54 protein-coding genes and 6 pseudogenes (1 of these 60 only partly in view) are annotated in these 57,671 nt (G+C 45.7%); 7 read left to right on the forward strand and 53 right to left on the reverse strand.

Features of this window, described 5'->3' with window-relative positions; all coding sequences use genetic code 11:
- The 21 genes and pseudogenes from atpD to DEHRE_RS13595 form a co-directional block, all read right to left on the reverse strand.
- Positions 1–1,363, reverse strand: partial view of a F0F1 ATP synthase subunit beta gene (atpD, locus tag DEHRE_RS13500; protein ID WP_019224986.1) — the 5' portion only. 41 nt of this gene lie to the left of the window's left edge; 1,363 of the gene's 1,404 nt are visible here — the first part of the coding sequence; its start codon is at positions 1,361–1,363; its stop codon lies beyond the left edge, outside the window.
- A gap of 37 nt (positions 1,364–1,400) precedes the next feature.
- A complete protein-coding gene (gene atpG, locus DEHRE_RS13505) occupies positions 1,401–2,249 on the reverse strand; it encodes an ATP synthase F1 subunit gamma (RefSeq protein WP_019224987.1) in 849 nt (282 codons plus the stop codon).
- An 18-nt stretch (positions 2,250–2,267) separates the two neighbouring features.
- Positions 2,268–3,770 (reverse strand): F0F1 ATP synthase subunit alpha, encoded by a 1,503-nt coding sequence (gene atpA / locus DEHRE_RS13510; RefSeq protein WP_019224988.1) that lies wholly within the window; start codon positions 3,768–3,770, stop codon positions 2,268–2,270.
- 4 nt (positions 3,771–3,774) lie between these two features.
- Entirely contained in the window at positions 3,775–4,347 is a 573-nt protein-coding gene (locus tag DEHRE_RS13515; protein ID WP_019224989.1) for a F0F1 ATP synthase subunit delta, read from the reverse strand.
- Complete coding sequence (gene atpF, locus DEHRE_RS13520) at positions 4,341–4,865, reverse strand: F0F1 ATP synthase subunit B (RefSeq protein WP_026071825.1); 525 nt, start codon at positions 4,863–4,865, stop codon at positions 4,341–4,343. Before atpF ends, DEHRE_RS13515 begins: the two co-directional genes overlap by 7 nt.
- Positions 4,866–4,981: 116 nt before the next feature.
- Positions 4,982–5,215, reverse strand: coding sequence for a F0F1 ATP synthase subunit C (gene atpE / locus DEHRE_RS13525; RefSeq protein WP_015044915.1), 234 nt, complete (start codon positions 5,213–5,215; stop codon positions 4,982–4,984).
- Between the two features lie 82 nt (positions 5,216–5,297).
- Positions 5,298–6,059: a F0F1 ATP synthase subunit A gene (gene atpB / locus DEHRE_RS13530; protein ID WP_019224991.1), complete on the reverse strand. Its 762-nt coding sequence runs from the start codon at positions 6,057–6,059 to the stop codon at positions 5,298–5,300.
- Positions 6,060–6,401, reverse strand: a complete 342-nt coding sequence (locus DEHRE_RS13535; RefSeq protein ID WP_242836980.1) for an ATP synthase subunit I — start codon at positions 6,399–6,401, stop codon at positions 6,060–6,062.
- Between the two features lie 16 nt (positions 6,402–6,417).
- Positions 6,418–6,648 carry an AtpZ/AtpI family protein gene (locus DEHRE_RS13540; RefSeq protein ID WP_019224993.1) on the reverse strand — a complete coding sequence of 77 codons (231 nt, stop codon included), beginning with the start codon at positions 6,646–6,648 and terminating at the stop codon, positions 6,418–6,420.
- A 169-nt stretch (positions 6,649–6,817) separates the two neighbouring features.
- Positions 6,818–8,005: a non-hydrolyzing UDP-N-acetylglucosamine 2-epimerase gene (wecB, locus tag DEHRE_RS14540; protein WP_019224994.1), complete on the reverse strand. Its 1,188-nt coding sequence runs from the start codon at positions 8,003–8,005 to the stop codon at positions 6,818–6,820.
- 177 nt (positions 8,006–8,182) lie between these two features.
- Positions 8,183–8,701, reverse strand: a pseudogene (locus DEHRE_RS15425) (deoxycytidylate deaminase); the annotation flags it as partial.
- A gap of 50 nt (positions 8,702–8,751) precedes the next feature.
- Positions 8,752–8,847, reverse strand: a pseudogene (locus tag DEHRE_RS14870) (uracil phosphoribosyltransferase); the annotation flags it as partial.
- Between the two features lie 7 nt (positions 8,848–8,854).
- Positions 8,855–10,102 carry a serine hydroxymethyltransferase gene (locus DEHRE_RS13555; RefSeq protein WP_019224996.1) on the reverse strand — a complete coding sequence of 416 codons (1,248 nt, stop codon included), beginning with the start codon at positions 10,100–10,102 and terminating at the stop codon, positions 8,855–8,857.
- A 118-nt stretch (positions 10,103–10,220) separates the two neighbouring features.
- Positions 10,221–10,784 (reverse strand): TIGR01440 family protein, encoded by a 564-nt coding sequence (locus DEHRE_RS13560; protein ID WP_019224997.1) that lies wholly within the window; start codon positions 10,782–10,784, stop codon positions 10,221–10,223.
- A gap of 65 nt (positions 10,785–10,849) precedes the next feature.
- On the reverse strand, positions 10,850–11,293 hold the full coding sequence (gene rpiB / locus DEHRE_RS13565) for a ribose 5-phosphate isomerase B (RefSeq protein WP_015044923.1): 444 nt from the start codon (positions 11,291–11,293) through the stop codon (positions 10,850–10,852).
- A gap of 59 nt (positions 11,294–11,352) precedes the next feature.
- The gene (locus DEHRE_RS13570) at positions 11,353–11,793 is read right to left on the reverse strand and encodes a low molecular weight protein arginine phosphatase (protein WP_025206219.1); all 441 of its coding nucleotides are present in this window, start codon (positions 11,791–11,793) and stop codon (positions 11,353–11,355) included.
- A gap of 51 nt (positions 11,794–11,844) precedes the next feature.
- Positions 11,845–12,393: a manganese efflux pump MntP gene (locus DEHRE_RS13575; protein ID WP_019224999.1), complete on the reverse strand. Its 549-nt coding sequence runs from the start codon at positions 12,391–12,393 to the stop codon at positions 11,845–11,847.
- Positions 12,384–13,502 (reverse strand): L-threonylcarbamoyladenylate synthase, encoded by a 1,119-nt coding sequence (locus DEHRE_RS13580; protein ID WP_019225000.1) that lies wholly within the window; start codon positions 13,500–13,502, stop codon positions 12,384–12,386. Before DEHRE_RS13580 ends, DEHRE_RS13575 begins: the two co-directional genes overlap by 10 nt.
- Before the next feature lie 58 nt (positions 13,503–13,560).
- The gene (gene prmC / locus DEHRE_RS13585; protein ID WP_019225001.1) at positions 13,561–14,439 is read right to left on the reverse strand and encodes a peptide chain release factor N(5)-glutamine methyltransferase; all 879 of its coding nucleotides are present in this window, start codon (positions 14,437–14,439) and stop codon (positions 13,561–13,563) included.
- Between the two features lie 32 nt (positions 14,440–14,471).
- On the reverse strand, positions 14,472–15,539 hold the full coding sequence (gene prfA, locus DEHRE_RS13590) for a peptide chain release factor 1 (RefSeq protein ID WP_019225002.1): 1,068 nt from the start codon (positions 15,537–15,539) through the stop codon (positions 14,472–14,474).
- A 27-nt stretch (positions 15,540–15,566) separates the two neighbouring features.
- Positions 15,567–15,995, reverse strand: a pseudogene (locus DEHRE_RS13595) (DUF1385 domain-containing protein); the annotation flags it as partial.
- A gap of 74 nt (positions 15,996–16,069) precedes the next feature.
- Between DEHRE_RS13595 and DEHRE_RS13600 the strand changes: the two are divergent.
- The gene (locus DEHRE_RS13600) at positions 16,070–17,059 is read left to right on the forward strand and encodes an IS5 family transposase (RefSeq protein WP_019226936.1); all 990 of its coding nucleotides are present in this window, start codon (positions 16,070–16,072) and stop codon (positions 17,057–17,059) included.
- A gap of 95 nt (positions 17,060–17,154) precedes the next feature.
- Here DEHRE_RS13600 and DEHRE_RS13605 read toward each other — a convergent pair whose 3' ends face one another.
- From DEHRE_RS13605 to sleB, 12 genes are all read right to left on the reverse strand, one after another.
- The gene (locus DEHRE_RS13605) at positions 17,155–17,649 is read right to left on the reverse strand and encodes a DUF1385 domain-containing protein (protein WP_025206221.1); all 495 of its coding nucleotides are present in this window, start codon (positions 17,647–17,649) and stop codon (positions 17,155–17,157) included.
- 87 nt (positions 17,650–17,736) lie between these two features.
- Positions 17,737–17,937 (reverse strand): 50S ribosomal protein L31, encoded by a 201-nt coding sequence (rpmE, locus tag DEHRE_RS13610; RefSeq protein WP_019225004.1) that lies wholly within the window; start codon positions 17,935–17,937, stop codon positions 17,737–17,739.
- Positions 17,938–18,063: 126 nt separating this feature from the next.
- Positions 18,064–19,038 (reverse strand): class II fructose-bisphosphatase, encoded by a 975-nt coding sequence (glpX, locus tag DEHRE_RS13615; protein WP_019225005.1) that lies wholly within the window; start codon positions 19,036–19,038, stop codon positions 18,064–18,066.
- Positions 19,039–19,054: 16 nt separating this feature from the next.
- Entirely contained in the window at positions 19,055–19,696 is a 642-nt protein-coding gene (gene fsa, locus DEHRE_RS13620) for a fructose-6-phosphate aldolase (RefSeq protein WP_019225006.1), read from the reverse strand.
- Positions 19,697–19,739: 43 nt separating this feature from the next.
- Positions 19,740–20,432, reverse strand: a complete 693-nt coding sequence (locus DEHRE_RS13625; RefSeq protein WP_019225007.1) for a hypothetical protein — start codon at positions 20,430–20,432, stop codon at positions 19,740–19,742.
- A gap of 304 nt (positions 20,433–20,736) precedes the next feature.
- Positions 20,737–21,114: a response regulator gene (locus DEHRE_RS13630; protein ID WP_019225008.1), complete on the reverse strand. Its 378-nt coding sequence runs from the start codon at positions 21,112–21,114 to the stop codon at positions 20,737–20,739.
- A gap of 98 nt (positions 21,115–21,212) precedes the next feature.
- Positions 21,213–22,409, reverse strand: coding sequence for an alanine racemase (gene alr / locus DEHRE_RS13635; RefSeq protein WP_019225009.1), 1,197 nt, complete (start codon positions 22,407–22,409; stop codon positions 21,213–21,215).
- 71 nt (positions 22,410–22,480) lie between these two features.
- A complete protein-coding gene (locus DEHRE_RS13640) occupies positions 22,481–23,563 on the reverse strand; it encodes a lipid II:glycine glycyltransferase FemX (protein ID WP_019225010.1) in 1,083 nt (360 codons plus the stop codon).
- Between the two features lie 179 nt (positions 23,564–23,742).
- The gene (gene pyrG, locus DEHRE_RS13645; protein ID WP_025206222.1) at positions 23,743–25,347 is read right to left on the reverse strand and encodes a CTP synthase; all 1,605 of its coding nucleotides are present in this window, start codon (positions 25,345–25,347) and stop codon (positions 23,743–23,745) included.
- 92 nt (positions 25,348–25,439) lie between these two features.
- On the reverse strand, positions 25,440–27,125 hold the full coding sequence (argS, locus tag DEHRE_RS13650) for an arginine--tRNA ligase (RefSeq protein ID WP_019225012.1): 1,686 nt from the start codon (positions 27,123–27,125) through the stop codon (positions 25,440–25,442).
- Positions 27,126–27,326: 201 nt separating this feature from the next.
- Complete coding sequence (locus DEHRE_RS13655; protein ID WP_019225013.1) at positions 27,327–28,748, reverse strand: PepSY1/2 domain-containing protein; 1,422 nt, start codon at positions 28,746–28,748, stop codon at positions 27,327–27,329.
- A gap of 12 nt (positions 28,749–28,760) precedes the next feature.
- The gene (sleB, locus tag DEHRE_RS13660; RefSeq protein ID WP_026071827.1) at positions 28,761–29,432 is read right to left on the reverse strand and encodes a spore cortex-lytic enzyme; all 672 of its coding nucleotides are present in this window, start codon (positions 29,430–29,432) and stop codon (positions 28,761–28,763) included.
- Positions 29,433–29,777: 345 nt separating this feature from the next.
- On the opposite strand from sleB, the pseudogene DEHRE_RS15430 reads away from it, so the two are divergent.
- Positions 29,778–29,861: pseudogene (locus DEHRE_RS15430) on the forward strand (hypothetical protein); the annotation flags it as partial.
- 66 nt (positions 29,862–29,927) lie between these two features.
- Positions 29,928–32,435 (forward strand): heterodisulfide reductase-related iron-sulfur binding cluster, encoded by a 2,508-nt coding sequence (locus DEHRE_RS13665; protein ID WP_019225015.1) that lies wholly within the window; start codon positions 29,928–29,930, stop codon positions 32,433–32,435.
- Between the two features lie 431 nt (positions 32,436–32,866).
- On the opposite strand, the gene DEHRE_RS13670 is transcribed toward DEHRE_RS13665, so the two are convergent.
- The 4 genes and pseudogenes from DEHRE_RS13670 to DEHRE_RS13685 form a co-directional block, all read right to left on the reverse strand.
- Positions 32,867–34,036: a pyridoxal-phosphate-dependent aminotransferase family protein gene (locus DEHRE_RS13670; protein ID WP_019225016.1), complete on the reverse strand. Its 1,170-nt coding sequence runs from the start codon at positions 34,034–34,036 to the stop codon at positions 32,867–32,869.
- 184 nt (positions 34,037–34,220) lie between these two features.
- Positions 34,221–35,611 (reverse strand): annotated as a pseudogene (gene asnS, locus DEHRE_RS13675) (asparagine--tRNA ligase).
- A 34-nt stretch (positions 35,612–35,645) separates the two neighbouring features.
- Complete coding sequence (locus tag DEHRE_RS13680; protein ID WP_019225018.1) at positions 35,646–36,398, reverse strand: DUF2225 domain-containing protein; 753 nt, start codon at positions 36,396–36,398, stop codon at positions 35,646–35,648.
- A gap of 68 nt (positions 36,399–36,466) precedes the next feature.
- Entirely contained in the window at positions 36,467–37,618 is a 1,152-nt protein-coding gene (locus tag DEHRE_RS13685) for a THUMP domain-containing class I SAM-dependent RNA methyltransferase (RefSeq protein ID WP_019225019.1), read from the reverse strand.
- 271 nt (positions 37,619–37,889) lie between these two features.
- Between DEHRE_RS13685 and DEHRE_RS14550 the strand changes: the two genes are divergently transcribed.
- Positions 37,890–38,285 carry a response regulator gene (locus DEHRE_RS14550; RefSeq protein WP_019225020.1) on the forward strand — a complete coding sequence of 132 codons (396 nt, stop codon included), beginning with the start codon at positions 37,890–37,892 and terminating at the stop codon, positions 38,283–38,285.
- A gap of 131 nt (positions 38,286–38,416) precedes the next feature.
- Here DEHRE_RS14550 and DEHRE_RS13695 read toward each other — a convergent pair whose 3' ends face one another.
- The 3 genes from DEHRE_RS13695 to DEHRE_RS13705 are packed head-to-tail and all read right to left on the reverse strand — an operon-like array spanning position 38,417 to position 40,407.
- Complete coding sequence (locus DEHRE_RS13695) at positions 38,417–39,094, reverse strand: ABC-2 transporter permease (protein WP_019225021.1); 678 nt, start codon at positions 39,092–39,094, stop codon at positions 38,417–38,419.
- A 2-nt stretch (positions 39,095–39,096) separates the two neighbouring features.
- Positions 39,097–40,002: an ABC transporter ATP-binding protein gene (locus tag DEHRE_RS13700; protein WP_019225022.1), complete on the reverse strand. Its 906-nt coding sequence runs from the start codon at positions 40,000–40,002 to the stop codon at positions 39,097–39,099.
- Positions 40,003–40,020: 18 nt separating this feature from the next.
- Entirely contained in the window at positions 40,021–40,407 is a 387-nt protein-coding gene (locus DEHRE_RS13705; RefSeq protein WP_019225023.1) for a GntR family transcriptional regulator, read from the reverse strand.
- Between the two features lie 185 nt (positions 40,408–40,592).
- Here DEHRE_RS13705 and DEHRE_RS13710 point away from each other — a divergent pair, with 185 nt between their 5' ends.
- Positions 40,593–41,144 carry a hypothetical protein gene (locus DEHRE_RS13710; RefSeq protein WP_019225024.1) on the forward strand — a complete coding sequence of 184 codons (552 nt, stop codon included), beginning with the start codon at positions 40,593–40,595 and terminating at the stop codon, positions 41,142–41,144.
- Positions 41,145–41,183: 39 nt separating this feature from the next.
- Here DEHRE_RS13710 and DEHRE_RS13715 read toward each other — a convergent pair.
- Positions 41,184–41,916: pseudogene (locus tag DEHRE_RS13715) on the reverse strand (metallophosphoesterase).
- Positions 41,917–42,027: 111 nt separating this feature from the next.
- Between DEHRE_RS13715 and hflX the strand changes: the two are divergent.
- Positions 42,028–43,833 carry a GTPase HflX gene (hflX, locus tag DEHRE_RS13720; RefSeq protein ID WP_019225025.1) on the forward strand — a complete coding sequence of 602 codons (1,806 nt, stop codon included), beginning with the start codon at positions 42,028–42,030 and terminating at the stop codon, positions 43,831–43,833.
- A 52-nt stretch (positions 43,834–43,885) separates the two neighbouring features.
- Here hflX and DEHRE_RS13725 read toward each other — a convergent pair whose 3' ends face one another.
- From DEHRE_RS13725 to DEHRE_RS13745, 5 genes are all read right to left on the reverse strand, one after another.
- Positions 43,886–44,827, reverse strand: coding sequence for a 1,4-dihydroxy-2-naphthoate polyprenyltransferase (locus DEHRE_RS13725; RefSeq protein ID WP_019225026.1), 942 nt, complete (start codon positions 44,825–44,827; stop codon positions 43,886–43,888).
- Between the two features lie 66 nt (positions 44,828–44,893).
- Positions 44,894–45,523, reverse strand: coding sequence for a LysE family translocator (locus tag DEHRE_RS13730; RefSeq protein WP_019225027.1), 630 nt, complete (start codon positions 45,521–45,523; stop codon positions 44,894–44,896).
- A gap of 2 nt (positions 45,524–45,525) precedes the next feature.
- The gene (gene larC / locus DEHRE_RS13735) at positions 45,526–46,761 is read right to left on the reverse strand and encodes a nickel pincer cofactor biosynthesis protein LarC (protein ID WP_019225028.1); all 1,236 of its coding nucleotides are present in this window, start codon (positions 46,759–46,761) and stop codon (positions 45,526–45,528) included.
- Positions 46,762–47,147: 386 nt separating this feature from the next.
- On the reverse strand, positions 47,148–48,299 hold the full coding sequence (locus DEHRE_RS13740) for a methyl-accepting chemotaxis protein (RefSeq protein WP_019225030.1): 1,152 nt from the start codon (positions 48,297–48,299) through the stop codon (positions 47,148–47,150).
- A 16-nt stretch (positions 48,300–48,315) separates the two neighbouring features.
- Complete coding sequence (locus DEHRE_RS13745; RefSeq protein WP_019225031.1) at positions 48,316–48,762, reverse strand: chemotaxis protein CheW; 447 nt, start codon at positions 48,760–48,762, stop codon at positions 48,316–48,318.
- Between the two features lie 257 nt (positions 48,763–49,019).
- On the opposite strand from DEHRE_RS13745, the gene DEHRE_RS15435 reads away from it, so the two are divergent.
- Positions 49,020–50,279, forward strand: coding sequence for a helix-turn-helix transcriptional regulator (locus DEHRE_RS15435; protein ID WP_019225032.1), 1,260 nt, complete (start codon positions 49,020–49,022; stop codon positions 50,277–50,279).
- A gap of 218 nt (positions 50,280–50,497) precedes the next feature.
- On the opposite strand, the gene DEHRE_RS13755 is transcribed toward DEHRE_RS15435, so the two are convergent.
- The 7 genes from DEHRE_RS13755 to hemC form a co-directional block, all read right to left on the reverse strand.
- Positions 50,498–51,124 (reverse strand): precorrin-8X methylmutase, encoded by a 627-nt coding sequence (locus DEHRE_RS13755; protein ID WP_015044961.1) that lies wholly within the window; start codon positions 51,122–51,124, stop codon positions 50,498–50,500.
- Positions 51,125–51,189: 65 nt separating this feature from the next.
- A complete protein-coding gene (locus DEHRE_RS13760; RefSeq protein WP_019225033.1) occupies positions 51,190–52,458 on the reverse strand; it encodes a bifunctional cobalt-precorrin-7 (C(5))-methyltransferase/cobalt-precorrin-6B (C(15))-methyltransferase in 1,269 nt (422 codons plus the stop codon).
- Positions 52,446–52,841, reverse strand: a complete 396-nt coding sequence (locus DEHRE_RS13765; protein WP_019225034.1) for a sirohydrochlorin chelatase — start codon at positions 52,839–52,841, stop codon at positions 52,446–52,448. Before DEHRE_RS13765 ends, DEHRE_RS13760 begins: the two co-directional genes overlap by 13 nt.
- Before the next feature lie 85 nt (positions 52,842–52,926).
- On the reverse strand, positions 52,927–54,204 hold the full coding sequence (gene hemL / locus DEHRE_RS13770; protein ID WP_019225035.1) for a glutamate-1-semialdehyde 2,1-aminomutase: 1,278 nt from the start codon (positions 54,202–54,204) through the stop codon (positions 52,927–52,929).
- A gap of 30 nt (positions 54,205–54,234) precedes the next feature.
- Complete coding sequence (gene hemB / locus DEHRE_RS13775) at positions 54,235–55,221, reverse strand: porphobilinogen synthase (protein WP_025206226.1); 987 nt, start codon at positions 55,219–55,221, stop codon at positions 54,235–54,237.
- 10 nt (positions 55,222–55,231) lie between these two features.
- A complete protein-coding gene (cobA, locus tag DEHRE_RS13780) occupies positions 55,232–56,734 on the reverse strand; it encodes a uroporphyrinogen-III C-methyltransferase (RefSeq protein ID WP_019225037.1) in 1,503 nt (500 codons plus the stop codon).
- A complete protein-coding gene (gene hemC / locus DEHRE_RS13785) occupies positions 56,735–57,631 on the reverse strand; it encodes a hydroxymethylbilane synthase (protein ID WP_019225038.1) in 897 nt (298 codons plus the stop codon).
- Positions 57,632–57,671: the final 40 nt, after the last annotated feature.

Raw genomic sequence — 57,671 nt, forward strand, 5'->3', positions numbered from 1 at the left:
CGATCGTTCCGACATACCGGAACGCTTCTTCAGGCAGACTATCGTGCTTACCTTCGCAGATTTCTTTAAAGCTCCGAATCGTATCTTTGACCGGTACGTATTTGCCTTTCATGCCGGTGAAGGCCTCGGCTACACTAAACGGCTGGGAAAGGAAAATCTGAATGCGGCGGGCTCGGTTAACAAGAAGTTTGTCATCTTCGCTGAGCTCGTCCATACCAAGAATCGCAATAATATCCTGAAGCTCTTTATAACGCTGCAGGATCTTCTGCACTTCGCGGGCAACTTCGTAATGCTCCTGGCCAACGATGTCCGGGGTCATGATCTGGGAACTGGAATCCAGCGGGTCCACCGCCGGGTAAATACCCATTTCAGAAATCGAACGGGAAAGAACCGTTTTGGCATCCAAATGCGCAAAGGCCGTAGCCGGTGCGGGGTCCGTCAAGTCATCCGCCGGCACATAAATAGCCTGAACGGAGGTGATGGAACCTTTCTTCGTTGAAGTGATGCGTTCCTGCAGGTTGCCCATTTCCGTAGCCAGGGTCGGCTGATAGCCTACCGCCGACGGCATACGGCCCAAGAGTGCGGACACCTCAGATCCGGCTTGGGTAAAGCGGAAAATGTTATCGACGAAGAGGAGCACGTCCTGTCCCTGTTCATCACGGAAAAATTCAGCCTGGGTAAGACCGGTCAGTCCTACTCTTAAGCGGGCACCGGGGGGTTCGTTCATCTGACCGAACACCATGGTCATCTTGTTAATAACGCCGGATTCCTTCATTTCATTCCAGAGGTCATTCCCTTCACGGGTACGTTCACCAACGCCGGCAAATACGGAAATACCGCCGTGCTGGGTTGCGATATTATTAATGAGCTCCTGGATCAGAACGGTCTTGCCTACGCCAGCACCGCCGAACAGACCAATCTTACCGCCTTTAGCATATGGTGCCAGCAGATCGACTACTTTAATCCCTGTTTCCAGCATCGTATCTGTGGTTTCCTGATCGACAAACGGTGGTGCTTTACGATGAATCGGGAATTTTAGTTCCGTGTTCACATCGGGTAGATTGTCGATCGGTTCTCCCAAGACATTGAACATTCTCCCCAATGTTTCAGTACCGACGCTGACAGTGATCGGTGCACCGGTGTTCACGGCTTCTACACCCCTGGTCAGACCGTCGGTGGACGACATCGCAATACAACGCACGGTGTCGTTGCCTAGATGCTGGGCAACTTCCAAAGTCAGTTTGGAGTTCTTTACTTCGTTTTGAATGACAATCGCACTATAAATTTCCGGCAGGGCATCGGAATCAAATTCGATGTCTACAACCGGACCCATGACTTGAATTACTTTACCTATTTTTGACACAAGCTTGCAACCTCCTTTGATAAGGTACGAAAAGCAGCTACTCCAGAGCCGCAGCTCCCCCTACAATTTCAGAAATTTCCTTGGTAATCGCTGCCTGACGGGCTCTGTTCATCATTAAAGTCAACTTGCCAATCATTTCTTTGGCATTTTCCGTTGCTGAATCCATCGCCGTCATTTTTGCCCCCATTTCACTCGCCTTGCTTTCCAGGAGGGCGCTGAAAATCTGACTTTCAACATAGCTGGGGAGTAATTTATCCAACATTTGCTGGGGTTCAGGCTCGAAGATATAGCTGCCACTGGCCTTTTCTGCGGATGGTTCAATCGGCAGTAATTTGATAGCGGTTGGTTCCTGAGACAGAACCGAAATGAATTTGGAATAAACGAGGTAAACCTCATCTAATTCGCCGCGGGTATATAACCCAATGACATCTTTAGCAATGCCTTTGGCTTGGCTATAATTGGGGCTATCGCCCAATCCAGTAAACTGTGTAATGATTTCAATATTACGTCTGGTAAAAAAATCAATGCCTTTCCGGCCTACTGCTACCAAACCGGCTTGAACGTCCGTCTTTTCATCAAGCAGACTCCTGGTCATACGATTCAAGTTGGTATTAAACCCTCCGCACAGACCTCGGTCTGACGTTACGAGGATATATCCCACTTTCTCCACTGGACGTTTTTCCAGAAGCGGATGCCTTGCCTCCGCCTGGTTCTGAACAAGACGGGCTAGGACACTCTGAAGCTGTTTGGCATATGGGCGGGAAGCGATGACTTTTTCCTGAGACTTCCGTAATTTGGCGGCAGCTACCATCTTCATGGCTTTGGTAATCTGCTGCATATTGGCTACACTACGGATCCGTCTGCGAATATCGCGTACTCCTGCCACTTCATTCACCTACTCTTTCTAAGCTAAAAAGCCTTGCTTGAACTCATTGATGGCATCGCCGATTTCTTTCATGAGCTCGTTGGAAAGAGCTTTCTCCGTACGAATTTTCTCAGGGATCTGAGTCGTACGCATGAAGCGGAGAAGTTCCTGTTCGAATTCTTTCATTCTTTCCATTGGGACATCATCGATATAACCTTTAGTCGCCGCGAAGATGACGATGATCTGCTCTTCGACCGGCATCGGCTGATATTGTCCCTGCTTCAGGATCTCCATGGTTTTTTGGCCGCGGTTAAGTCTGGCTTGAGTCGCTTTGTCCAGATCAGATCCAAATTGGGCAAAAGCCGCTAATTCGCGATAAGCTGCCAGATCCAGACGGAGCTGACCGGCTACCTGTTTCATGGCCTTGATCTGAGCGTCTCCTCCAACGCGCGATACCGAGATACCGACGTTAATGGCAGGACGGAAACCGGAAAAGAACAGGTCTGATTCCAAGAATATCTGACCGTCGGTGATGGAAATAACGTTCGTCGGGATATACGCGGAAACGTCACCGGCCTGAGTCTCAATGATCGGCAGCGCTGTCAGTGAGCCGCTTCCCTTTTCTGGGGACAGCTTAGCCGCACGTTCCAGCAAACGGGAATGGAGATAGAAAACGTCGCCGGGATAAGCTTCACGTCCGGGCGGACGTTTCAACAAGAGCGACAGTTCGCGATAAGCAACCGCCTGTTTGGAGAGATCATCATAGACCACCAGAACATGCTGACCTTTGTCCCGAAAATACTCGCCAATCGCACAACCAGAATACGGTGCAATATAAAGCATCGGAGCCGGGTCGGAAGCTGTCGCCATGACAACGATCGAATATTCCATCGCGCCATGCTCTTCCAGCTTCTTCACAACACTGGCTACGGTCGACTGTTTCTGACCGATAGCCACATAAATACAGATACAATTCTGTCCTTTTTGATTAATAATGGTGTCTACGGCCAGCGCGGTCTTACCTGTCTGGCGGTCACCAATAATCAGCTCACGTTGTCCGCGGCCGATTGGCACCATGGAGTCAATCGACTTCAGACCGGTCTGCAGCGGTTCATTTACTCTTTTTCTGTCGACTACACCGGGAGCATCTGATTCTATCGGACGATATCCGGCTGGAATGATCTCCCCTTTGCCATCGACAGGTTGTCCAAGAACGTTGACAACGCGGCCAATTAAGCTTTCTCCTACCGGTACTTCCACGATCCTGCCGGTACGCTTGACCTGGTCGCCTTCTTTAATCGCAGCATAAGGTCCCAGGATAACGCAGCCGATGTTGTCCTCTTCCAGGTTCATGGCCATCCCATATATACCGCCAGGGAACTCCAGAAGCTCACCGGACATTGCCTTCTCCAAGCCATAAACACGCGCAATACCATCACCTACCTGGATAACGGTACCAACATCAACGACTTCGAGGGCTGATTCATAACGCTCGATTTGCTGTTTAATAATAGAACTAATTTCTTCGGGACGTAAATTCATCCTTTTAGTTCACCCCTACTTCCTGCTGAGGTTTTAACGATGTTTTTTTCAATTCATCACGTATTTTAGACAATGCGGTTGTAATTGAGCCATCCATCACACGATCTCCCACTTGAAGTTTGGCTCCACCGATCAATGTCGGATTTACTTCGGAAAGTAAACGAACATTCTTGCCAGTAGATCTGGCAATCATTTCTTTGAGTTTTTCCTCTTGCGCCGGAGTCAGTGCTGTGGCACTGGTAACTTTTGCTTCGATTAAGTTGCGTGCTTCATTGGCCAGACGTGCAAATTCACGCTGAACCAGGCTGAGGAGATTCTGTCTCCTGCGATCAATCAACAGATAAACAAAATGACTGGTCATGTCAGAAACAGTGTCATCAAGTATCTTCGCCAGGACCTTCTTTTTGGTTTCTGCTTCAATATTGGGATGGTTCAGCAAAACTTTCAGCTCATTATTTTGGGCTACAATTTCCGCCAAATCATGCAGCTCTTTATCGATTTGATCGAGGACAGACATCTCAATAGCTAATTCAAAAAGAGCCTGCGCATAGCGATGTGCGAGAGCGCCGTTTAACATGGCCGATCCCCTACCTCTTGAATAAATTGTTCAATGAGAGCTTCCTGACCCGTGATATCCAGTTTGTGGCGAATGATTTTTTCAGCAACGGCTACGGACATATCGGCTACCTGAGCTTTAACATCGGCAATTGCCCTGTCGCGTTCCCGTCCAATGTCGGCCAAGGCCGACTGTTTGAGCTTTTCGGTTTCCTTACGGGCTTCCAGGATAATTTCTTCCGCACGCAGCTCGCTGCTCTTGGTAGCCTTCTCAATAATTTCCTGAGCTTGCTGACGGGCTTGACGCATTTCCTGTTGGTATTCCAGCCGGATTCTTTCAGCTTCTTTTCTCTCCTGTTCGGCTTGGGCCAGGTTATTTTCAATACCCTGACGGCGTTTTTCCATCATATTCATGATTGGTGTCCAAGCAAACTTTTTCAGGATCCAAACTAAAAGCAAAAATGAAAGAAGCTGAACAAAATATGTGTAGTCAAAATGTAACGGGCTATTTGTCGTAGGACCAGCAGCCGCTGAGGCAATCGAATTGGTAAAACCTATTACGAAGGGATTCAAGCGATATTCCCCCTCCTCTCTATTTTGAGCAGTAGATTAATACAGTAACGTCATTCAATTGTTGCATTTTACTGAAGTACACCTCAGGACTTCGTAAAGAACATTAACAGAGCCATGATGATGGACAAGAGGGGAAGAATCTCAACCAGCGCAATACCAATAAACATGGTGCTCATTAAAGTTCCTCTGGCTTCAGGTTGACGTGCAATTCCATCAATTGTGCTGGCAACAACGTTTCCATTACCCATAGCAGCTCCAATGGCCGCACCCGCGGCAGCAATACCAGTACCTATCAACGCAGCAGCAGTGATATCCATATTAAATTTCCTCCTTAAATTAATTCATTTTGTATTTATTGATTTCAGATTGCTTCTTTTTAGCTCTGAAATAATACCGTTGTTAGTGAGACTCTTCGATAGCTTGGCCGACATAGGCCACCGTTAATATTGTAAAAACATAGGATTGGATTACTGCGATAAATACGCAGAAAACAAGCCAGAATGGCATCGGAATAACTCCGCCAAAGGCAAATATACCCGGGATCATGAGAATGACTGCAATCAGGATTTCTCCAGCATAAATATTGCCGAATAGCCGGAAAGCTAAGGTCAAAGGCTTGGCGACAAAGTCAATAATATGAAGGATCGCAAAAGGCGGATAGGGTTCAAGAAAGTGTTTGAAATAGTGCGCACCTTTATATTTGAGTCCATAGACCAATACTAAAACAATCGTTATTGTAGACAACGCAAAAGTCGTATTAACATCTGCTGTCGGCGACGAAAACGTTGTTGTTCGCGCACTGAAAATTGCTCCGCCAAACATCTCATTGATTCTAGCAAAGTGTACGTGATCGAGTAAGGGTGCAAATATATTGGGAATCAAGCCAATCATGTTCGCAAAAAATACAAACAAAATAAGGGAAAGAAGATACCCGAGCAATGACGATCCTTTTTTATAGTTCATATTATCAGAGATAAGGCCCCTGACAAAATCAATGATCCATTCCAAAAGATTTTGAAGTTTTCCGGGCGTTCCACTTGTCAGATTGCGCTTACAAAGAAAGACAAAACCCAAAAGAAGTATCATCGTGACCCAAGTCATAATCAGTGTCTTCGCATGCACAGTGCCATTTCCCAATACCCATAGTACGGTATCATGCATTTAATTTTCACCACCTTTCATTTTCCTTAGTTGATGTCTTGCTACAATTATAGGGATAACAATACCAATCATCATTCCTATAGCCACATAATAAAGCCATTCCGGTTGGAACCTTGCGGTAATAGCGAATACCAATGTAATGATTACCAACCTGAATACTAAGCTTTTGTAGTATGTTTTTAGGGCTGCTTTCTTATCTTTGTCCATTGCTTTTCGAGCATCCCTAAGTAGCCACTTAACATTAATTATGCCCGTATAATAGCCGATCAATAAACCGACAAGGGGATAAAATTCTGTTCGCCATATTACGATTAAAACAGTGATGCAAAGAATAACCGTCAAGATCTGAATAAACCTGCTATTTTCCATCCGTTTTACCTAACTTTAAATAAATTAATATTAGAGATAATATACTGAACAAAATGCCTAGAATCATCAAAACTGCCTTAAATAAAGGGTCAGTGCCAAAACGAGTGTCCAAATAATTTCCGAAAAAATATCCTCCTACTTCCAAGCCAACAAGAGCAGAGGCACTTGATGATCCCCATAGCATATACTTGACAACATCACCTGCAAATTTGTCAGCCATCTGGTTCCCTCAAATCTTTTGGTTTTTCGTAGACAACATAATATGACATCGTAATATGTATTGCAAGATTTATGCCAATTGCACTTGCCGTCAAATACCGCGTAGAATCAGGATTGATCGTTCCTTCACATAATCATGAGTTTTCATTTTGCATTTTTTTAATTATTTTTTATTTTATTAAGAAATTCTTGTGATCGTGATCAGATGCTGAAAATCTTTTATCAGAAAATTTTTCAATAATAATTTGGGTGATTCTTGCGCTTGATCTGCCGTCCCCGTATGGATTTGTCGCTTGAGACATTTTTTCATAAGCATCCTGGTCGGTTAACAGCTGCTGAATGCTCTCAGCGACTTTATTGTATTGTGTCCCAACCAGCAATACGGTTCCTGAATCGACAGCTTCAGGCCGTTCAGTCGTATCCCTGACCACTAGAACGGGCTTGCCCAGTGAAGGAGCCTCTTCTTGGATCCCCCCGGAGTCTGACAGGATCAGATAGGCCTTCGCCATTAGATTTACAAACGGTTCGTAATCCAAAGGTTCAATTAAATGGACCTTTTCATTGCCTCCTAAGACCTCCGTGACTACTTTCCTGACCGTAGGGTTCTTATGCATCGGGAATATAACATAGGTATCCGGAAATTCCCGCAGGACTGTTTCCAGCGCCTGATAGATCTGCCGCATGGGTTCTCCCCAATTCTCCCGGCGGTGCGTTGTCATTAGGATCATTCGTTTATCTTTATTTGCTTCTAGAATCCTGTTTAAGTCTATATCCGCAAACTGATATTCCGGCTTAACGGTACTTAATAAGGCATCGATTACTGTGTTGCCTGTAACAAATATATTCTCCGGGTCGACCCCTTCGCGCAGCAGATTACTTCTCGATACTTCGGTGGGTGCAAAATGCAGGTCTGCTAAACCGCTGGTAAGTTTCCGATTGATTTCCTCCGGCCAGGGAGAATATTTCTGGCCAGTTCGCAAACCAGCCTCGATATGGCCGATCGGGATCTTATGATAAAAAGCTGTTAGGGCTGATGCAAAAGTAGTTGTAGTATCCCCTTGTACCAAGATCAAATTCGGTTTTTCCTTGATCAATATCTCATCTATTCCTGTCAGCACTCCAGTGGTAAGGGTGGCAAGAGTCTGTCCATGCTTCATTAAATCAAGATCATAATCAGGTACAATATCAAAGAGTTTAACAACCTGATCCAGCATCTCACGATGCTGGGCAGTAACAACAACCAGGCTGTCAACGTCGTCCCGCTTTTCTAATGCTTTTACGACAGGTGCCATCTTAATAGCCTCAGGTCTGGTTCCAAATACAGTCATGACCTTATAATTTCTTTGCTTCAATTCCACAATATTTCCCCCACTGTTGGGCAATGCCTGAAGGCGTTGACCGCAAAGACCTTTAATCTTAAATATTATACACGCCCAAGGCATTTTTCGCAAATATATACAATTATATACAGCTCCATCATCCCATGGTTTATTACTCGCTTGTTTCGAAGCGAATATTCTTTTTTTACCGTTTTCATCAAGATAAGCAACCCGTTTGATCATTGCATTTTTAATCATTCTCCGGCACAGCAGACAGGGTTCCCCCGATGCTTGTTCCCCATCAAATTCATAGCCGGATATGTAAATTGTGGCTCCCTGCATTTTTACGGGATCACCGGCAATAATCGCATTTTGTTCAGCGTGAACCGCCATACACAACTCATATCTTTCCCCTTTGGGAACATTATACCGTTCCCTGACACATTCCCCGATGTCAATGCAGTTGGGTTCCCCTCTGGCAGCGCCGTTGTAACCTGTGCTAACAATAATATTGTCTTTGACAATCACTGCGCCATAATTGCGCCTTAAGCAGGTTGACCGCCTGGCCACCAGCTGGGCAAGATCAAGGAAATATTCGTCCCACGCTGGCCTGGTTTGATTTTTCATCACACTACTCCCCGCATTCCGCTTTCCTTCGCCAAAAAGTACATTGAATTTTTGTCTGCTAAGATAATTCTCTATTTTTAGTATACTCGTGCCAGACTCTGCTGTCATTATATCTATTAGGATCTTTTTCTGTTCATTTTCTGTTTCTTCTCTGTTGTTTATTCTTTTGTTCCAAACAGTCTGTCCCCAGCATCTCCGACTCTTGGAACGATATAGGCGGATTCGTTTAAGCATTGATCAATAGCCGTAACGTAGGTTAGGTTACTTATACAAAGGAAATCTTCCGCAAATATCTTTGACAATCGCTTCGGCCCGGGCAATTCTTGAAGCATCACTGCCGGCAGTCAGCGTCAGGTCAATCGCCTCAGTGATCAGATCCATCTCGGCTTCCTTCAACCCTCTGGTCGTGACCGCAGGCGAACCGATCCGTATACCGCTCGTTACATTGGCCCCCTGAGGATCAAACGGGATCGTATTTTTATTCACGGTAATGCCGACACTGTCCAGCCGTGTTTCAGCTTCTTTGCCTGTCAGCCCCTTGCGTCTGACATCCAGCAGCAGCAAATGGTTGTCCGTACCGCCTGAAACCAAACGAAATCCTCTTGCCAGAAATCCTTTGGCTAATGCCCGGGCATTTTGCAAAATCTGCTGCTGGTATTCAACAAATCCCGGCTGAAGAGCTTCACCGAAAGCAACGGCCTTGGCTGCAATCACATGCATCAGCGGGCCACCCTGAATTCCGGGGAATATCGCTTTATCGATCTTTGGCCCGAATTCCTCTTTACAGAGAATAAGCCCGCCTCTTGGCCCCCTTAAGGTCTTATGGGTTGTGCTGGTTACAAAATGCGCATAGGGAATGGGGCTCGGATGAAGACCGACTGCTACCAGACCTGCAATATGCGCCATATCAATCATCACGTAAGCGCCAACTTCATCGGCGATTTCTCTGATCCGTTTAAAATCAATCTGGCGAGGGTAAGCACTCGCTCCGCCGACAATCATCTTTGGTTTATGGGCAAGCGCCAGTTTATGCAGATTGTCGTAATCGATCCGTTCTGTTTCCTTATCAACGCCATATTCAATAAAATTGAAATATTTTCCCGAGATGTTGACCTGACTCCCGTGTGTAAGATGCCCTCCATGCGACAAGTTCATGCCCAGAACCGTGTCCCCAGGATTCAGCATGGCAAAATAAACTGCTGTATTGGCCTGTGCTCCTGAATGGGGCTGAACATTAGCGTGTTCTGCATTAAACAGTTTTTTGACCCTTTCCCTGGCCAGATTTTCAACAATATCAACATACTCGCATCCACCGTAATAACGTTTTCCCGGATATCCTTCAGCGTATTTGTTTGTCAGGACCGAACCCTGAGCAGCCATAACTGCCCTGCTGACAAAGTTTTCCGAAGCAATGAGTTCAATTTTATTTTCCTGTCTGTTTTCTTCCAGCTCTATGGCTTTTGCTGCCTCAGGGTCCTGGGACGCTAAATATTTCCGAATGTAATCCATCTGAATATCCACCTCTATCATAAATAACTAGGATATCGTTTCCTTTTCTGGTATCTTGTCAACCTTAGAATTATTCTGTTTAGCATATGCTGCCATATAAACTTCTGTCCTGGCCTCCTCAGTCGCAGGGATAAGAAGCTCTCGGGCCGCCGACATATTTCGGCCGCGTTTTGGCAAGGTTAAGATGAGCCGCACCGAGGTTTCGGACACCAATCCTTAGCGGAACGGCGACCGGACGAAGATGCATACCAATCAACGTGTCTCCGATATCGATCCCGGCATCAGCCCTAACCTGTTCGACAGCAACGGGATCGGAAAAATTCCCCCAGGCAGTCAGGGACATTGCCCCGCCTGCTGAAAGCGACGGTATCACCACGACGGGTTCAAAATTCAGCCTGTCCGCCACCTTTCTTTCCACGATGAGCACCCGGTTTAAATGCTCACAGCATTGAATCGCCAGAAAAATCCCAAGCTTGTCCGCCCATCTCCGAAGTGGTTCGAACAGAATATCAGCCACTTCTTTGCTACCGGCTTTGCCAATCTTCTCCCCGATAATCTCACTCGTGCTGCAGCCTACAACCAGCAGCTGTCCAGGCGTTAGTCCAGCTGTATCCTCAAATGCCTGAAGAATATGCTCCCACTCATCTTTGATTTGCCGAAGCATTTCCTTCTTATCTGCCATAGTACCCTCACGCCTTTCTTATTTTTTGGGCCAGTATCCTCAGCCTAAAAAATTAAGATCGCTGTTCAAGATCGCTGTTCAAAATCGCTGATCATATCTACTCTTCTGGCATGTTTCCACCCGCTGAAGGATGTCGTCAAAAAAGTCTCGACAATATCCAGCGCAACGCCCTGACCAATTACTCTTGCTCCGAGTGCTAAGATATTGGCGTTATTATGCTGCCTCGCCATCTTGGCCATATAACTGTCGGTACAAAGGGCAGCCCGGATTCCCTTGACTTTATTGGCTGCAATGGAAATCCCTATTCCGGTGCCGCAGACCACGATTCCTGAATCCGCTTTATTTTCGATCACTGCTTTCCCGACATTGAAGCCATACTCCGGATAATCAACGGAAATGTCGCTGTCTGTACCGCAATCTAGAATCTCGTGGCCTTTTTCCGCAAGAAATTCTTTGATGCACTCCTTAAGCTGATATCCTGCATGATCTGCACCCAATGCAATTTTCATTTCTGCCTCCTGAACTCCGTAGTTTTTATCATCATTTTTTTATCTAGCATTTACAGGCGCTAACTATTCCCTCGATACCGCCGTACTCCAGCTTTGATCATTTCTTCAATTTCTTCCGCACAGAACCTGTATGTTTCCAGAGATCCCAGCCATGGGTCGGAAATTTCTTTATCCAAACCAGCCCATTCTCCGAGTTGCATGATTTTATCCTGATATTCCGGATAAATACCGAACAATACTTTTTTCTGAGCTTTGGTCATTGTCAGGATCAGATCAGCAGCAGCGAGCGTATCTTTTTGCAGCCTGACCGCCCGATGCCGCCGGGCATCAATTCCCTTTTTCTGGAGAATCTCCCCTGCATACGGACTGACGGGATCACCATCCAAAGCCTGAATACCAGCCGAAAAAAGCTCATACCCTTCCGGAAAATATAAGCGGGCAAGACCTTCTGCCATCGGACTGCGGCATGTATTTCCTGTACAAACAAACAAGATTTTCATAGATATCATTATACCCTCTTTTCCGGACTAGTAAATTAAAATTCAATTAACTTAGAAAACAAGACCGAAGGCCATTCTCAGGCCAATCAGAAACAAGATGCCGCCACCGACGGCTTCCGCTTTGCTGCCGGCCCAGGTGCCGATTCTTCGACCAAGAAGAATTCCGCCTCCTGTCATGATGCCTGCGGTAAAACCCATGATCAGGGTTGCCGGCAGGATCATACTGACAAACGTACCCAGAGAAAATCCGACACTCAGCGCGTCAAGGCTGACGCTTCCTGCCAAAACAAAAATTCCGAATCCTTTTAAACTCGGGATGCTTTTTTCTCCCGATCCCCGAATGGCTCCCAGAATCATTTTACTGCCAAGCCAGAGTAAAATGACAGCTCCGATCCCAACTGCAACATTGCCAAACAGCAATCCAAGTTTCTGTCCAATCCACAAACCCAAAAGCGGCATGAAAACATGAAACACTGCCACGACAACACTCAATCTCAGCGCTATTTTATTGTCGATCCCAATCATTCCTAAAGCAAGCGAGAAGGAAAAGGCATCCATCCCTAGTGCTATCGATACCGCTATGATCCATATTAATTCCAAGTGTTTTCCTCCTTAGTTTCGGTCAGATTGGGATACCTGCTCCCTGGACCAAAATTTTTTTTGCCAGCTGCTTTCTTCAAACGGTTCATAAATGCAAGCCCTATTCCTTCTTCTGCAATCTCCTCCGCCAGAATGGTGTCGATGTTTTGCTCGTCACACAGTCTCAGTCCTTCAAACAGACGGCTGGCAGCTGAGTCAAGATTATTCCTGGAACCAAGTGTAAATATCATATCGGCCTTGCCGGCCGTATCTCCGGTCAGTCTGGCGACCGTTTCTTCCAAACACAGTACTGCAGTCCTTACCGCGTTGTTTTTGTTCCTCAGATATTTCGTCATTTTTTCAGCTTTTTCAGAGGTACTACCACTGAATAAAATGATTTCACCTTCCGGTGCGTAATGTCTATATTTCATACCAGGCGACCTGGGCTCTACGGTCGGTTGTCCTTGATCAGCACTGCGGTCCAGTTCGACCTTCCCCAGCACTGCCCGAAGCTGTTCAAGCGTAATTCCTCCTGGGCGCAAAATCGTTGGTAGTTCCCCGGTCAAATCAAGCACAGTCGATTCAAGACCCACTGTACAAGATCCGGCATCAATCAGCAACGGAATCTTCCCTTTCAGATCCCGCCAAACATGCTCCGCATTGGTCGGACTGGGCTTTCCCGATATATTCGCACTCGGCGCGGCCAATGGACAACCCGCTGCTTCAATCAGGGCCAGGGCAACAGGGTGACTCGGCATTCTGACCGCCACCGTGTCCAGTCCTCCGCTGACGATTTCCGGAATATGCGCTCTCTTGGGCAGTACCAGCGTTAAAGGTCCTGGCCAGAAATTCCGCGCGCAGACTTCAGCCTGCGGCGGCCAAACACGGACAAGCTGCTGTGCTTCGTCCAAGGCAGCAACATGAACAATCAGCGGATTATCCGAAGGTCGTCCTTTTACCGCATATATTTTAGCACAGGCTTCGCTGTCCAGCGCATTGGCGCCAAGCCCATAAACGGTCTCGGTAGGAAATGCCACGACTTCACCCTGTCGGAGCAAAGCTGCTGCTTCCTGCAATTCTTTATCCTGTATGATGCTGTCCGACCTCAGCCGAATTCTTTTTGTCTCCATGACAGCTCCTTCGTGGCCTTATACAAACGGCGGTTTCCAACCGGTTATTAACGAAATACTATTCCTTGCGGGCCAGGACTATTCTATCCAGACCAGCGTAATCAGAAAACAATTCGGTTTGATATCCGGCGGCCGTAAATAATTCCCGAACCCGAGTTCCCTGGGAATACCCGATTTCCACCAGGATTATTCCCTCATGGCTCAAGAATTCTGTTGCGTTCATAGCAATCCTCCGGTAGAAATCCAGGCCATCTTTTCCAGCCAGCAGAGCTAAGACAGGCTCTTTCCTAACTTCTGGCGGACACTTCAGAATTTCATGTTCTGAGACGTACGGAGGATTGGAAACAATCAGGCTAAATTTTTCTCCCTGCACCGGTGCAAAGAGATCTCCCTGACGAAAATCAATATTCACGTTCATATTGGCCGCATTAATTTTGGCGACAGTCAACGCTTCAGAAGACACATCAACAGCGACAACGGCCGCCTGCTTCCAATGATAGGCCACAGCAACGGCAATTGCCCCACTGCCTGTGCAAAGATCAAGAACCTTCGAAGGAATTTCCGAATTTTCTCGTTCTCTACCCATATTCTTGCCCAATTCCAGGACTTTCTCAACTAGAAGTTCCGTTTCTGGTCTCGGGATCAGAACGCTTGGGTCCACAAAGAAATCAAGACCCATAAATTCACGGGTCTTAAGCAGATAAGCAAGCGGTTCCCTCTGACCACGTCGTTTCAGAAAATCATTATAGATCTCTCTTTCCGGAGAAGCGACTACCCTGTCACACTCGGCATATAGTTTGTCTCTGGTCGTTTTAAGCACAAAGGCCAGGATAAGATCCGCCTCCGCCCGGGCGTCAGGTACCCCGCACTGCGCTAAATACTGCGCACCTTGCCGCAGCAGCTCCATTGGCTGATGAGCATCAAGTCTATCTGTCATACCTGGTAAACTCCTGGTTTCATCCTTTTCCATTAGACCGAAGCTTTGAGTTTTTCGGCATGATCGGCTGAAATCAATGCCGTAATAATTTCTTCGATGTCACCCAACAAAATGCTGTCCAGTTTATGCAGCGTAAGCCCGATACGATGATCGGAAACCCTGCCCTGAGGATAGTTGTAGGTTCGGATGCGCTCACTGCGGTCACCTGTCCCTACCTGGCTTTTACGTTCTTGGGCAATCTCGCCGGCTGCTGCTTCCTGGGCTTTCTCTAAGAGCCTGGCTCTGAGCACTTTTAAAGCTTTATCCTTATTCTTGTGCTGGGATTTTTCATCCTGGCAGGAGACCACGATTCCCGTCGGCAAGTGGGTAATGCGGACTGCCGACTGTGTCGTATTTACAGATTGACCGCCAGGACCGCTGGAACAAAAAATATCGATCCTGATATCGTTCGGGTTAATCGCAACATCGACTTCCTCGGCCTCAGGCAGTACGGCAACCGTCACGGTCGACGTATGGATCCTGCCGCCGGATTCGGTCGCAGGAATCCGCTGAACACGGTGAACACCGCTTTCATATTTAAGTCTGCTATAAGCACCCTGTCCTTCGATCATAAAAATAATTTCTTTAAAGCCGCCAATATCCGTGAAACTGGCACTTAAGGGTTCGGTCTTCCAGTTCTGACTTTCGGCATATTTTGTATACATCTTGTATAAATCACCTGCAAACAAAGCCGCTTCATCTCCACCAGCACCGGCTCTGATCTCCATAATGACGTTTTTCTCATCATTCGCATCCTTCGGCAAGAGCAAGATTTTCAAATCCTCCTCCAGCTTCTTTTTACTCTTTGTTAATTCATCCTGTTCGGCCTCGGCCATCTCTCTCATTTCCGGATCGCGTTCCTCGGCAAGCAGAACTTTAAGATCCTCGATCTGCCGGTTTATTTCTTTATATTCCCGAAATACTGCGACTGTATCTGTAAGCGCTGACTGGCTTTTGGCATATTTCTGAAAATCAGCCTGATTGGCGATGATCTCCGGCTTGGCCAGGAGCTCTGTCAGGTCGTCATATTTTTTTTCAATCTCTTCGAGCCTGTTTAGCATGTTTTAACCTCTCCCAAATGAATTTTATTATGAAAGTTCCTGTCCAGTCGCGAGTACCCCGTTAAGCGCAGCAATCGCAACCTCAAGTTGGGAGTCGTCCGGTTCCCTGGTCGTAAGTTTCTGCAGCAGAAGGCCGGGAACAATGATCCACTTTAAAAATACCGATTTGGAAAATCTCCCTGACAGCTTTAAAAGCTCGTACGAAATTCCGGCTACCAGCGGCATCAGGATGATTCGGGAAACGATACGCCACCACAGAGGATCCACGCCCAAAAAGGCAAAAACAAAGATACTGACGACAACAACAATAAGCAAGAAGCTCGTCCCGCACCGGGGATGCAGTCTGGAGTATTTCCGGATGTTTTCCGGATTCAGTTCCACGCCAGCTTCATGCGCAAATATTGCTTTATGTTCTGCCCCATGGTATTGAAATACCCTCTGAATATCCTTTAATCTAGGGAAACACTGATTAAATCGCCCCCCGGACAAAAAAATGGTAAAATTAAAGAAAACAGTAACAGGTGGTAAAAATGGGGCAACAAACCTTTTCGGATATAGAATACTCAAACCGACGGAAGAAAACGAAACGAGAAGAATTTCTTGAAATAATGAACGAGATCATCCCCTGGGACGAATGGGTGGCGCTTATACAGCCGCACTATTTTGACGGTAAGCGCGGTCGTCCACCGCTCGGGATTGAAAAAATGCTGAGAATGTATCTGCTGCAGATATGGTTTAGCCTTTCTGACGAAGGTGTAGAGGATGCCATTTACGACAGTTACGCCATGCGAAAATTTATGGGAATAGACTTCATACATGAGCAGGCGCCGGATGCGACCACCCTGCTCAAATTCCGTCATTTGATTGAGGAAAGCGGCTTAGGGAAGGCATTCTTTGAGGCGATCAACCGTTGTTTGGAACAGTGCGGACATATCATGAAAGGTGGAACCATTGTTGACGCCACACTGATCAGCGCGCCATCCTCAACGAAGAACGCAAGCGGTAGCCGCGATCCGGAGATGCACCAAACAAAGAAGGGTAATCAGTGGTATTTCGGCATGAAATGCCATATCGGTGTGGACGCAGGGACCGGTTATATTCATGGTATAGCGGCAACAGGCGCAAATGTGCATGACATAGCCGAAGCGTCAAAGCTAATGAGGCCGGAAGACGAGGTTTTCTACGGTGACGCCGGATATTTGGGACTAAATAAACGACCGGAAATCACAGAGGACCCTCACAAATCACAAATTGATTACCGTATCGCTGAGCGTCCCGGAAAGAAACGCAGCATGGACAATGGCCCTGCACGGGATTTTTATTGCCATATAGAGTTTCGGAAAGCGTCTGTCCGAGCCAAAGTGGAGCACGCCTTTCATATCATTAAGAACATATTTGGCTTCAAAAAGGTTTGTTATAGAGGAATTGCCAAGAATCTGAATAGACTGTATATGCTGGCCGCCAGCGCAAACCTGCTGATGTGCGCCCGAAGCGGCGGCTGGCGAAGCCAATGCGCGTAATCCGGGGATAAGTACGCCTTTTTTCGAGAATTACTCGGAAAAGGCAGCTGAAATCGGCGGCGATAGGGCCGCTAACTTGGGATTATCCCACTTTATTATTTATTGGGATGATAAAAAACGTTATTAATCAGTGGTTCCCTAGATATCAGAAGGATATATAGAAATAACACAATAAGACGAATGAGGCCTTCGACAATATTTTGCAGTACGGTACCCGGAAAAATATCTGTTAATAAATGAGCGGAAGCTGTCGGTATTCCGACAAATAACAGGAGTCCGGCAGCAAAGGCAATAACGATTGTTAACACCATCGCCCAAAAGCCAAGCTCCTCTCCTTCTTCTTCGCCGACAGCGCGGTCGGCGGAAAACATCAAAGCTTTGGTTCCGATTACCAAAGATTCAAGCAGTGCAACAAAACCCCGAATGATCGGCAATTTAAGAACTGGCTTCTGAGACCAGGGATGAATATCTTGGGTCGTTACTTCAATTTCTCCGTTCTGCAAGCGAACGGCCATCGCAATCGCCCGCGGCCCGCGCATCATTACGCCTTCAATCAGCGCTTGCCCTCCATATTGAACAGGTTTCTCCATAATTTCAAACCTCCAAGGCCTAATAACCGAAAAGCAGAGCTTACGCTCTGCTCCTTGTTTTCTACAGGCAACGGTTTCATACCGTTGTTATTGCAAACCGTATTTCTTTTTGAAACGATCGACTCGTCCACCAGCGTCAACAAATCGCTGAACTCCAGTGTAAAAAGGATGACACTTGGAACAAATTTCGACCTTGATATCCTTCTTCGTACTACCTGTTTCTATAATATTGCCGCAAGCGCAGCTAATGGTAGTTTGTTCATATTTCGGATGAATTTTCTCTTTCATGACCCGTCACCTTCCTTCCCAATCAGATCCGTCTCAATCAAAAACAGTCAACTCTGAATATTTTAGCACATTCTTTGCCTTTCGGTCAAGAAAAAAACAATTCAGAAGGCTTCTCTTCGCAGCGTTTTAGCAGGCTCCTTTAATTGCATATTTAGGCTTTTTGGCAAAACAATGTTTGGCTTCAATAAAACGGACCGTACCGGTCTTGCCTCTCATCACCACAGTGTGCGTCGTGGCACCCTCACTGCTGTATATCACGCCTTTAAGCAGCGGTCCTTCTGTAATTCCGGTTGCCGCAAAAAAGATGTCATCCGTATTGACCAGATCATCGAGTGTCAGCAGTTTATTGATATCCATTATACCCAGTTTCCGCGCTCTTTCAACATCTTCTTCATTCTCCGGCCAAAGTCTCCCCTGCATTTCCCCGCCCATACAGCGCAGGGCAGCAGCGGCAAGCACTCCCTCAGGAGCTCCGCCGACCCCCATCATCACATCAACTCCGCTGCCTTCCAGCCCGCAGGCGACAGCCGGAGCGACATCACCGTCGGTAATCAGGCGTATTCTGGAGCCGCATTCTCTTACCTGACGGATGATCTCACTGTGGCGGGGCCTGTCGAGAATAACCACCGTAAGTTCCTGAATTTTCTTATTGAGTCCCTTGGCTATGTTCTCGAGATTTTCCGCAACCGGAGCATCCAGATGGATACGTCCTGCAGCCTTGGGACCAACAGCAATTTTATCCATATACATATCCGGGGCATGCAGAAGTCCATATCTTTTGGTCACAGCTAAAACCGCTATGGCTCCTGGCATTCCTTTGGCAACAAGATTTGTTCCCTCGAGGGGATCAACGGCAACATCAACCTCGGGCTTTTCGCCCGTGCCAAGTTTCTCCCCAATGTAAAGCATCGGGGCTTCGTCCATTTCTCCTTCGCCGATCACGACCGTCCCATCCATGTGTACGGTATCAAACAAAGATCTCATAGCTTCCACTGCCGCATCATCGGCTTCATTCTTCTGTCCCATTCCTACCCAGCGAGCTGAAGCAAGTGCTGCCGCTTCCGTCACCCGGGCAAATTCCATGGTTAATTCTCTTTCCATCTCTTTTTCACCCTTCTTAACTTAACTTCTTCCAGTCATCCAAAAATTTATTAATTCCTGCACTTGTCAAGGGATGCTCGGATAATTTGCTCAAAACGCCAAAAGGTATTGTCGCAAAATCCGCGCCGATCTTAGCCGCTTCAAGGACGTGAACAGGATGACGGATACTGGCGGCAATCACCCCGCAGTCCAGATCATGGACCTCAAAAATTTCGCAGATATCGGCCAGGACATTCATGCCAATCTCCCCGATATCGTCAAGTCTTCCTAAAAAAGGGCTGACATAAGCGGCTCCCGCCCTTGCTGCCATCAGTGCCTGAACAGGGCTGAATACCAATGTAACGTTCGTCTGGATATCTTCTTCCCGCAGCGTCTTGACGGCTTTCAAACCGTCAAGCGTCATTGGAATTTTGACGACAATATTTGGATGAATATCTGAGAGCCGCCGGGCTTCCTGAAGCATACCCTCATAATCGAGCGCTATGACTTCCGCACTGATCGGGCCATCGACAATCCCGGCAATTTTATGAATCAGAGTATGAAAGTCCTCTTTTTCTCTGGCTACCAAAGAAGGATTCGTCGTAACACCGGCGATGACTCCCATGTCCCATGCCCGGGAAATCTCTTCTGTATTGGCTGAATCAAGGAAAAAACGCATAGGTCAAATTCCTCCTTCAATAATATCCGGCCATAGTAAAAACCTACTCGACCTCCGTAATGATATTCTTTCTATGATTTCCCTTCAGAGAATCGTTGATGATCCACATCTCGTTTTCCTCTAAAGTAATTGCTCCCATTTGTTCTAGTATGCGCAAAATGTCTTTATTATCCGTATAAATAATACCCATTGCCTTGCATAAATCGCAAATCAATTCTACACTTTCAGGTAATATTTCTACAGTTAGGTTATGATTTCCGCATTTGCAGCCAAGCTTTTTCCGTTCAACCAGCCTGCCAAGTATCTCTATAACGCCATAGACAACAAAAAAATCATCTGTCATTACATCAAGATCTTCCTGATCGCTTGTTAACTCCGAAGCCAGTCGGACAAAGTTCTTTTTAATTTCTGTGCACAATTCCATGACACGTGATTCAGGCCCGATATAGCCTACTGGTAGTTCCTTGTCGCTGCATCCCAGACGCAAAGGTTGTTCTCCCCAGATCAACTCCCTTCTGGTAACCAAGTGATGTGGCGTCCCGCAGTAAATACAAGAATATTCTATGCCGATTTTCTTGCTCTCAAAACTGATGAGCGTCAATAATGGAGTACCACACGTACAAATGAAACTGTTCTTTCCCAAGTGAACAAAAGAAAACACTGATAATGTTTTAAGCTGAAGTTTCCCGCAGTGGGAACAAAGCATCCCAATGGTTGAGACTGCCTGAATAATCATTCTTTAGGCTCACCTCCCACACTGTCAGCTATTGGGTCTTTCCGCTCCATGAAATCACGGTATTAGGCTCCGTGGCCGTCTCAAGTCAGCGGATCACATCGGTTTACATATGCCGTATAGTTTATAGTTCTCCAAGTAAAATATTATTCCTGCCTTAGATTTTTTAGAATATTAGAATTGCCGCTTCTTACCATTCATGGCACCGCGGAATTAGATCCTACATGGCCGCCAAAAAGCCAGACTTTCGTTAAAGTCTGGCCGGTTAATCTGTTGATCATTCAAGCCATTATTTTAAGCCACCATTTCAATCCTCAGAAACATGATCCACACTGATAATTTCTCCAACCTGTTTTTTTAATTCATTTAAGTCAAAAGGTTTAACAACAAAGCCGGATACTCCTAATTCCTCAGCCTGTTTATAAAAAATCTGATCGCCATATGCTGTCATCATGATGACCCGGCTTTTACAATTTGTCTCCCTGAGTTTCGTTAGAACCTCAATTCCACTCATTCCAGGCATCTTGACATCCATGATTATCAGATCCGGCTGAAATTCCGGAATAATCTCAAGCGCTTTTATTCCGCTGCCGCACGATTCAATCTCATAACCATATTCTAAAAAAACCTCGGTTAGAAGTCTTCTGATCCCATTTTGGTCATCCACAATCAACATCTTCAGCATCAAAGCCCCCCTTTTTATAGCTAGATTTGCAGTTGTCAATAGATTTTAAAAACATCTATCGCGCTAAAAGGCAATATGATTTTACAAAGATCGCCATACTACCTTTTATTTGACAATTGTTCTTCGCTGGGAGACAAAAATCCTTCATTAATTATCCTTATTCTCATTATTTCTCCATTTTTTTTATACATCCGCAGAATCCTGGGATTGGCCTGAGTCCTTCGTAAAGGAATCACAATCTCGTCACCGGCTGAGCAAGGCGCGCTGCCGACATCGAGTACCGTAAGCTGCATCCCAATTTTCCCTGCAATCCTGACGGGTTGCCCGTTGCAAAGCAGTTTTTCCCGGCCCAGCTGAATGCCCATCAGAGCTCCCATATTTTTGACAATTATTTTCGCGAGATCCACAATGTTTTGAGGCACAAGTCGGGGCTCAATCCCAAAGCCATCGGCATAACCTACCGGCACCACTGCCAGAGTCGTGTCTTTTTTAGCCTTGTAAATACTCTGGTAGCCGACAAAGGTACCTTTTGCCGCCTTTTGCAGGTGAACAATTCTTGCTTTGACCAGCCAAGGGTCTTTTAATCGCAGCCTGCCTTCAAATGCCGGCGCAGGACAATGACCAATCAGGAGTGTCCCGACTCTGACCATATTGTAATGATACTCCGGAAAATCCAAATAGGCGGCGCTGTTGCAGACGTGCTTCAGCGGGATCCGAATGCCTGCCTGTTCCAACGTTTGAACATAAGCCAGATATTTTTCATTCTGCGCTCTGGTATAGGCACGATCACGTTGAGCTCCCCGGGCAAAGTGCGTGTACACCCCGGTTATTTCCAACTGAGGAGCTTCTCGCAACGCTGCAGCTAATTCCTGCAGCTGATCGCCCGTAAAACCGGTACGTCCCATACCCGTTTCCAGCTTCAGCTGAATCCCGGCTTTAGTTCCCAACGTTTCGGCGAGTTTGTTCAGTGTCGGTATCCAGTCCAGCTGTGATACCGTTAGTTCAATATGGGCCTGGATTGCCGCCTGCCAGTATTCCGGGCTCGACGGACCGAGCACCAGGATTGTACCGTCAACACCTTGGTTTCGCAGCAGCAACGCTTCAGAGATGGTGGTGACAGCAAATGCCGTACATCCTTCTCCCTGCAAAGCTCCTGCTACTTCCGCAGCCCCGAGGCCGTAGGCATCTGCCTTAACGACCGCCATGAGCCGGCATCCGGCAGAAAGCCCGGCCATGATTTGTCGGTAATTATGGATAATGGCATCCATATCTACTTCGATCCATAGATCTGACATGACAAGCCCCTCTTTAACAAATGATTTTAAAAATTATTTAAGAGATCATTTAAGAAATTACAAGGAATGAATTATTTATTCCGCGGCCTGCGCATCCGGGCAAGCATTCCTTTCAGTTTCCCGGAGTAAGCTTTTTCAGCAATCTGCCAAATCACATACAGGACAGGCCTGTAAACATAGTCCCATTCCCCGATGAATTCTGTAAACTCGCCATTAAAACCTTTTTTAAATTTATACAGTCCATACAGCGGGTTACTCTCGTCCAAATCCCCGGATACTCCTCTGAAATCATAGAGCGTACAACCATTTGCTTTGGCCCAGCAAATCATTTCCCACTGAATCAAATAGTTGGGCATGACATTGCGATAAGAATTTGATGATGCCCCATAGATATACCAGGCTTTGTCCCCTGTGATGAAAGCCAGCGTTCCTGCAACAATCTTTCCTTCATATTCGGCAACAAAAAGTTCGGCAAAACCTGCCGGCACCAGCGTATCATACAGATCTTCAAAATAGGTATAAGACCTCACCAGGAAATTATCCCGCTCGGTCGTTTCCTTGAGTACACGGAAAAATTCCGATAGATCCTCTCTTAATCCTTTCCGGATCACGACACCTTTTTTAGAGGAAAGGCGGATATTATAGCGGGTTTTTTGATGCATATTCGCGAGCAAGGTCTCTTCATCCGGCGAAATGTCCAGACGAAATACAAACTTCGGCTGAACACCTTCAAAATTCTTTCCTGTATCCATTTTATTAAAGCCCTGGGCTTTCAAAATACCTGCCAGAACCTGATCGGTTGAAGATACATCAGGATCAATCTTTAAGAGAATCGCCTTGCGTTTTTGCGCCAGCTTCCTGATTGCTTCCAGGACGGCTGCCATTTTTTCGCTGTCGTGCATATCAACGACCGGACCGCGCGGACAGTAAAAAATGGGGGTCCCCAGTAACGGTAGTTTTCTTTCGAGAATTGTTGCAGCAGCAAAAATCTCACCATCTTTTTCCACTGCAAGCCTCCAGGGTTTCCAGCCCGTTCTTCCTTTAATGTCTCCCCATTCCCATAATTGCATCGCATGCCCTTTGGGATGCTTACAAATAAAGGAATTAAACTTTGCTTTATCTTCAATTGCGAGCCACCTTGCCGTAAATTCCATTTTTTCACTCCTCCCAAAGACATTCCATTCTATCATCTGCGGAAATACAATTCATAGAAATACCAATCACCCTGTTCGACGTGAACCGGTTGACTGGCAATAAACGTTTTTTCTTCATCCTGTTATCCTATTAATTTTAAACGTAATCATATGATCTTAAACATCTGTTGTTTGCTGTCTTATATTTCCTTCAGTGTTGCTGTGACAAAGTTTTTGAAGAGTGGATGCGGCCGGTTCGGTCTGGACTTAAATTCAGGATGAAACTGAGAAGCCACAAACCAGGGATGATCCGGATATTCCGATATTTCAACGAGTCTGTCGTCCGGGGATGTGCCCGAGAATACCATGCCGTTCTTCTCGAGGATTTCCCGGTAATAATTGTTCACTTCATAGCGGTGACGATGCCGCTCATAAATCACTTCACTGGAATACGCCGAGTTGGCAAGGGTATTCGGTTTGACCCTGACCGGAGAAATCCCCAAACGCATCGTCCCGCCCATATCTTCAATATCTTTTTGTTCCGGCAGCAAATCGATCACGGGATACTCCGTATCAGGGTTAAATTCTGTACTATTCGCGCCTTTTAGCCCACAGACGTTTCTGGCAAATTCAATGATGGCACACTGCATCCCGAGACAAATGCCTAAATACGGTACTTTGTTCTCTCTGGCATACTGGATCGCCTTGAGCTTCCCTTCAATCCCTCTGTTTCCGAATCCTCCCGGTACCAGGATGCCTTTAATTCCGGTAAATATCTGCCCCAAATCTGCCCCTGGAACCTCAAGCTCCTCAGAATTAATCCAGCGGATTTTTACACCGGCCCCCTGATCGATACCGGCATGGCGCAAGGCTTCTGCTACGCTGAGGTAGGCGTCGGGTAAAGTGACATATTTACCGACAATCGCAATTTCTGTATACCTGCATGGAGACTTAATCTTCAAGACCATTTTTTCCCACGTTGACATATCCGCTTTGGGGGCTTTAATACCCAAACAGCACAGAACGATATCATCCATACCTTCTTCCTGAAGACGAAGCGGAACCTCATAAATCGTCGGAGCTGTGGTATTAGTTATGATAGCTTCTTTGTCAATATCACATAATAAAGCTAGTTTTTCTTTGAGATCATCGTCAATTGCTTTGTCAGCCCGGCAAACCAAAATATTGGGCTGAATTCCGATACCTCTGAGTTCCTTGACCGAATGCTGCGTCGGTTTGGTCTTAACCTCACCGGAAGCCGACAGATAAGGAAGAAGGGTGACGTGGATATAACAGACATTCTCTTTGCCCATATCTCCACGGACCTGACGAATGGCTTCCAAAAACGGCAGTGACTCCATATCGCCGACAGTCCCGCCAATTTCAGTAATCACAACATCGGGATTACTCTCTCTGGCAACCCGGTAAATACGTTCTTTAATCTCATTCGTAATATGAGGAATCACTTGAACCGTGCCGCCAAGATAGTCGCCTTTGCGTTCCTTGGTGATGACCGACCAGTAAATCTTTCCTGCAGTCACATTGCTGTTTTTGGATAACGGAACATCAATAAATCTTTCGTAGTGCCCGAGGTCAAGATCGGTTTCCGCTCCGTCATCGGTAACAAACACTTCTCCATGCTGGTAAGGGCTCATTGTTCCAGGATCGACATTAATATAGGGGTCAAATTTTTGGATTGCGACCTTGAGTCCCCTTTTCTTCAATAAACATCCCAAAGAAGCGGCTGTTATTCCTTTACCCAGGGAACTTACTACGCCTCCGGTAACAAATATAAATTTCGTCATCCTTTTCTACCCTTTCCTTATCTCATAAAATTCTAAAGTCTAGAGTCCTGTGCTACGTTGTATGTCAAATTAATTAACTTCCAAAGATAAGTTTACATTCTTTCCGGGGCTGATACACCCAGTATCTTCAAGACATTCGCCAATACCTGTCTGGTTGAGCGAATCAGTCCCAGCCGGGCTGTCCGCAAATCGGGATCCTCAATCAGAACACGCTGACTATTGTAAAAAGTATGGAATAGCGCCGCCAAGTCAAGCACATACCTTGCAAGCCTGTGCGGTTCGGTTAGCTTTGCTGCCAGCACAATTTCCCCAGGCAGATCCGCCAATTTCTTCAATAGATCTCTTTCCTCCGCAGAAACAAGAAGCGCCAGCTGATATTCACCAGGAATCAGCTGCGATTCGAAACCCTGTTCTTCCGCCTGTCTTAAGATACTGCACAACCGAGCATGCGCATACTGCACATAGTAAACCGGGTTATCGGCGGACTGGGATTTTGCCAGGTCAAGGTCAAACTCAACCGTAGAATCCGGGTCACGCAGCAGGAAGAAGAACCTGGCTGCATCTTTGCCAACTTCATCAATCAGTTCCCTCAGCGTGATATACTGACCGGAACGCTTTGACATCTTGACGATATCACCGTCCTGAATCAGCCTTACGAGCTGCATGAGGATGACCTGAAGAGAATCAGGGCTGTATCCCAGAGCCTGCATTGCGCCTTTCATGCGGGCGACATGTCCATGGTGGTCTGCTCCCCAGATATTGATAACCTTTTTAAAACCCCGTTCGAACTTATTGCGGTGATACGCAATATCCGCTGCAAAATAGGTCGGAACCCCATTGCCGCGCACAATGACTTCGTCTTTTTCATCTCCCGGAAGGATTGCTTTCAGCCAGAGAGCACCTTCCTTTTCATAAATATATTCTTTGTCTTCCAGCCGCTTCATCGTCTCACGAATATAGCCGGACTCATGCAAAGACTTTTCACTGAACCATACATCATAGAAAACGCCAAAATCCGCCAGCGTTTCTTTGATATCATTGATTTTTTCTTTAAGAGCATAACTGACAAGAATATCCCGGCGGGTCTGTTCTTCCATCCGGACATATTGATCTCCGTCTTTTTCAATGATATTTTTGACAGTATAAATCAAATCTTCACCATGATACCCGGCCTCCGGGAAAGGTACTTCAACCCCCATAAGCTGGAGATATCTGGCTTCCAGCGATAGCGCAAAATTATGAATCTGATTGCCTGCATCATTGATATAAAATTCCCTGCTGACCTCGTACCCGGCCATCGCCAGCAGTGAGGCCAAACTGTCCCCCAAAGCAGCTCCTCTGGCATTCCCCATATGCAAAAGGCCTGTCGGATTCGCACTGACAAACTCAACCTGAATTTTTTCACCCTGGCCGATGTTGACAAACCCGTATTTTTCACCCTGGGCAGATATTTCAGGAATTACGCCTGTCAGCCAGGCAGGATCCAGGCGGAAATTAATAAATCCGGGTCCGGCTATTTCACTTGAGGTAATCCAGGTATCTGCCGTATCCAGATTATCAATAATGATTGCTGCTATATCCCGCGGAGCTCTTTTTGCCTGTTTGGTTAACAGCATAGCAAGGTTGGTCGCCAAATCACCATGCTCACGTTCTCTTGGTTCTTCTAAAACGTAAGAAGGTATTTCCTGAAAAGCCAACGCTCCTTTTTCGCGTGCACAGAGGATCGCCTGTTCTAATTTTTTACTGACATTTTCCCTGATTTTCTCATAAACGCTCAAACCTGAAGCTCCTCCTTCATAGGACCGCTGGAAATGTACATAACTATAATAAATTTTAATACATTTTCAGTAAAAATACCAGCGCCCAAATAATTAAGCAGAAAAAGAAGGTCTTTCTCTGCTTAATTATTTTACATTTACCAATTATATTGGAAATGCATTTTTTTTCAATACTTATTTTGTTAATTCTTATCTTAATCCTTACTGGATTAATTTTCCGGCAGGCGTATTGACAACCCTGCTAATTTTTTCTTCCGTCCCATTCAGCGCATTGATATAAACCATATACTCCTCCCCAAATGCCGTCCCTCTGAATTCATAACAAAAGGCTTCATTTGTCCCTAATTTTGAGATCACCGCCATTTTTGTTTCGATGATCTTAAATTCTTTCTTGAGTTTTGCCTTGGCCTGCTCCAGTGTAAGCACGCGATTCAGATTTCGTTGATGATGATACGCATAGTAGGGGTTAGCGTCGAAGCCAATGATCTGACCGTTATCTGTCGCTATGGTCAGCCTGATCTTGTCAGGATACAGCAGTGTCCCGTTCTCCCGCGGAACTGCATCAACCAAAACATAGGACCCGAGATCCTCGGAAGAAGTTACGACCAGATCCCATCCTATCCTGGCCAGAGAGGCATAGGTACTATCCAAGGTTTTTTTGACATCGAGCTGGCGATCGTTTAATTCACGCTGGTCCCGGTAAAACGTGACGACACCGCCTTTTTTGCTGACCTCCAAATAGCTGTCCTTATACGTAAGATTAAATCCTCCGAGGAGGTTGTCGCTTAAACCGCTTAATTGTGGAGCCGCACCTGTCTGCCCCAAATCTTCAAGAAAACGCTTGCCAACCTCCACGGCTTTGCTTTCATTAATTTCTCCTTCCGGTAAACCAAGCGGCTTATCCACATAATGCTTGTCCAGTTCTCCCTGATATGTGAATGGAGGATATTTCTGAAGGCTGACATCAAGCTGCTTCAATCCGCCTCTGACAGAAGTTGGCGTTTGGGCAGCTGCCTGTTGATTTTGCTGATTGGTCTTTCCGCTGTTTTCATCACCCTGAGCAGCGGTCTGAATGGATTTTCCGAAACCGATTTTTTGCAGCAATCCTTTGGGTTTGTCCACCCAGGCGAGGTTCTCGGAATTAAACTGATTGTAAACTTGCTGAACTGAGCGGTTGATTTCTATCACTCTTTCATGCATTTTGTTTAATGTAGCCTGCTCCTCAGCACTCATCACGGCGGCAGCAGCCATCTTGCGAGTCATGGCCTTGCTGAAATCACCGACCTGGTTGATAAACGTGTCAACATAGCTAATCCCGACCTCGTCTGCCGGCAGCTGGCCAAGGCGGCTGACCGCACTTTCGCTTCCCTTCCAAGTTTCTCCGAGATAAAGCACCCTTTGGGCCGTGCTACCCGCAACCTTGGCTTTGGCTATACTTGTTTCCACTTCGTTTAACGACGTCACAAGATCCGTAAAAGCCCTCGAATACTGGTTTTCTGTTTCCGTCTTATACTCTTTGAGTTCCCTGAACTCATAATAACCCCAGCCCAGAGAGAAAATCAGCGCAATCCCTAACGTCAAGGACAGCCAGGAAAGCAGCCTTTTTTTTGATTCAGCGTTCATCGGTACCCCCCCCTAACGTGTAAAAATATGTTTGCCAATTTTTTTGATCTGCGGTCTTGACCAGACAAATTTATTGGTGGTCTTGTCGGGATTAAAATAATAGACCGCTCCATTGGTCGGATCAGATCCGTTCATCGCTTCCCTGGCTGCCTTAATGGCGGTTTCATCAGGTTGAAGGTTGATCTGACCGTCATCTACTGCCGAAAAGGCCTTTGGCTCGTAAATGACACCGGCGATGGTTTTCGGGAAGGAGGAACTTTTAATCCTATTCATGATACAGGCCCCGATCGCGACCTGACCAATATACGGTTCACCGCGGCCTTCCGCATAAACACACCGAGCCAGCAGCTGAAAATCGGCGTTCTTAAAACCGACCTGTTTCCCGGAAGAGGTAGTACTTTCACCTGTCAGTCTTTTTAACTCCCGAATCGTTTTGTCTCCGGCTATGCCGTCAGCTTTTAATCCTCTGCTTTTTTGAAATCTTTTGACGGCAGCCACGGTTGACTTTCCATAAATACCGTCAACTTTTCCGACCTGATACCCGAGTTGGACCAGTTTGTTCTGCAAGGCTTTGACTTCAGAACCTCTGGAACCCTTGGACAGTGTCCGGTCTCCAAGAGCAGCCTGACTGGCAGCAGAAAGAATCAGACACAGAATAAGACTTACCGTTATAATACTGAATATTTTTTTTTGTTTTTTTCATTGGAATTCTGATCCATGCTTTCACCTCACCCGAAGTTATTTCTATTGCACCGCATTTCTTTGCTGTTTTTCATGCCAGCTCCGATTCAGCTTTCTTCTTATTCTGGCTTGGTTAGCAGCGGTTTATCCGCTAAAAATCATCTGTTCTGCCAGTCCAAATTTTTACAGCCAGCTTATTAATAAATTTCTATGATTATTACAAAGAATATAAGGATATTACTTTCTCAAACTCTTATAAATATTTCTATATTTGGCTTGTTTAGAGAGGTAAATCTCTAAAAATGAAGAACATTCTGACACAGTGGGATATTACAAAAGAACCTGACGCTGGCGTTATACCCGACAAGTGCTCCTTCTTCGACGGTCGGTGGATGGCTTGCGCAGGGCGGTGCTGGAATCGGCAGTTATGAATTCGGCTACTTCCGAGACAATGTACTGTCTGCCAGAGTTGTCTTGCCAGATGGCTCTGTCAAATTCATGCAGGGTTCGGGTCTGGATCTGGTTTCGGACGTTAATGGAATCACTGGTTTAATCAGCGAGATCAGCATCCGGGTTAAAATGCTGAAACCAATGCATGTCAAAGCCATCGCTTTTGGCAATCCGGACCATCTTGCAGGATTGATGAAAGATCTGTTTTCCCGCAAAGTGCCTTTATGGTCGGTATCATTTATCAACCCAGATGCTGCGAGGTTAAAGAATAATCTGCCGCCGCATTATCATCACGGGGAGCCAGTCACGGATGAGCACAGACCGATTCTGCCCGAAAAATATATAGCGATTCTGTCTTGTACCAACGACCGTTGCGATCTTGTTCAGGCCGATGTGATGGAAATCGCCCAAAAAAACAACGGAGAATTTCTCTCCGCCGAAATCGCCCGGCATGAATGGGATGCCCGTTTTGAACCCGTCAGGGCCAAGAGGATTGCCCCTTCCCTGATTCCAAGCGAGATTATTATCCCGCTGGAAAACCTCGATAAAGTCATTCAAGAGATTACGGCCGAAGTTAAGCACCCATTTATTCTGGAGGGCTTCGCGACAAATTCCCAGGAATTTGTTCTGCTGGGTTTCATCCTGCATGATGAAAGGCAGTTTAACTTCAATCTTGCTTATGCGCTTTCTCTGTCTATTCTGAACACCGCTCAGAAATACCAGGGCAGACCGTATGCGTCCGGCTTATATTTTATCGGGTTCGTCGAAAAGATCTTAGGCAAGGACAGGGTCAAAAAACTGACCGCATTCAAAAAGCAGGTTGACCCGAATAAAATGATGAATCCGGGCAAAGTCCTGGACAACAGTTTTTTGTCCAGGGGAATTGAACTTGCAGGTACGTTTGACCCGATCCTCAAAATATTCGGTAATTTGGCCAAAACCAAAGATCCCGGTGAAGTATTCAAGGAGAGAAAAGGCATTCCAGGTGACATTGTCTGGTATGCCTACGCCTGTTCGCAATGTGGCTACTGTGTTGATCAATGTGATCAATATTACGGCCGGGGTTGGGAGTCCCAATCCCCGCGCGGCAAATGGACGTTTTTAAAACTTCTTCTGGAAGGGGAAGTCGAATTTACCCAGCGTGTTGTTGACACTTTCTTGGCCTGCACGACGTGTGAATTATGCAACAGGACCTGTCAGCTGGATTTGCCGAATGAATCTTCCTGGCTAAAACTGCGGGGGCTGCTGGTAGACGGACTCGGGTACAGGACATTTCCTCCTTTTGAAATCATGGCCAATACGATGCGCCAGCAGGGCAATATTTGGGGCGGATACGCTAAGGACAGGGATAAATGGATCATTGACGAGGTTCGGGACAGTATCCAGGAAAAAGCCGAATACGCCTTTTTTCCTGGCTGTACCTCATCCTTCGTCGAACAGGATATTGCCCAGTCTACTGCTTTGCTGTTAAAGGAAGCAGGGATCAAATATGCTTATCTCGGCAACAAAGAACAGTGCTGCGGCATACCGATGCTCGTATCCGGACGCTGGGAAGTCTTCAATGAAACAGCAGCTAAAAATATTGCCGCGATGAAACAGACCGGGGCCAAGACCGTTATTACAACCTGTCCGGCCTGCTGGCTGGTCGGGGAAATCTATTACCGCCATTGGGCCAAAGACAACAATATTGAATATGATCTGCATGCCAAACATTATGCGGATGTTTTGGCCGAAAAGATTGAAGCGGGAGAGTTTAAGCTTGCCAAAGAACTTAACCTTCAGGCAACCTACCATGATCCTTGTCATATGGGACGGGCCGGAGCCAGGTTTGAAGGTCCACGTACGCTGATCAACGCAATCCCCGGCTCAAACTTCAGGGAAATGCGTTTTCACCATTATGATGCGCACTGCTGCGGCGCCGTGATCTCCCTAGTGGCTGATCCGAAGGTCGCCTCTGAGATTGGTGCTTCCCGGATTGAGGAAGCGATAGAGTGCGGTGCAGATACGATTATTACCGCCTGTCCCTGCTGCAGGGTCCAGTTAAAAATCTCGGCCAAGGGTAATCATCTGCCAATTAAGATCCGCGATTTATCTACGCTGGCAGCCGAAAGCCTTGGCTATGACATTCCGTGCTCAGATCCGGTCATCGATGAGAAGTGGGCTGTCTTTGACGGGATGATCCGAATGATGACCCCCTGGGGAATGGCCGATATGATGGCCGGTCTAATTCCGGAGATGATTGAAGCCATGCCGGACACATACAGGAACATGATGAAAATGGTGATGAACGCGCCGGAAGTGTTCAAAGAGCCGATGATCTCCATGATGAAAAGCGTGATACCTTCCTTATTCCCCGGATTGCTCCCGGGCATCATGGATAAAGTTATGCCGCGAATGCTTGAGAAAGTAAGCGAAGCCATCCCGATGCCGGAGTACCTCGAAGAACAGATGCCAAACCTGATGCCCAAAACGATGGAGGTACTCATGCCTAAAATGCTAGACGAGATCATCCCGTACTTCATGCCGAAAATGGCGGATTATTTGAGAGGGAAATAAAGCCTAGGTAACCTTAATCCAAGAAAAAGCGGACTGTCTTGTAACTTGTCTCTGAGGGACGTCTCAAATCATTTAAGACGTCTTTTTCTTATTCTTATTCTTAGGCAATGTAGCCTTACACAGATATTCCGCTCGCACGTTTTCGTGGCTACTCGCTCAAATCCTTGCTAACATGCTAGAACCACTGGGTTTTTCAGCATGTGAACCATTAGCATGTCTTGCCGCTGCGGTTTGGGGCATTCAGTAGAATAAACAGCCGAAAAGCGGATGGCACCATGTCGTCAACCTTAGCTTAGCTCAAAAAAAAATGCTGATAACAGTCAAAAACTATTATCAGCATCATATCGGTTTAGAGTTACTCTTGTTTAGGGGTTCACCCGAACCTTTTTACATAGAGCCTCAAATCTCTTACTTTTGAGCAATTTAGTGGTTTATTTATTATTCTCAGTAAAAACGTCCTTGAACACCTGGACGGCTTTCGCGCTGTCCACCGGGAATCCCATTTCTCCGAGTGTTTCACCAATGATTTCGAGCGCTTTGCAGAAAATATCATTCGTGGTGTTCCCCATATGTCCCAATCTGAAGCCTTTTCCGGCTAGAGAAGCGAGTAATCCGGCTACGATCAGCCCTTTCTTCGCGAGTACGGCTCTGAATTCGGCATCGTTGACTCCTTCTGGATAAAGAATGCAGCTTAAAGTCGGAGCAGCGACTTCTTCCGCAGCAAAAATATTCATGCCCATGGATCTGACCGCCGCACGGATTGCTTTGCCAATCGCTGCATGCCGACGATAACGCGCTGCCGTTCCTTCTGCCGCAATGATTTTCATAGCTTCTGCATAGCCATAGATCATATTGATCGGGTGGGTCGCAAAATATTTCTGGGGCTCTTTCATGACCGGGCTCCAGTTGTTGATATCCATATAGTAACTGTTGACACCATCCATTTTCGCTCTGGATTCTAGGGCTTTCGGTCCAAAGGCCACAATCGCAAGTCCAGGAGGAACCCCGATCGCTTTCTGAGATGCGGTCAAAACAACGTCAATCTTATAATCGTCAGTACCATAGGCTTTGCCCATATCTTCTTCAAGTCCGCCGGAAGCACATACACCGTCTAAAATAAAGAGCGCGCCATACTTTTTGACTGTCGGAACAACTTTGTCCAGATTAGCAGCTACTCCCGTTGATGTATCCGCGTGGGTTACCGTAACAGCTTTATATCCGCCTTGCTGCAGCTTTTCTTCGATCTGACTCGGTTCAATTTGTTTGCCCCACTCAGCAGCCAGTACTTCAGCTTCAATCCCTAAAGCTTTCGCAACTCCGATAAAGCGGTCTCCAAAATAGCCATGGCTTACGATGAGCAGCTTCTCACCGCGGGCAACCGTATTGGCCAGTGCCATTTCCATGGCTAGTGTTCCGGATCCGGCGATAACAAAAACTTCGCCATCCGTATTGAACATTTTTCTGGTCTGAGCGAGAGCTTCGCTGAAAATACCTGCAAAACGCATATCCGTATGGGACATTGTTTCCCGGGAAAGCGCCTCATAAATTTCGTCGACTACAGGTGTCGGGCCGGGAATTAAGAGCATTTCTTTATTGGGCATTGGGAATTTCCTCCTTGAAAATAGAACATTAAAAAAATTGTACTCCAATTAGGGATTATATCATTAATTTAGTCTCTACGGCTAATTCTGTCAGAATATTTTCCATTAATGCCGCAATAATTATTATTTTAGGACTAGTAAATCTGTATGTCTCATTTGGATAAATATTTAAAAATAATTTTTGCTAGAAATCTGCGGACTTTACGGTTCTCGGGAACGGGATGACATCACGGATATTGGAAATCCCGCTTAAATACATGATCAGGCGCTCAAAGCCGAGGCCGAAGCCTGCATGTTTTACCCCGCCATATTTTCTGAGTTCAAGGTACCAGCCATAATGCTCCGCACTCATTCCAAGCTGAGCAATTCGTTTTGTCAGCAAATCTGTTCTTTCTTCTCTCTGACTGCCGCCAATGATTTCACCGACACCCGGAACAAGCAGGTCCATCGCAGCCACCGTCTGCTGATCATCGTTTTGCCTCATGTAAAAAGCCTTAATCTCCTTGGGGTAATCTGTAATGAAAAGTGGTTTTCCAAATACCTTTTCGGTTAAAAAACGTTCGTGCTCAGTTTGGAGGTCTAATCCCCATTCCACAGGATAAGCAAAATCCGTATTGGCTTTCTTTAAAATCTCGATGGCGTCGCTGTAGGACAGACGGCCAAATTCCGAATCTAAAACATTGTTCAGCCGGGCCAGCAGTTCTTTATCGATAAACTTACTAAAAAACGCCATTTCGTCCGGGCAGTGTTCCAGCGCATAAGCAATCAGATACTTCATCATTTCCTCGGCGAGATTTTGGATATCGTTTAACTCTGCAAAGGCAATTTCCGGCTCAATCATCCAAAATTCGGCTGCATGCCTGGCCGTATTGGAGTTTTCTGCCCTGAAAGTCGGTCCAAATGTGTAGACATCTTTAAACGCAAGGCAAAAACTTTCGGCATTCAGCTGTCCGCTTACCGTAAGATTTGTCTCCTTACCAAAAAATCCTGACGGTAATCCACTACTCCCCGGTCATCACGCGGCAGATGATCAAGCTTGAGTGTGGATATCCGAAACATTTCTCCCGCTCCCTCGGCATCACTTCCCGTGATGATTGGCGTATGCACATAGACAAAGCCTTTATCCTGAAAAAACTGATGAACGGCCATTGAAATGACAGACCTGAGTCTGAATACAGCCGAGAATGTATTGGTCCGGGGACGGAGGTGCGCAATCGTTCTAAGAAATTCCAGACTATGCTTTTTCTTCTGCAGCGGATAATCAGCCGGACAGGCATTTTCGATTTGGATCTTCTCGGCTTTTAGCTCAAAAGCCTGGTTTGTCCCCGGAGAGGAAACCAGTACCCCTTCCGCAGTTATGGCGGAACCGGCTCCGAGTCGGCTGACTTCTGAAAAATTTAGCAGATCCTGACCATAGACGATTTGTAGGTTTCTGAAGCAACTGCCGTCATTGAATTCGATAAAACCAAATTCTTTGGATGCTCTGACCGTCCTTACCCAGCCTGAGATTTGCAGACGCTCCCCAATCTTTGCCTCTGTTGCCTCATAAATTTGCTTTACAGCTATACTGTTCATGATTAACTCCTGTTATAATTGATACACCCTTCAGTTATTCTGATTTTACGTTTGGCTGTATTTGCTGTTTGTTCTTGCTCTCTCGATATTCCTGGACAGCTTCGCTCCACTGATTTCTGGCCATATTGACATATTTCATGTACCGGCTTTTGTCAGGATGTTCACTGACTGTAGAAAAATATTTGACAGCTTCATTGTATTTTCCTAGTCTGCGGTTCAATTCACCGATCAAATATAAAATCTGGATTTCCGGAGTCAATTCCGGATTGAAATCCGTATAAAGAAAAGATTGTTCATATTCGGTACAGGCCAGGTTCATAAATCTCATCTCTTCTTCAGCAATTCCGGCTCCGCGGTAAATCCACGCCAGGCGGTGACAGATCCTTGCCAGCACAACATGTTTTTCTTTAATCAGCTGGGCAAAGTAGATCGCTAGCTTAAACGTTCTGACTGCCATCTGATAATCCCGCTCTCCGCAGAAGTCTTTACTGTGATCCATCTTGCCGGAGATCTCCTCGAGGGTTTTTTTGCGAACATTTTGTGCCATGATTTTGGAAAAATCCTCTGTGAAAGAAAAACCACAATGAGGGCAGACCATGACATAGTAGAATAACGGACTATTGTCATCTTGCTCAAATATCTGACCAAAATCGCTGTCGACCTTGCGCGGCTTAATGAACCTTGACCGGATTTTCTTGGTCACGAATTCCTGACCGCATAAAAGGCATTCGACCTTTTTGTCGTAGAGAGGCTCGAGCTTTTCAGTTATATCCTTTTTATCCATCATAATCCTTATATTTCCTTCTCATCTTTAAAATTATCCTATCCATATTTTATTCTTTTTTTAGAAATAATCTATAGGTTATTTTTCGCGTCTTTTGGAGGTTTGGGCCCAAAAAACTGATAATAATGGCACTCAATTCTTCCATTATATAATTTCCGGCTTTTATCCCACCTTTTTTTAATGAACCTTTCTGGTTTTGGCAGCGAAGTGAGCATATGCAGGGACCAATCTTCGAGTCTCTCCAGAACCTCGCCAAGTTCCCGATAAGCAGTTTCAGCTTCTTCTGCTGTTCCAAGCCTTTGCCCGTATGGAGGATTCGTAATGATACAGCCATATTTAAATCTGGAGCGGACTTCTTTGACCGACAGCCTTTGAAAAAATATTTTTCCTTCCAGACCTGCTTCTCTGGTGTGTTCCCTGGCTAAGCGTAAAGCAGCTGGATCAATATCCGAACCATAGATTGCAAGTTCCTCATTTCTTTGCCAGAGATCTTCTGCTTCTTCTCTTGCTTTTCGCCAATGTTTTTCCGCAATGTTCGTCCATCGCTCAGCCGAAAATGCCCTGGCCAGACCAGGTGCCCGGTTCTGCCCGATAAAAGCCGCTTCAATCGGAATCGTTCCTGTTCCGCAAAAAGGATCCAGAAGAACACGGTCGGGGTTCCAGTAGCTAAGATAGGCCATTGCGGCAGCAAGTGTTTCTTTTAATGGAGCCTCCCCGGCCATTTGCCTATAGCCACGTTTGTTTAATCCCTTACCGGAAGTATCGATGGTCAGCGTAACAGTATCTTTCAGAATAGAGACCTGTACGGCATAGAGGGCTCCTGTCTCTTCAAACCAGCTGACGCCATAGGTATCCTTCAGTCTCTCCACAATCGCTTTCTTAACGATCGCCTGGCAGTCTGGAACACTATGCAGCTGAGATTTAACCGATTTTCCGGTCACCGGAAAACAGGCGTCCACCGGCAACCATTCCTCCCAGGGCAATGCTTTCGTTTGCTGGAATAATTCCTCAAAGCTCCGGGCTTCAAACTCACCCATCTTCAAACTGATACGGTCCGCACACCTCAGCCACAGATTGGCCCGGCAAATCCCTTCTTCATTTGTTGTCCATGATATCTTACCGTTCTGAACCTCTGTATTTTCATACCCCAGATTTTTAAGTTCCCGCGCAACGACAGCTTCAAGCCCAAATGCCGTTACTGCGACCAGTTCAACCCTTGCCATGCAAACACTCCAGTAAAGCTAAATTTTACGCATAATCTACACATCAAAAAAATTACAATATTTACTAACTTTTTTACGATAAATGACATTTCTTTCTGTAACCAAAATAAATGACAGGCTTTAAAACCATTGGAAATAAACGATTTTCTTCTAAAAAACAGTCAAATTATTTTTTTTCGGCCTTTGACAGGCATCAACATTTTTCTTCCTTATTGTAGTGTATACTGATAAAGGTTGCAAAATAAGAAAATTTTAGAAGGAGGAACGACAGTTGAGGCCTGTTGTAATGGTCATCGACGACGACACAAGTATAGCCAATCTTCTGTCAACAATGCTAATTAGCAACGGCTATACTCCAATTATCGCGTCAAATGGATATTCAGCTCTTACTATGCTGAAGAGCTGCCCTCACCCAACCTTGATTCTCACAGACTATTCCATGCCTATACTTAATGGCTGCGAATTTATTGAGAAGGTTTCAGTTCAAAAAAATCTGAAAGATATCCCGGTAATTATGATTTCCGGTTCAGATATTGAAGAAAGGAAGCTGCCGAAAACCACAAATTTCAAGGGGATTATCCAGAAACCGTTTAAAATCAATACGGTTCTTGACGTTATCAAGCATCACGCAATCAATCATTGCGATTCTTCACTCTATCCTGCTTAAATTCCAAACAGAGTTTGCACATTCATTGATATATCGGAAAAGGTATCAAGTCAATAATAACCATAATACGCAAAAAAGGCAAAATTAATGCCTTTTTTCTTTATCTTTAAGCAGCTGCTGTCTCAGCAGTGTTAAAAGTCTTTGTTTTTATAGATTCGGACAGAAACCTTGAACGAAAGTACCAACAGAACCATCCCAACAACAAGCATCATAAGGTAAATGACCGGACCGGCATACCCATTCAGTACCGCAGTAAGCTGCTCCAATCCCTGATTTGTGGTTTCCAATTCACCGGCAGGTATTTTTATCAACTGACCCATCGCGCCAATAAGCCCAAAAATAACAAACATAGAGATGAAATTGGCCCACCTGGAACGCATATAACCTAAACGGTAATAGAGCGGCAGGTAAATCGAAATATATATGCTCAGCAGCAGCACGACAATTCCAAGAAAACTTACAATGGCCTGGATACTGCCCGTCAGGCCGGGGAAATTAAATAGATAAAGAATCATACTTTCCGGAATGATGATAACCATGATAATCAGCGCATAGACAATTGCAGACAGATATTTGGCTAGAACAATTTCTTTTCTGTTAATCGGAAGACTGTTGATCATAATTTCCCCATTATACTTAAAATCATAACTATTTGCATAAATCAGCATGAAATATACACCTAACAAAAGTTGCACTCCCGCTATTCCCGGGCTTCTGTACATCGTGCCCGAGATCGAGATACACAAGAAGATAATAATGAAAATATTGCTTTTTTGGACCATTAAATCTTTTAGTATGATCCGCCACACTTTTACCTTACCCCCATTCTTGTTCTGTTAACTAGGTAAATCATAATTTCATCCAGCGTGGGCCTCTCGACAATCATCTTTTCTTTCAGTGCTGGCGAGATAACCTCTAAATCAGCTGTCAGCCCTTCAAAGCCGACACTACTTTTGCGCAGACCGATGAATTGTTTTTCCAGGGAGGAATCCAGCAGGTAATTGGGGCCTTTAACCAGAGAAAATCGCTCCAGAACCTGATCTTTTTCATTTGTAAATACAACGCTGCCCTGATTAATAAACGTTATATAATCTGCAATCCTCTCCAAATCTGAAGTAATATGCGTAGAAAAGAGTATGGCTTTATTTTCATCCTGCATCAGAAAGTAAAGAATTTCGAGCAATTCGTTTCTGAACACGGGATCCAGACCGGATGTCGGTTCATCCAGGATGATCAGCTCCGCCTGATGAGAAAGCGCCATGGCCAAAGAAAACTTTGTTTTCATTCCTTTGGACAACTTGTCAATTTTCTGTTTTGGGTTTAAGTCAAATTCTTTCAGGTACTTTTGAAATAAATGTTCATCCCAGTATTGATACATCGGTGCCACAATCTTTTTCATTTGCTCGATCGTCAATACGCCATAATAATGATTTTCATCGTAAACAAATCCGATTTTGTTTTTGATTTCTTTTTCACCTTTTACATGATCCAGACCAAATACTTTGATCTCCCCCCTATCTTTTTTCAGGAGATTCATGATCAGTTTAATCGTTGTGGTCTTGCCTGAGCCATTTGGCCCGATAAGCCCCATTACATAACCTTTTTCCAAACTGAATGTAACATCTGAAAGCTCAAACTCCGAAAAATATTTCCCTAATCCCTGGATTTCCAGGATCAGACTGCTGCTGTTCCTTCTGACAGGGTCTGTTTCGTTCACTTTATTATCCTCCTTATCTTACTTTGCCGGGGTCATATCGTCATAGACGTTCTTTAATATTTCTGTGATTTCAGCAAGGCTTAAATTCAGAAGCCTGCTTTCCTTGACAACGTCTTTCAACATTTCTTCAATTTGTTTTCGTTTATTTTTGATCCTTGCCTCACAGTTTTGCAGAGCAACAAAAGACCCTTTTCCCGGAACAGAGTAAATAAACTTCTCCCGTTCCAATTCCTCATAGACTCTTTTGGTTGTAATGACACTGATACGCAAATCCTTCCCAAGCTGCCTGATCGAAGGAAGCATTTCCCCCTCGGTCAGATCTCCCGCCAGGATCAATGTTTTGATCTGATTGATGATTTGCTGATAGATCGGTTCTCCGCTCATGTGTGAAATAATGATATTCATGCATCATCCTCATTTATTTAAAGCTAAACCCGGACAAGAGAGAGCATACTGTATATATATAATATATACAGTATGCTCTCTCTTGTCAACGATTCTTTATTGTCCGTTTCTTTCATAAAATTTAATAACCGTTTCAAAAGGCACTAATAAAAAGATATGTAAGACTATGTCGGAAAGGAGTAGCTATGCAGATAAAAACATTATTAAAGACCGCATGCGCCGTGGTTGTTGCCTTGCTAATCCAATATCTATATCTGGAAGGACCGGCAATTGCATCCTTCCAAAACGACCGGACGTATGAATATCAGGTGGATAATTATGCAGTCAAAGCACAATTTCCAGCTACAACTGAAGTGCATTTGACTCCCGACAAAGGAGAGGAAATGCGTCTGAACATCTATTTTACGGACAGTAAACTCAGCTTCAGGGGATATCTCCAGATCTGGCGGGCAGCCGACCTTGAGCATTTCCTTCAAGACAGCAAAGCCAGAAGTACTTATAACTTTATAAGTTATGTTCTAAAACGTACGTCCTTAAATCATTGGAACGGATTTGAAGAAAGCTGGTCAGCTGATTTTGGCGAAAATGTTATAAGCTCGCAGGAATACTGGCTGGAATTGAACGACAACAACGAAGTTGTCAGAATCTCCTTTTTTACCGATCAGGCTTTTTTCCCGGACAGCACGAGCAGCGCCATTCGTTCGATCCTGGATTCTATATCTGTCAAAAATCACTGATTTGTTTACTGCTCATCTTGTTAACTCACTCGTACCACGTCAACTCACTAGTTTCACCAGCACAATTTCTGGTCTGCTGCAGAACCTGAATGGGAAATGGGTACTTTCCCCTAAGCCGCAATTGATGATCATACTTGTGTTTTTATACCGAAACTCTCCATAATCATACTTTGGAAACAACGCTTGTCCCGGAACATAAATAGCCCCGAGCAGCGGGCAGCCTAATTTCTCCACCGTGCGTATGCCCGACAAGCACCAATTCTATGTCATCCCCGGCTGCTTTCGTTAAAATATCAGGAGCATGAGCCAGCAGTATTTTCGGGGCCTGATCGGATATCCGGCCTGTGGCCTTACTTAAGTCATCCCTGTGCGTATACGGATCATTGACCCCGACGATCCAGATATGGGAATTTCCGATGCTGTACGTATACGCCTCGTTTTGAAGAACATGCACTCCCTCATTAATCAGAGGCTCCTGGATATGAAAATGATACCGCCATTCGTGATTGCCCGACACAAAGAAAATCGGTTTGGGACGAAGCCCTTGAATCAATTCCCGGCCATATCTTTTGCTATGCAAATCCGTCAGATGCAGAATTGTGAATCCCTCAAATTCTTTGGGTAAGTTGGCAATCGAAACGCGGTACTTGGTTACAGCAACTGAATGCCGCTCATAATATAGAAAAAAGGTGGTTCCGATTATCCCGATTCCACCTGCAATGAACTGACGGCGAGTCAAATGATATTTACACAGAAGATGACCTCCCTCCACCCCGGCCGTTTCTCTGATCTTTTAGGGAATGACTGGATTCAGTGATATAATACTGTTATTATACATGATCAATGTCTTCTTTCCTAATCTTACCACAGGGAGGAATTGCCTTTGCTACAGGTTAACGGTGAAATAGAAGGTATAAAAAACAGTATTCTTGAAAAATTAAACAGTTTCTATACTTACCAAATCCCTAGAGACCATTTGTGGACACAGGAACTCATTGAACAACTTGCCGAAATCTCTTCGCAGGTGAACAAGGAAATTGCCGTGTATGCCGACCGCAAAGGCCGGATCACCGATGTCAGCATAGGAAATCACAGTACCGTGAAGCTGGCTGAAGTGGAGCAGAAACGCAGCCTGCAGCGCCTTTCAGGCACCCGTTGTATTCACACCCATCCGAAGAGCAGCGGTTTATTATCTTCCATGGACATCAGTTCTCTAAAGCAGTTGAATCTCGATGCAATGATCGCCATCGGGATCCGGAATAACCGGGCTGAAGATCTTTATGTTGGCATTCTGTCACCCACGAACATTGAGGAGGTCAATATTTTCGGACCCCTTGCGGCTGATATAGATGACTTTGCGTTGCTCTTTCAAAATATCGAAGATGCCGACAATGTACTCAGGAAATTGCCTGCAGAAAAAGCCAAAACAAGTGAACGTACCATACTGGTTGGACTGCAGACACGGTACAGCAGAGACCTATACGGAATCAGTGAAGCGGAAGTCTCGTTTGCTGAACTCGAAGAACTGGCCAAAACAGCCGACGCCTTGATTGTTGGCCATTTAATGCAAAAAAAAGAAACCCGCGATTCCTCAACGATCATCGGCCCGGGCAAGCTCGAGGAACTTCAGCAAATGATTCAGACACGCCAGGCTGATCTGGTTATCTTCGACGAAGAATTAACCGGCACCCAGCAGCGCATCCTGGAAGAAAAGCTGGGGTTGAAAGTTCTGTCCCGTACAGGCCTGATTCTGGATATATTCGCCCAGCATGCCCGTTCCAGGGAAGGAATCCTGCAAGTAGAGCTAGCCCAGCTCGAATATAGACTTCCCCGCCTGACAGGAACCGGGGTGGCGCTTTCCCGTCTGGGAGGCGGCATCGGAACAAGGGGACCGGGTGAAACAAAACTGGAAACCGACCGTCGTCATATTCGCTCCCGGATCGCTCATCTGAGAGAACGCCTTGACGACATCCGTAGACAACGCGGCATTCTCCGCGGAAACCGCCAAAAAAACAATATCCCGGTTCTGTCCATTGTCGGTTATACCAATGCCGGGAAATCTACCCTTTTAAATGCGTTGTGCGGCTCGGATGTCTTGGCCGAGGACAAACTGTTTGCTACGCTTGATCCGACAACCCGCAAGCTTCCCTTAAATAACGGCAGTACGGTCCTGCTTTCCGATACGGTAGGCTTTATTCGAAGACTTCCGCCTAATTTGCTCGATGCCTTTAAATCAACCCTGGAGGAAGTCGTATTATCCGACCAGATTTTGATTGTGGCTGATGCTGCTGATCCTCAGGTCGAAGACCACATCCGGATTGTCGATGAAATCCTGGCAGAACTTGGTGCAGGCAGTAAACCGACCCTGATTGTCCTCAACAAAGTTGACCGTTTGCATCCGGACAACCGGATCAGCTTGTGGCGCGAAACTCGGCCTGTTGTAGAAATTTCTGCTTTGCAGAGGAGCGGGTTGGAAGAACTGAAGCAGGCCATCGAGAAAGAACTGTTCAGTGACCTCATTCGGGTTAGTCTGGAAATTTCTGTTTCCGATGGAGCCGCATTGGCCTGGCTATATGCGAATACGAAAGTTCTTGAAGTCGTCTATGACGAACAAGTTACCCACGTCGAAGCGGAACTCGCCGCTTCCTTACTGAGCACTGTGGAGAGGTATAGAGTCTCTGCTCCATGATAGCACTGTTATGCCTCTGAACCAGTACCACTGCCTTTCGCTTTTCGTTCTATTACAGTTGACTTACGCCTACTTCAATTAACAAACCAATGGTAAGCAAAATCCCAAAAAGTGTATTGGTCTGAGCCACACTTTTCATTCCCGGCATCATTTCAGCCGGGAATTTTTTATTGCGGAATCCGTTCAAGGCCTGAAGAGCATTCGGAATACTCAGCAGGACCAATAGTGCCCAGACAGGCAGAACACCTGCCAGGGTAAGTACCACTACCCAAAGATTGGCCACCAGGAACATTCCCGCCATGAATTGTACAGCTCTGCGGTGTCCCAACAGAATGGCGAGTGTATGACGCCCGTTCAGCTGATCCCCTTCCCGGTCTCGTATGTTGTTGGACATCATGATTGCTCCGATTAGAATCAGATTCGGAACAGAAATTAAAAAGACGTCCCAGTTAATGCTGCCGGTCTGAACAAAATAGGCAATCAAAATAATTCCTGATCCCATAAAGAGCCCGGCCAGCAATTCTCCAAAAGGAGTATAGGCAATCGGGTAAGGCCCACCTGTGTACAAATAACCGACAGCCATACAGCCCAAGCCAATCAGGGCCAGCCACCAACTGCTGCTACTGCAGATGTAAATACCCAGCAGTGATGCAATTAGCAAACAAACCAAAGCCAGACTCAGAACTGTCCCTGCTTTTATTCCGTCCCTGGTTATCGCACCGGCGATGCCAACGGATTCCGCTGTATCCAGTCCCCGGATAAAATCGTAATACTCATTAAACATATTCGTGGCTGCCTGGATTAAGATTGAAGCAATCAGCATTGCCGCTACCAGTCCCCAGTTTAAGCCGTTTCTAATCTGCCAAGCCAGTACCGAACCAATCAGAACCGGTATGAATGAGGCCGTAAGGGTGTGCGGACGAAACAGCCGCCATAAAACCTCCCTGCGGTTTGATTGCATCTTGGCCCCCGAAGAGGATGATTTCGTTTCCATTATGATTGCTCCTTTGATTTAGTCTATGATTATTCAGTTCCTCATCATTCATTCGAAGTTCGTGTTTTATCTTGTGCTGGTCAGAAGCTTAAAGCCGAGTGCTCCGAAGATGGTTGCCGAGACAATATTCATAACCTTGGAAAACCCGGGCTTCTTTAAAATCCAATTTCCTAGAGAGCCGGCCGAGTAACCGATAAATCCAAAAATCAGCGCAACAAGCCCCATAAAGATAAGCCCTAAGAATATCATCTGCAAAGGAACGCTGCCAAATTCAGAATTGACAAACTGCGGCAGGAATGCCAGGAAAAAAAGGGCAACTTTCGGATTGAAAACATTCATATAGAAACCTCGCAGCAGCAGGCCGCGGTGATGGGGCCCTTGTTTGTCAACACCGGCAGTCAGTGGGTCATTCCGATGTTTGATCGCTTTATATGCCAAATAAAAAAGATAAAGTACCCCGCAGGTTTTAAACAGAACAAAGGCGACTTCTGACGTCTTGAATATGACAGATAGCCCCAGCGCCGCGGCCAACGTATGAACCGAATTGCCCAACGTCAGCCCGATTGAAGTAAAAATACCTGCCTTCTTTCCCTTGGCTATACCCTGGGTTATCAAAAATACAATGTCCGGACCGGGTGCCAGGATCAGTACAATGGACGAGGTAATAAACAGCAGGACCGCAGATAATGAAAACACGTTCAGTTCTTCCTCTCTTGATCTAAAGTTCCGGATCGATTGCCTTTGGGCAGCAGCCTGTAAACTTCGGCATAGATTTCGCTTAAGGGAAGGTTATGCTCCCTGGCAAGTCTTTTACAGTCTTCATATTCAGGTTTCGATTTGATTCTTTCCGCATCCAAATAAGAACATTTTACATTGACCGGACCGTACCGGGTCTGCACCAGCATATTCTCCCGGCAGAGCATCGTTTTTTCAACCGGATAACTGCGCAAGCCAATCGCCGATGTTTCCCGCAAAATAACTTCCCCGACAGCTGAAATCCCTTCCTTATTGACTAAGGCGCTTAATTTTGACCCCGGCCGCCCCTTCTTCATGATCACCGGGGTTTTAAAGACGTCCAGGGCTCCAACAGCAACCATCTTTTCTTCAATATATTCATAGAATTCCGGATTCATATCATCAATATTCGTTTCCAGCATCCACTGTCTTTCCTGCTGTCTGAATCCGGGAGCAGTCTTTTCCGCTCTCTCCCCAAGATATACCCGTAGAATATTGGGTATTTCCAAATCCCGCCGGCCAATCCCATAACCGGTCCGGTGAATGATCAGATCCGCATTGTCCGTATATTCTTGAACATTCGCAGCCAGAATAGCCGCTCCTGTAGGCGTCGTCGTCTCAAAAGGCACGATTCCGGTCTTTACCGGGACGCCCTGGAGCAGCTCTGTTACGGCCGGTGCAGGAACCGGAAGCAGGCCATGCTTACAGCGCACAAATCCACCACCAAGTTCCACTTTGGAAGCGATGATCCTGTCAGCTTGCAAGTATTCCAGGCAAACAGCCGACCCGACAATATCCAGAATCGCATCCACGGCCCCGACCTCATGAAAATGGACTTGATCGGCCTTTATTCCATGGACCCTTGCTTCCGCATCCGCCAGAATGGCAAATGTCCGGATGCTTCTGTCTTTCACAGCTGCTGATAAATCACTTTCCCTGATCATTTTAGTGATATCAGCCAACGTTCTCGCCTGCTGGCCGGAATGGTGGCTCACGGGGTCTCCAACCGTTATCTCTACGCGTGTGCCTTCAATTCCATGTTTGCTTTCAGAACAGATGTTCATTGTATATTGCTCATTGATTTGAAGTTTAGCCAGCTCAGCGAGCAGATGATCCTCTGGGACGCCAAGATCGAGCATCGCTCCGAGATTCATATCTCCACTTATGCCGCTGAAACAGTCATAATAGATAACTTTCATCAGCCACCTCTTTTTACAGTTGCCACTACATTCATTCCCAAAAAATCCACCGCCGGAATGAGTACTGAAATAATCAGTCCCAGGATGAACATATCCAACATTCTGATACCCTCTTTGAATCTTATTATACAAAATATCTTCGCTTAAAAATATCCCATTAGAAAAAAATAATCCCGTAACCGGTAATCATAGGCCCCTACAGCGGCCTGATCTGCGCCAATCCATGTATAACATAAGAAAGCCCTTGTCAGACGGCAACCATATACCCTGCACGACAAATATGCCCCCAAAAGAAAGAACCGGAGAAAAATGAACAATAATATCAACAAACCCTAAGCATCTTCTTGCTTAGGGTTTGTTCTATGTGGAACATCCATAAATTGAGCTTATAAAGTCTTTGCCATCTCATTTAATTCTCCACACATTGCGGTAATTTCCTCAATGCTTGCTGTGACTTGTTCTGTTGCTGCGGCCTGTTCCTGGCTGGCATGCAATGAACTTTTACTCATATCTCCAGCATCATTCACTTTAGCTTTGATGGTATCCGTTAATTCCTGGATCCGGGGAACAGTGCTCTTAGATTGTTCTGAAAGCTTTCTTATTTCTTCCGCCACAACACCAAATCCTCTGCCTGATTCCCCGGCTCGGGCGGCCTCAATTGCTGCGTTCAGACCAAGCATTTTTGTCTCGTCCGCTATTTCTTTTATGAAGACAGAAACCTTATTAATTTCTTCAGAAAGGCCGATAATTTCCTTAATATTGTTGTTCAGATTTTGTTCGTTGGAGTGAATACTCGTAGCCTCCGCTGCGAGCTCTTCAATCGCTGCAGAAATTGCAGACAAGCCGTCTTCAAGATTTCCTGAAATAATGCGCAGGTGTGCTGCTGTTTTTTTGGGGATAATGACTCCCAGAGAAGCGACTATTTCGTCAGGATTGTCTTCGTCAAAGAGCGGGTAATTTGTTTCTAAAACAGGGAAACCATATATCTCTGCTCCACCTTCTTTTGAAATAGGCTTTTTCGTTTTGATGGTCCGGGCAGCAACATCTTCTTCCAGAATAGCATGACCAACAGGAAGAGATGATATATCAAATTTTTGAGAAGCCTGCCGGTAAACAACTTGAGTTAAATCCGTCATGTAAATAACCGAACCTTCATCGAACATCTCAGCCAAAACAGGAGCAAAATCCTTAAAGGCAGCAGCCACAGGGTGTAATTTCGGTAGAAAAACAGAAAATGCACCGAAAACATTGTCAGTATCATCAATAATTGGCATAGCGACAATGATGAGCCGTTGACCATAGACGGTCCGGGGAACATTCTGTGAGACTGTTTTTTTATTACGCACTGCATTCATCATCACGCCGTTGCTCTCAACATGATTCCCGACCTCAAACGAATCTAAGTGGAAAGAATCTGAAGAGAATCTCCAAACAACCGTATCTCCTTCCGTTACGCAAAACATAATTCCGCCCGGAACCAAATGGCCTAGGGTTTCTGCCAAGAATTTGCATGAATCTAAAGCCGAAAACTTAATCATATTTGTTCCTCCATTTTTAACTAACAGATGCAAATATTTCGTTTTTTAATTTCGTGACATCCAGAAGCATAATCAAGCGATCCTCAACTTTACAGATCCCTTTGATGCAATTATTGCCTAAATGAGCAATTTCGACATATAAGCTTTCGATGGACTCTTCACCTACACTCAGAACCTCGGAAACGTCATCCACAATATTGCCTAAAAGCATTCCTTCCAGGTTAAGTACCAGCAACCGGCTGTCATTTTCTGTTTCCGTGTTTTCAACACCAAATCTTTTTCTAAGGTCTACCACGGGAATAACCTGATCTCTGAGGTTTAACATACCTTCTATGAAAGAAGGCATGTTCGGCACTTTGGTAATGTTTTTGGGAATTCGTATTATTTCCTGGGCACAAAAAATGTCAATGCCGTAATATTCTTTGCCCACAGCAAACACCACCATTTGAATATTTTTCAACATATCACCTCCTTTTTTATAGTTATTTATATCGTATTTTTTATGCTATCGTTTAAATGGGTTATATCAAAATGATAGACTAAAGCTAATAATCCCAAACAGAAACTTTTTTAATAAATTTAAAATATTTTTCCAAAATAAGAAAAAAGCAACAAACATTATTATAGCTTTATAAATAATTAATATTGATAAAATATTTAGATAATTGAAACAATATTTGGCTAAACGTACTAGATAAAAGAGGAAAGGAGAAAAATGTGATGCAGCAGAAAGAAATAGTCAGAAAAATTGTCGAAACATTTTATGGTGCTACAGAAATTACAACCTTGTACATCCCGTTAACACTGGTTAATCGCCCTTCAATTCTAAGAGGATCCAACTATACATTCTTGATGGACTATTTTGAGTTTGGTGAAATCATCAATTTTCTTACAGCTTTGTTTGAACAAGACTCTTTTGACTTGAATACTTATCATACTGTTATTACCAAGAACTTCTTTGTCTATAACATTGTGATGATCGGGTACAAAACAAAAAAAATAGGAGCGGTGGTTTCTGGGCCGCTCATCGTTCATGATCCTCCAGAAATAGTTCTGGATAATATTCTCAGGTCTCAATTATTATCCTTTCAGAAAAAGCAGGAGTTCAAGACCGCATTGAAAACAGTGCCTTTGACCACTTTAAAACGTATTGATTACCTAGGAAGATTTCTCCTTGTGTTATGTAAACCCAATATCAAGACATTAGTCGGCTCGAAGCAAAATTTTCACTGCTGGGAAGAAAGAGATCCCAAGGCAGGATATAAGAATTTGCTTAATCCCTGTCTGGAGGAGGATAGAAAAAGCCATTATGACATGATTTATTTTTTTCTTAAGAGTGCTAGAGATAACATCATCCGCGGAGATGAAAAAGGAATACAACTGCTTCTCAGAAAATCCGGGGACTTGCTATGGCAAACACGGGCCTACGATGAGCAATATATTTCTTCCCTAAAATTAAATTGCATCATTACAGGCAGCATCTGCTGTCTTTACGCCATTCAGGGAAATGCTCCCTATGAACGGATGATGTCTCTGCTGGAGCGTTTTATTGTCAAGATAAATAAACAGAGTTCACCTGAAGAGATTATTATTCAAATGGTAGAAATCTCTAAAGTGTTTACACACGCCGTTTCTGTCTTAACCTGTAAGGAATATTCGATCCATATAAACCGGGCTTTACAGTATATCAAACGTTATTATGCTGAAAAGATCACTTTAAATCAGCTGGCCAGGTATCTTAGCTTAAGCCCTTCATATCTTTCCAGTCAAATAAACAAAGAAACACACTTAACACTTGCAGGCAATATTAATAAAATCCGGATTGAGCAAAGCAAGGATCTTTTGCTGAATTCCAATAAGCCCATTAAGGAGATTGCTGATGCGGTGGGGTATAACTATCAAAACCATTTTAATTCTATTTTTAAAGGCATAGTTGGGATGACCCCACTAGAATTTCGAAAAAAAGGATTCTTAAGATAAATTAAAACATCCGGCACATTGCTTAAATGCCCGAACGTTTTTTAGTCTCTATTATTAAATTTCTGGGAACAAGTCTTTTATTTATTCGGATGTCATCTAATCTCCAATATCGGAGATTTCTTTAAGTTTCTTGCTTCGTGGCGTATACGCGGGCACACCTAACGGCTTACAATGTCAAATTGTCAAGGTGTAGGTGTCGTTTGACCATAGGTCAAAATTTAGAGCGAATAAAGAAGTGCATTGCAAATGGCTGCAGCAACATTGCTTCCGCCTTTTCGGCCTCTGGCTACGATATAGGGAACGCCGGAAAGCATGATCAGCTCTTTAGACTGCACAACGTTGACAAAGCCGACGGGAACTCCAATCACCAGCACCGGCTTAATCTGTCCTGAGCGAATAAGCTGGTCCAGTCTGATCAGTGCTGTCGGTGCATTTCCGACGGCGATGATCAACGGTTCCGGAATGGTACTGGCCTTCTCCATGCAAACAGCCGCGCGTGTGCTGCCCTTTTCCTTTGCTTCCTGTGCTACATCCTGATCGGATATAAAGCAGTAAACCTTTCCGCCATATGCGCCTAGTTTGCCGGCATTAATTCCAACGCTGGCCATTTTTGTATCTGTTAATATCGATGCCCCATTTTTAATGGCACTAAGCGCAATCTGCACGACATTGTCGGAAAAACACAAGTTATGGACATAATCAAAATCCGCCGAAGTATGGATCACCCGCTTGATGATTGGGGCTTTCTCCATATCCAGTTGAATATCCCCAAGCTCTTCCGTGATGATCTCAAAGCTTCTTTTTTCAATCTCCTCTGGCAGTACATTTTCAAATCGATGCTCCATGATTATTTACCTTCCTACTTTTTCTGGGTTAATATTTGGGGGCGCATTTTGATCCATGGCTTATTTTAGCTTTCTTTATGCGCTATGCTTACTCCAACAGGCCAGACCGATAACACAAACACTGGGTTCTGTCCCGTAAAGAGATGATAATTCGCCAGTTTTCTGGCTTTGGAGACCATTACTTGAACAATCTCTACGTCATAAACAGTCTGATCGTTATAGTAATCCATGGCTTCATTCAGGGTTTCCAGCGTAATTGCATTGATAACAATTCCCGCAACCGGGTTTTTGGCATAAACCATATCGAGTATTTCCTTCAAATTACCGCTGCTGCCGCCGATAAAAACCCTATCCGGGGGCGGAAGCTCTGCAATACCGTCCGGTGCCGTATTTTTGATAACAACAAGATTTTTTACACCGAATTTCTCTTTATTCCTTTGGATGAGCTCTACCGCCTGATCTTTTTTTTCGATCGCATAGACAAATCCATCCGACTGCTGCAGTGCCATTTCAAGTGCAACAGAACCGGTCCCGGCGCCAATGTCGTAGGTGGTATCACCCTGGCGGAGACGTAGCTTAGAGAGAGAAACCGCCCGGACCTCCTGTTTGGTCATCGGCACATCACCACGCACAAACCATTCATCTGGAAGCCCGTGCGTGATGCAGGCCCGGTCCAGCGGCGTAACATTTTCGATTATCATGACGCTCAGTGAGGCGAAAGGCTGTTCAATAAATTCTTGGGCCTTTCCGATGCAAATCCTCTCATCCGGATAAGATAGGTTTTCACCAATACTTACTTTGACATGAGCTAAGCCGAAATCACACAGTCTCCTGCAGATGGATTCCGGATTCTGGTCTCCACCTGTCAGAACGAATACCTTCTTGTTATTTGTCACTTTTCCAACGATATTATTGGCTCTGCCATGCAGGCTGCAGATCACGGCATCATCCCAGGCAGTTCTGAGCTTCGAGGCAAAATACTGAAGTGATCCAATTCCGCAAATCAAGCGGATGTTTGGTGAAGCCACGAGGTTTTCGGATTCCAGAGTACCGAGGAGCGACTTTGCCAGGCTGTAGAAGCCAACATCCCCAGATACCAGAACAGAAACTTCATAGGAGCATGTGCCGACCGATTGCAGCGTATGCAGAAGTTCCCTGATCTGCCGATCCTGGGTCGCATAATATAAGTCTTTTCCATCTGCTAAGTTCATCAATCCTGCCAGGATACGCTTATCACCAATCAGACATTGGCTTCGTTCTATTGCCTCCGCTGCCTCACGAGTCAGCTGCAGGAGATTGCCTGGGCCCATGCCAATGATGTTCAGCTGCAGCATTTTGCGTCACCGCTCATTTCCTTTATCCGATCGACAACAATTTGTGCAAGTCTCTTATCTGCCCCCAAAGTTTGTCCAAAGCTGATTTTTACATTGGGGTATTCTTTCAAGAATTCATCAATTTCAGCCGGAATATCCTCCAGGATATGAATACCAGCAAACAGGAAATACGGAATGACCTTGATCTCTGTAACTCCCCGGTCAACAAGTTTTTTCAGGCCAGTTTCCAGATTGTTAGCGGAGAATTGTAAGAACGCATATTCAATTAAATTAGTATTGAGTCCAGACTTCAGTTCTTCCTTAACCATCTCAATGATTTTCTGCAGCGTATTTTCCGTTTCACTTTGTCTGCTACCGTGAGCTAAGATTAAAATTCCCGTCATCGCACTCTTCCCTTTCCAAAAAAATTCCTTAATTAAAAATTCTAACTCCATTACCTGGTATTCTAATGAAATCGGTTATTCAAATTTAGAGAGATCTTAAGGCCTTCTCTGCACACTCCAGCGTCCGGTCAATATCCACTCCCGTATGGGAATTAGAGATAAATACCGCTTCAAATTGCGCAGGGGCAAGATAAATTCCCTGATCCAGCATGGCACTGAAGAATCGTCCATACATCTTCGTATCACTGGTCAAGGCATCGGTATAATTATAGACTTCCCGTTCGGTAAACAACAGCGTTGAAAGCGAGCCGATACTGTTTACCGTCGCCTTTAGGCCTCTAGCTTTGATCAGTTCCCGTAATCCGTTGCTTAGTCTTGCTGAGAGACTATCAATATGCGTATAGATCTGCGGGTTGTTTTTAAGAATAGACAGTTGAGCAATGCCTGCAGCCATGGCCACAGGGTTTCCGCTTAAGGTTCCTGCCTGATAGACTCCTCCGCAGGGTGCGACCTGCTGCATAATTTCTTTTCTTCCGCCATATGCCCCGACCGGCATGCCGCCGCCAATAATTTTTCCAAAAGCCGTTAAATCCGGCTTGATTCCAAACAGTTCCTGGGCTCCGCCAAGACCAAGCCTGAATCCGGTAATAACCTCATCGGCAATGAGCAATGTGCTGTTTTCAGTACAAAGCTTTTGCAGTTCCTGCAGGAAACCCGGCTTCGGCAGGACAACACCCATATTGGCAGGTACAAGCTCAACGATCACTGCTGCAACCTGGTCTTTATTGTTTTCAAATAAGGCCTGCACACTGTCAATATCATTAAATACCGCCGTCAGGGTATCAACGGCGCATCCCGGAGGAACACCGAGGCTGCTCGGTACGCCGGAGGACATAACCCCTGATCCTGCCTTGACCAGCATTGCATCGCTATGCCCATGGTAACAACCTTCAAATTTTATGATTTTATTTCTACCGGTAAAGCCACGGGCTGCACGCACTGCGCTCATCGTTGCTTCTGTTCCGGAATTGACCATCCGAATCATTTCAATCGACGGAACTAGGTCAAAGATCAATTGGGCCATCATGACCTCTGCTTCTGTAGCAGCCCCAAAACTCAAGCCATTTTCAGCCGCTGCCGTCACTGCTTTGAGCACTTCCGGGTTGGCATGTCCGAGGATCATCGGCCCCCAAGAGCCGATATAGTCGATATACTCGTTACCGTCTACATCATAGAGTCTTGCCTCTTTGGCGTGGCTGATAAAGCGCGGCGTATCGCCGACAGACTGAAAATTACGCACAGGGCTGTTGACTCCGCCGGGCATCAGCTGTTTAGCCTTTTCATATAATATTTCCGATTTCATAGCTTGTACCTGCCTTTTAACTGTAAAATCTTAACCGATTCTTCCTTCACTGATATACGCCGCAATCTCCGGTGCAAAATATGTGATCAGCATATCGGTTCCTGCCCGGAAAAAACTCACGGTTGTTTCGCAGATCATCGCGGCTTCATCAATCATTCCGGCCTTCGCTGCAGTCTTGATCATGCTGTACTCTCCGCTGACACTGTAAGCAGCCAGGGGAAGGTCAAACGTCTCTTTGAGCTTGGCAATCACATCCAGGTAAGCCAGAGCCGGTTTGACCATCAAAATGTCCGCCCCTTCCAGCACATCAAGTTCTGATTCCCGGACGGCTTCCCGCAGATTATGATAATCCATTTGATAAGTTTTCCGGTCTCCGAAAGACGGTGCACATCCGGCTGCCTCCCGAAAAGGTCCATAGAAGGAGGATGCATACTTGGCCGAATAGGACATAATCGGTAGGGTCGTAAAATGGTGTTGGTCCAACGCTTCGCGGATGGCTTGTACCCGTCCATCCATCATATCGGATGGCGCTACCATATCTGCACCGGCCTGGGCATGGGATACTGCCACTTTGGCCAGTATTGACAGAGTACCGTCATTATCCACTTCCTTGCCTTTTAATAGGCCGCAATGTCCGTGACTGGTATATTCGCAAAGGCATACATCTGTAATGACATTAATCTGTGGAAAGCTCGACTTGATTTTCCGAACAGCCTGCTGCAGGGCACCGTTTTCGTTATAGGCCTCACTTCCGGTCTCATCCTTGCGACTGTGCTCCGGTACCCCGAAAAGCAGAACACTGCCGATACCAGCCTTGATGACGGTTTCCACCGCATGTTCAACCCGGTCCGGGCTGTAGCGCTTCTGGCCGTCCATCACTGCGATATTTTCTTCAATTCCACTGCCTTCCTTGATAAATATCGGGTAGATCAGGGCACTTTTAGAAAGACGAGTTTCACGTACCAACTCCCGGGTAACGTTGTCTTTTCTAAGTCTTCTAGGTCTGATCACTTCTATAGATTCCTCCTTATTCCTGAGCAATCGCCTCGATCATACTATCCAATGTTGCCTTTTCGGCAACAACACACTTCATCCCATGGCTTCGGGCGGCTTTGGCTGTTTCTTCACCGATACAAACTGCCGTTACTTTTTCAAAATTAAGCTGCGGCAGGGCATTGACAAATCCGCCTACTGTCGAAGCACTTGTAAATGCAGCATAATCAAAATCATAAGATAAGATCGCTTCTTTCGCAAAAATGTTGCTATCTGATTCATAGAACGTGTCATAAACCGGAATATCTTCATAGCAGATTGCAGCTTGATCAAAAATGCGGTTTAGATCTTCCGATCCTTCCCTGGCCCGTAAGACCAACACTTTTTCTCCAGGTGCCAGAACGTTGACGAGGCCGCTGGCAAGGCTGGCGACGTTATAGCTTTCTGGCATATACTCAATGCGAATGCCGCGCTGGGTAAACACCTTGGCCGTTCCGGCTCCGATAACCGCGATCTTAATCCCGTACAGGTCGCGGATGTCTCTCCCCGTTTCGAGCATTCTGTCAAAGAGAACCTCTACGCCGGCCGCGCTGGAAAAAACAAGCCAGTTATATTCTTTGATCCGCTCCAGTGCAGCATTAAATGCTTTATTGTCGCTTATTGGTCTGGTTTGGATACATGGGAATTCCAAAGCTTCCCCGCCAAGATCTCGCACCTTCTGACTAAGGACGGAATTAAGCTTTTCCGGACGTGTTACCACGACACGTTTACCTGCAAGCGGACGCTCCCCTGCCCATTCGAAGTTCTCGGACAAGGAACAGACCTGGCCGATTACGATAACAGATGGGTTGCGGATTTCCGCCTTTGCAGCGTCACCTGGCAGGTTGCCGACTGTTGTCAGAAGCTTGCGCTGTCTTGCTGTCGTCCCTCTTTCGATAACCGCCGCCGGCATATCCGAAGCCATTCCAGCATCCAGCAGCCCTTCGGAAATACTTTCGATCGCCGATACTCCCATCAGGAATACCAATGTTCCTTTCATGTTTACAGCAGCCTGAAAATCAATATTCGGAGTCTCGCCCTCTTTTGTATGTCCTGTAATGATATGCAGGGAAGAACAAAAGTCCCTGTGGGTTACCGGAATTCCTGCATAAGCAGGAACCGCGATGGCCGATGTTACCCCCGGTACTACCTCGAACGGAACCTGATGTTCATGAAGCAGTTCCAATTCCTCTCCGCCACGTCCGAACATAAACGGATCTCCGCCCTTCAGACGAACGACTGTCCTGCCTTCCAGGGCTTCTTCCAACAGAATCCGGTTGATCTCGTCCTGCGGAATACGATGATAGGTCGGCAGCTTGCCGACATCTATTTTTTTTGCGTCTTTAGGGATTAAATTAAGGATTTCAATACCTACGAGCTTGTCGTAGATGACAACCTCTGCATTCTGAAGAACACGCAGCCCTTTTACGGTGAGCAGTCCTGCATCAGACGGGCCTGCCCCAACCAGCCAAACTTTCCCTGTTCTCTTTTGCTCCATTTATCTTACCTCCGCAAATAGTCTCGTTGCCAACCTGTATCCTATTCCCGCCGCATCCCTGCGGTCGCCGGTCATGCTGCCTTTGGCCTTTTCACCGGTTTCAACATCGACATAGAGGCCGGTGATCCTGACTTCTGTACCATGCACTTCGGCAAATGCCGCAGCAGGTGAACTGCACCCGCCGTCAAGTTTTTGAATAAAGGCTCTTTCAGCCAGGGCTGCCGTCTGAGCATCTTTGTCGTTGATACACGCCAAAAAGTTGAGATCCTCGCCTTTTCTGCCCTGAATCGCCAGGATTCCCTGTCCGGCAGAGGGGATCATTTCCTCAGTGGAAAACACCCTACTGATACGGTTTTCCAGTGACAGCCGCTTAAGTCCTGCGAAAGCCAGCAGCAGAGAACTGAATTCACCCTCGTCCAGCTTTTTGAGCCGGGTAAGTACGTTGCCCCGCACAGGCTTGACATCTAAACCGGGATACAGATCTAAAAACTGGATTGTTCGGCGTGCGCTGGAACAGCCAACAGCCTTTTCTTTGTCTAGATTTTCTATAGATCCTGTCCCCTGCGGCAGAACCAGTACGTCCCGAGGATCTTCTCTTTTAGAAAATGCCGTAATCGGCAGGTCCTCCGGTATTTCTGCCGGCATATCCTTTAAACTGTGAACAGCGATATCAATTACACCTTGACAGAGCGCCCTGTCCAGTTCTTTCACAAAAAGACCTTTTCCGCCAATTTTGTCCAGCGTCTGTTCCAAGATTATGTCCCCTGTGGTCTTCATAGTAATAAGTTCCAGTTCCAGTTCCGGATGATTTTTCCTGATTTGTTCCATAACAATTTGCGACTGGATCACCGCCAGCCTGCTTTCCCGGCTACCGATGATTATTTTTCTTTTTCCCATTCGGCTACCTCTATTTCCGTTTTAGTCAAAAGTTAATAAC

The organism is Dehalobacter restrictus DSM 9455 (assembly GCF_000512895.1).
In the GTDB taxonomy this organism is placed as follows: Bacteria; Bacillota; Desulfitobacteriia; order Desulfitobacteriales; family Syntrophobotulaceae; genus Dehalobacter; species Dehalobacter restrictus.

What these genes read in the sequence shown, in the direction of transcription:
- atpA (WP_019224988.1), bottom strand. Translation starts at nt 3,770, where the DNA reads ATGAATTTACGTCCCGAAGAAATTAGTTCTATTATTAAACAGCAAATC.
- DEHRE_RS13515 (WP_019224989.1), bottom strand. Translation starts at nt 4,347, where the DNA reads ATGTTAAACGGCGCTCTCGCACATCGCTATGCGCAGGCTCTTTTTGAA.
- atpE (WP_015044915.1), bottom strand. Translation starts at nt 5,215, where the DNA reads ATGGATATCACTGCTGCTGCGTTGATAGGTACTGGTATTGCTGCCGCG.
- atpB (WP_019224991.1), bottom strand. Translation starts at nt 6,059, where the DNA reads ATGCATGATACCGTACTATGGGTATTGGGAAATGGCACTGTGCATGCG.
- DEHRE_RS13540 (WP_019224993.1), bottom strand. Translation starts at nt 6,648, where the DNA reads ATGGCTGACAAATTTGCAGGTGATGTTGTCAAGTATATGCTATGGGGA.
- DEHRE_RS13555 (WP_019224996.1), bottom strand. Translation starts at nt 10,102, where the DNA reads ATGGATTACATTCGGAAATATTTAGCGTCCCAGGACCCTGAGGCAGCA.
- DEHRE_RS13560 (WP_019224997.1), bottom strand. Translation starts at nt 10,784, where the DNA reads ATGGCAGATAAGAAGGAAATGCTTCGGCAAATCAAAGATGAGTGGGAG.
- rpiB (WP_015044923.1), bottom strand. Translation starts at nt 11,293, where the DNA reads ATGAAAATTGCATTGGGTGCAGATCATGCAGGATATCAGCTTAAGGAG.
- DEHRE_RS13570 (WP_025206219.1), bottom strand. Translation starts at nt 11,793, where the DNA reads ATGAAAATCTTGTTTGTTTGTACAGGAAATACATGCCGCAGTCCGATG.
- DEHRE_RS13580 (WP_019225000.1), bottom strand. Translation starts at nt 13,502, where the DNA reads ATGGAGACAAAAAGAATTCGGCTGAGGTCGGACAGCATCATACAGGAT.
- prmC (WP_019225001.1), bottom strand. Translation starts at nt 14,439, where the DNA reads ATGACAGATAGACTTGATGCTCATCAGCCAATGGAGCTGCTGCGGCAA.
- prfA (WP_019225002.1), bottom strand. Translation starts at nt 15,539, where the DNA reads ATGCTAAACAGGCTCGAAGAGATTGAAAAAAAATATGACGACCTGACA.
- DEHRE_RS13600 (WP_019226936.1), top strand. Translation starts at nt 16,070, where the DNA reads ATGGGGCAACAAACCTTTTCGGATATAGAATACTCAAACCGACGGAAG.
- DEHRE_RS13605 (WP_025206221.1), bottom strand. Translation starts at nt 17,649, where the DNA reads ATGGAGAAACCTGTTCAATATGGAGGGCAAGCGCTGATTGAAGGCGTA.
- rpmE (WP_019225004.1), bottom strand. Translation starts at nt 17,937, where the DNA reads ATGAAAGAGAAAATTCATCCGAAATATGAACAAACTACCATTAGCTGC.
- glpX (WP_019225005.1), bottom strand. Translation starts at nt 19,038, where the DNA reads ATGGAAAGAGAATTAACCATGGAATTTGCCCGGGTGACGGAAGCGGCA.
- fsa (WP_019225006.1), bottom strand. Translation starts at nt 19,696, where the DNA reads ATGCGTTTTTTCCTTGATTCAGCCAATACAGAAGAGATTTCCCGGGCA.
- DEHRE_RS13625 (WP_019225007.1), bottom strand. Translation starts at nt 20,432, where the DNA reads ATGATTATTCAGGCAGTCTCAACCATTGGGATGCTTTGTTCCCACTGC.
- DEHRE_RS13630 (WP_019225008.1), bottom strand. Translation starts at nt 21,114, where the DNA reads ATGCTGAAGATGTTGATTGTGGATGACCAAAATGGGATCAGAAGACTT.
- alr (WP_019225009.1), bottom strand. Translation starts at nt 22,409, where the DNA reads ATGTCAGATCTATGGATCGAAGTAGATATGGATGCCATTATCCATAAT.
- DEHRE_RS13640 (WP_019225010.1), bottom strand. Translation starts at nt 23,563, where the DNA reads ATGGAATTTACGGCAAGGTGGCTCGCAATTGAAGATAAAGCAAAGTTT.
- pyrG (WP_025206222.1), bottom strand. Translation starts at nt 25,347, where the DNA reads ATGACGAAATTTATATTTGTTACCGGAGGCGTAGTAAGTTCCCTGGGT.
- DEHRE_RS13655 (WP_019225013.1), bottom strand. Translation starts at nt 28,748, where the DNA reads ATGAACGCTGAATCAAAAAAAAGGCTGCTTTCCTGGCTGTCCTTGACG.
- DEHRE_RS13665 (WP_019225015.1), top strand. Translation starts at nt 29,928, where the DNA reads ATGCAGGGTTCGGGTCTGGATCTGGTTTCGGACGTTAATGGAATCACT.
- DEHRE_RS13670 (WP_019225016.1), bottom strand. Translation starts at nt 34,036, where the DNA reads ATGCCCAATAAAGAAATGCTCTTAATTCCCGGCCCGACACCTGTAGTC.
- DEHRE_RS13680 (WP_019225018.1), bottom strand. Translation starts at nt 36,398, where the DNA reads ATGATGGATAAAAAGGATATAACTGAAAAGCTCGAGCCTCTCTACGAC.
- DEHRE_RS13685 (WP_019225019.1), bottom strand. Translation starts at nt 37,618, where the DNA reads ATGGCAAGGGTTGAACTGGTCGCAGTAACGGCATTTGGGCTTGAAGCT.
- DEHRE_RS13705 (WP_019225023.1), bottom strand. Translation starts at nt 40,407, where the DNA reads ATGAATATCATTATTTCACACATGAGCGGAGAACCGATCTATCAGCAA.
- DEHRE_RS13710 (WP_019225024.1), top strand. Translation starts at nt 40,593, where the DNA reads ATGCAGATAAAAACATTATTAAAGACCGCATGCGCCGTGGTTGTTGCC.
- DEHRE_RS13725 (WP_019225026.1), bottom strand. Translation starts at nt 44,827, where the DNA reads ATGGAAACGAAATCATCCTCTTCGGGGGCCAAGATGCAATCAAACCGC.
- larC (WP_019225028.1), bottom strand. Translation starts at nt 46,761, where the DNA reads ATGAAAGTTATCTATTATGACTGTTTCAGCGGCATAAGTGGAGATATG.
- DEHRE_RS13740 (WP_019225030.1), bottom strand. Translation starts at nt 48,299, where the DNA reads ATGATTAAGTTTTCGGCTTTAGATTCATGCAAATTCTTGGCAGAAACC.
- DEHRE_RS13745 (WP_019225031.1), bottom strand. Translation starts at nt 48,762, where the DNA reads ATGTTGAAAAATATTCAAATGGTGGTGTTTGCTGTGGGCAAAGAATAT.
- DEHRE_RS15435 (WP_019225032.1), top strand. Translation starts at nt 49,020, where the DNA reads ATGCAGCAGAAAGAAATAGTCAGAAAAATTGTCGAAACATTTTATGGT.
- DEHRE_RS13755 (WP_015044961.1), bottom strand. Translation starts at nt 51,124, where the DNA reads ATGGAGCATCGATTTGAAAATGTACTGCCAGAGGAGATTGAAAAAAGA.
- DEHRE_RS13760 (WP_019225033.1), bottom strand. Translation starts at nt 52,458, where the DNA reads ATGCTGCAGCTGAACATCATTGGCATGGGCCCAGGCAATCTCCTGCAG.
- DEHRE_RS13765 (WP_019225034.1), bottom strand. Translation starts at nt 52,841, where the DNA reads ATGACGGGAATTTTAATCTTAGCTCACGGTAGCAGACAAAGTGAAACG.
- hemL (WP_019225035.1), bottom strand. Translation starts at nt 54,204, where the DNA reads ATGAAATCGGAAATATTATATGAAAAGGCTAAACAGCTGATGCCCGGC.
- cobA (WP_019225037.1), bottom strand. Translation starts at nt 56,734, where the DNA reads ATGGAGCAAAAGAGAACAGGGAAAGTTTGGCTGGTTGGGGCAGGCCCG.
- hemC (WP_019225038.1), bottom strand. Translation starts at nt 57,631, where the DNA reads ATGGGAAAAAGAAAAATAATCATCGGTAGCCGGGAAAGCAGGCTGGCG.